The following is a 57671-nucleotide window of genomic DNA, read 5'->3' as shown; positions in this document are numbered from 1 at the left end:
TCCGGTCACGATCGCCCGCCGCGGGCGGAAGTCGAAGGTCTCCATGCGTCCGACGGTACGGGGCCGCCTGTCCGCCGGCACGGGGGTTGCGCGCGCGGATCCGCGCGGCTATCCGGCGGCGGGCGCAGAGCGACGGAGCCTCCCCGGTCGGTCCGACCGAGGAGGCTCCGTCATGGGCGGTGCGCCCATCGCGCCCGCGTCAGAGGCGCGGGTCCTCCTGAACCCTCAGCGCGTTGAGGATCGGGTCGCGCTCGCCGGTCTCGCCGGTGAACTGGATCGTCAGGTCCCCGCCGGCGTGCTCGACGGTGACCTCTTGGACATCCGCCGTCAGCGCGCCCACCGTTGCCTGCACGTCGTGGTCGTGGAGCACGGGCTTGCCGTCCACCAGGACGTCGAACGCACGCATCCCCGGCTTGACCTTGTCGAGCTCGGCGAAGTCGAGGCCGATCCGGTACGTCCCGGCGGGGACGTCCTTGAACACGTAGCTGAACGTCTTGCCGGTCCGCTGGGTGCGGAACAGGTCGTCGTCCTCGGTGCCGGCGATCGCCGCCTTGGTGGAGCGGTCGGTGCCGTCGACGTAGCCCCACGTCTCCGAGCCCAGCGCACGGTCGGGCGACCAGACGAAGCCGTCCGCGCCGACCGACCCGGCTCCGCCGGCGTCGACGCCCTGCCAGTAGGCAGAGGTCGCCAACTGCGCCGCCAGGAACTGGGACGCGTTCTTGCCGGCGTCGGACGCGACGAGCACGTCTCCGACCAGCATGCCCGGCTCGATGCCCGCGTTGTCGACCTTCGCGGTCACCGTGGTGGACTCGCCGACCGCGAGCTCGACCGCTCCGTCCGCGGCAGCGCCCGTGAGCGTCAGCCACGGCAGGTCGGCGGCCTCGTGCCCGCCGTCAGCCGTGCGGGCCTGCTCGCTGAGCCGGAGCTCCAGCGGGGCGGAGCCCGTGTTCGTGACGGTCACGTCCCTCGTCGCCGTCTGGCCCTGACCCAGGAACCAGTCGAATCCGCCGCCGGTGATCGTGGCGACGCCGGTGGCCAGCGCGGTGTCGTACACCTCGGCCTGGTCCTTCGCCGCGATCGTCACCGTCTTGCCGGCCGTGACGTAGTTCGGCGCCGAGACCTCGACGGAGTTCTCGCCGACCAGCGCCTGCGCCTTCCACCGCCCCAGCTCGTCGGCCGTGAGCACACGGTCGCCCGCGGGCCCGTGCAGCGTGACGATCGCGCCTGCGATCGGCGTGCCGTCGTTCGCGTCCGTCGCCGTGCCCTCGATCGTGCCCGATGCCGGGAGCGTGTACTCCAGCCCGAGCCCGGACTTCAGCACCGGCTCGTCGAAGGAGTACTGGCTCTCGGGGTTGCGGGTCAGGCTCTCCACGCCCACCGTCGCCGACGACCCCTGCGTCAGGGGGTTCTCACCGCCGACGCCGTCGCCGTAGCCGATCTGGATGCGGCCGTCCGCGATCAGGGTGACCGAGAAGCTCACCCGCGCCGTCCGGTCGCTGTAGAACGTGGCGTTGCGCCACTCGATGACCTCCGCCGGCGTGCCGTCCACCTCGGTCTGACCGAAGTAGATGCCCGCCTCGTCGTCGATGATCAGGTCGTCCCACAGCGGGTAGACGGCATCGATCGGGCTCCGCGACGGCAGCGCCGTGTTGCTCCCGGCGGTGCTCGCCCGGTCGAAGACCAGCGCTCCGTTCGTCGTCACGCACACGCCGTCCCAGGCCGTGTCGTAGAACGGGAACAAGAAGCCGGAATCGAACCAGAGCGGACCGCACAGGTCGTCGCCGTGCCACTCGGAATCCGTGGTGCCCTGCCGGTAGAGACCCTCGGTGACCTTCACCGAGTACGAGCGTCCTGCCGGAGCGACGGGCACGGGACCCGGCTCCGGCTGCTCAGGCTCAGGCTCAGGCTCCACGGCGTCTCCGCGCGGGTCGAGCGTGACCCGCAGGGCCGCGACGCTCGGTGCGCGCAGACCCTTCGCGCCGCGCAGCTCGACGGTGAGCGGGCCGCCCTCGTGCGGCACGACGGCGGTGTGCCAGTCGGCCGCGTTCGGACCCACGGCCGCCGCCGCGTCGTACGCGTACTGGGTCAGCGCGCCGTCGACCATGACATCGAACACCCGCTTGCCCGAGGCCGCCTTGTCGATCTCGGCGAACCCGAGGTCGATGGCGTACGTGCCCTTCGGTGCATCGGGGAACGTGTACACGAGGTCCTTGTCGGGCGTGGTCCGCTGGGTCTGGAACAGCGCGTCGTCCTCGGTGCCCTCGATCGGAGTGCGGGTGGACGTCGCCTTGTCCTTGCCCTGGAAGCCCCATGCGCCGGCGCCGGCGGCCTGGTCGGCCGACCAGACGAAGCCGGTTGCGTCGGTGAACGAGGCTCCGCCCGCGTCGACGCCCACCTGGTACGGGCTCGTCGTGAGCGTCACGGGGACGTACGTCTTGGACTGCCGTCCCGCGTCGGTTCGCACGACGATATTGGCTCCCAGGGTGCCGGGATCGATGTCCTTCGACGAGATCGCGACCGTGACCGTCGTGGACTCGCCCGGCGCGAGCGTGCCGCCGTTCGACGAGAGCGACAGCCAGGGCAGGTCGGTGATCAGGTCGTCCTCGACGTCGACGAGCATGACGTCATCGGCGAGCTGGTCCACCGCCCACAGTGCGCCCGTCGCGTCGGTCTCCAGACCGCCGCCCGCGCCCACCTTCTGACCCGGGAACCACCACGCGTTGACGAGCGAGCAGTCCTCGGGGTCGACCTGCAGCAGCCTCGTGGGCCGGTTGGAGGTCAGGTCGGTGTACCAGATCGTGTCCGACGCCGGGTTGTATGCGAGACCCATGATCTCGGGCAGCGGCGGTGCGCAGAACGACAGCATGGCGCCGGCGTCCTCGTGGGACGTGCCTGCCACCGTGCCGATCATGCCGTTGTACCGGCCGCCGACGTAGTACACGTCCTCGGCGGGGTTGTAGGCCAGTCCGGTCAGGGGGAGCGTGGACCACTCGCCCTTGATCTGCCGCGTCTCCTCGCCGGTCTGCCGGTCGAAGCAGTGGATGTAGCTGGCGGGGCTGTCCTCCATCTGGCACATGTCGCCGGTCTCGGTGTCCAGCGCCATGTCGAACGCCCGGTACTCGGGGTTCCAGGCCGCGTCGAAGACCTTGCCCGTGGAGGCGCCCGTCACCGTGTACGCGGTATTGGTGCGCTCGACGTAGTCGTGGACCCACACGTCGCCGTCGTACCCGACACCCGACGGCTCCTTCTCAGCGGTGGTGCCGGGGATCTCGATCCGGGTGATGACGCCGCCGCCCGCCGTGGCGCCGACCTGGGCGGCGGCCGCCTCCTCGGCTGCCGCCGACACGGTCAGCTCGCCGTCGACGGTCGACGGCGTCGTGTCGCCCGTGCCGGTGTTCCAGCCGGCGAGGTCGATCGTGCTGTCGGCGCCCGTCCCGGTGCGGGTCGTCGCGCCGGCGGCGTCGAGCTCAGGATGCCGTTCGGCCTCGCCGAGCTGGTACGTGAGCGGAGCGGAGCCGGTGTTGGTCAGCGTCAGCGAGCCGACGCCGTTCTGATCCGTGCCCATCAGGGCGTCCAGGCCGTCCGCCTTCAGCTCGGCGGCGCTCGTGGCCAGGCGCGCGTCGATCGTCTTCTTCGCGTAGAGCTTGTCGAGCGTGAACTCGTACGAGCCGGTCACGTAGTTCGGGGCCTCGATGGTCATCGTGTAGTCGGCGACGGGAAGCTGACGGTGCACGATGCCCGTGCCGCCCGTCGTCACGGTCTCGACGAGGCCGTCCTCGTCGGTGAACGACACCTTGGCGCCCGACACCGGCAGCCCGTCGTTCTTGTCGACGACCGTCGCGTCGAGGTACCCCCAGTCGGGAAGGTCGTACGTGACGATCATCCCGTCGTGGAGCACCGGCGCGTTGTCCGAGAACCGGATGCCGTCTACGCCCGCCCATCCCTGGATGCCGCTGGCGGCGCGCAGTCCGCCGGTGACCGGGTTGTCGCCGCCGATGCCGTCGCCGTACCCGAGGATGACCTTGCCCGATCGGGTGAAGGCCGCAGAGAAGCTGACCTTCTCATCGGTGTACGCGGCACGGTCCGGCCACTCCCAGAGACGCACGTCGCGGTACTCGACCACGAACGCGTCCTCGCCGTCCACGGTGGTCGTGGCCGTGTAGACGCCGCCGTCGTCGATGTTCACCGGCGTCTGCATCCAGAACGGGAACACGCCCGCGCCGCCCGTGCCCGGACCGGTGGAGGTGTCGGGCGAGATCACTCCGCGAAGACCGATGCCGAGCGAGTCGTGGCTGCCGTTGTAGAGCGCGATGGGGAACGGCAGCTGCACGGTCGCCCAGATGCCGTTCGCGAACTCGAGGGGCTCGGTGCCGCGCAGGTAATCGCCTTCCGAGACCGAGCAGCTGTAGCCGCCCTCGTCGACGACGAGCCCCACCGCGACCTCGAGCGGCTTGTTCTCAGCGCCGACCTTCAGCCCGACGGACGTGGGCGAGAAGCAGGCGTTCGGCGTGACGGCGAGCGCGTACTCGCCCTCCGGCACGTCGGCGATATCGAAGGCGCCCTCGGCGTCCGTGCGGACGGCATCCAGCGGCGTGTCCTTGACCGAGACGTCGGCGTTCGCGACGGGGTCGCCGTCCTCGTCGACCACCGTGCCGCGGATGTCGTGGCGTTCGGCGGCCGTCAGCGACAGGTCGACGGCGGACTCCGCGCCGAGGGTGATCGTGACGTCGGCCGCCGCGGTCATATATCCGAACACCTTGGTGCTGAGCCGGTAGTCGCCGACAGGCAGGTTCGCCGAGAACCGGCCGTCCGAGCCCGTGCCGACGGAGCGGCTGAACGGTCCGGTGATCGTGACGTCGGCTCCGGCGACGGGCGCCCCGTCCGCGGTGACGACGCCGGTCAGCGTGCCGCCCTGGCGGGGGGCGAGCTCCAGCAGGCGGGGGAGGTCCAGCCGGCCCTCGCCGTACATGTTGTTGAAGTCAGCGGTGCCGCCGCACGACGTGTCGTCGACGTCGACGGCCGCCTCGCCGAGCAGGCGGCGGGTCTCTTCGACCTGACCGATGAGCGTCGGGTCGTAGCTCCACAGGTCCGCGACGGCGCCGGCGACGTGCGGTGCCGCCATCGACGTGCCCGACATCTCGACGTACTGGTTGCCGGGATAGGACGAGCGGACGGCCACTCCGGGCGCCGAGATCTCGGGTTTGATCTGCCCGTTCTCGCCCTCGCCCTTGCGCGAGAAGGACGCGAGGTCGCCGTTCACGTCATAGGCGCCGACGGAGTACGCGCTCGAGGCCGAGCCCGGGGTCGAGACGGTGTCGCAGGCCGCACCGGGCGAGGTGTTGCCCGACGACCAGACGCTGAAGATGCCGGCAGCAGTCCAGGCCTCGTCGACCGCGCGGAAGAAGTCGTCGAAGTTGTGCTCGGTGTCCTGGCCCCACGAGTTGTTGATGACGTGCGGGCGCTTCGAGGGGTCGGGGTTCTTCCCGTGCAGGTCGGTCGGCGCCAGCAGCCACCAGCCGGACTCGAGCAGCGATTCGACGCCGGAGCTGTCGCAGCAGCCGTTGGTCGCGATCCATTTCGCGCCCGGGGCGACGCCGACGTGGTTGGTGCCGTCGTCGCCGACCATCGTGCCCATGGTGTGGGTGCCGTGGCCGTTGTCGTCGCACGGCGCGTCCGCGCAGGTGCCTCGAGAGGGCATCCAGTTGTAGTCGTGGTCGAACGTGCCGTCCGGCTGGGTGCCGCGGTACTGCGATACGAGCGCCGGGTGGTCGAACTGTACGCCCGAGTCGAGGTTCGCCACCGTGATGCCGGCGCCGTTGGCGCCCACAGCCCAGGCTTCGGGAGCGCGGATGGCGTCCACGCCCCAGGAATCCACGCCCGCGTCGGCAGCGGCAGCGGCGGCGGTGTCCGGGCGGACGCCCTCGTCGGTCGGCGTCGTCTCTTCGACGGGTTCGACGAGCGCGACCTGGGGCGACGCCTGGATCTCGGCGACCTGTCCGACCGAGGCGAGGTCGAGCGCGAGGTCCTGCGTGCCGCCCTTGACGAGCACGGCGTTGACGAGCGGGTACGACGTGTACTTCACGCCGGCCGCGTCGAGCTCGGCGGCGATGGCCGCTTCGGACGCCTTCGCCGACTTCTTGAGCGCGTCGTAGACGAACTGGCCGCGCTCGGCCCAGTCCGTGATGTCCTTCGCAGGCGCCAGGTCGGCGTCGGTGTGGAACGTGATCCAGAAGTCCGTCGTCGGGTCCTCGTGGAACCGGTCCTTCAGATCGCTCGCGATCTTGGCGTCGGGCGGCCCGGCGTCCGGCTCGGCCGCCGCGGGGAGGGGGACCCCCACGCTCAAGCCGGCCGTGACGGCCAGTGTCGTGACGATGGCGGTAAGTCTCATGGGGGGAGCCCTCCGGTCTACAGGGGTTGGTAAGGGTCGTGACTCTGGCGGTGCGGGCGGTCGGCGGCGCCGTCGGGCACGACGGAGCCGTCGGGGGTGCACGGTTCACCCGATGGGGGAGTCTCGGGCTCGGTGCTCAGGTCGTCACGTGCGGCCGTCTCATGGCGCGTGCGCGACTCCGGGTCGTAGGACATGCAGCCATGCTCGGGCAGGCGGTTCGCGGTAGCTATCCGGCGAACACGTCAATCTTTGCGAGACGGTCGCGCCCGATTCATGAGACGGCCATACCGGGATCGCCGTCTTCGTCGAGCATGCCCGCCTCGGTCACCTTGACGGCGAGGGCGGTCCGGGATGACACATTCACCTTGCGCATCGCCGATCTCAGCTGCTGGTCGACGGTGGCGGGAGACTTCGCGAGGATCTGACTGATCTCGCGGTTCGTCCTGCCGGCGACCACCAACCGGACCACTTCCCGCTCGCGGGGCGAGAGCTGATCGCCGTACCCCTTACGGCCGCCCCGCCACAGCCGGGGCACCTCGCCGCCCTGCTCGCGGAGCCGCTGGGCGATCCGGTCCGCGTCGGCGCGCGCGCCGAGCCGGAAGAGCTGTTCGTACTGCGCCGACAGAAGCGCATGCCCCTCGGCGGCGCGGCCCGCGGCCAGCAGCGCCACGGCCTGCCTCTCGCGTGCGCGCAGCGCGTCGTAGGGCCGCGGCATCGCGTCCCAGGCATGCGCCGCCCGCTCGTACGCCGCGGCCGTCGCCACCGGACCGCCGCCCGCGGCGGACACGTGCGCCCGGCACAGGGCCAGCGCGGCACGGGAAGCGGGGGCCGTGTGCCCGCGCAGCCCGCGCGCGACCTCGTCGGTGAGCGCCGCGGCGGCCTCGGCCTCGCCGGCCGCGAGCAGTGCCTCGACGCGCACCGGCGCGAGGTCGGTCGCCCACAGCCAGATGCCTTTCGTCCGGACGGTGCGAAGCGGCGAGTCGGTGACGTGCAGTGCCTGCGCGATCTCGCCCTCGGCCAGCCGGAGTCGCGCGAGTTCGGCGGCGGCCTCCATCGTGTCGTCGGCGGCGCCGAGCCGCGTCGCCTCGTCGAGGACCAGCCGGAACTGGTCCTCCGCCTCGCGACGGCCCGCCGCCGCTGCCAGGCGGGCGGTGAGGCGCACGCCGGCGAGGTGGATCGCCGGCCGGTCCATGTTGGCCTCGACGAACGCGGCGCTGCGGTCGGCCAGGCCCTCCCACCGGCCCTGGAACCAGTCGAGGTTCGCCAGCTCGAGGTGCACGTTGTCGCGCAGCCTCGACGACTCCTCGGCGTCGGCGAGCCGCAGCGCGATGGCCAGGTGCCGCTCCGCGTCCGCGTACCGCCCCCACATCACCGCGCCGGTGCCGATGTTGGTGTGGATGCGGGCGATGTCCAGCCGCTCCGGCGCGCTCGTGCCGTCGGCCGGCAGCGCGGCGACGACGTCCCACGCCTCGTCGTCGCCGAGCATGAGGAATGCCGCCGCGCGGTTGCCGGCGAGGTTCAGCCGCACCGCGGGCGAGTCGATCCCTTCCGCCAGGTCGGCGGCACGGCGCAGCCACCGTCGATGCGTGGATGCGGGCCACGGCGACCCGTACGCCCACCCCAGGTAGGTCATCGCCTTGGCCGCTTCTGCAGGGTCATGGTCGAGGTCGGCGACGGCCTGCTCGAGCTCGACGCGCGCCGCAGCGGCTTCTCCGCCGGTGATGAGAAGCCGGCCGAGCGGGTTGCGGATCCCCGCCTGCTCCCGCGCCGAGAGGCCGGGGATCTCGAGCGTGGCCCGCAGGGCGCGCACCACGCGGTGGTAGATCTCGTCGACGGGCTCTCGGCGGCCGAGGGCCGCCAGCCCCGCGGTCCGGGCGATCCGGGCCAGGTCCGGGGCCGGGAGCGCCCTCTCCGGCAGCAGGTCGAGGAGGAGGACGACGGCCGCGGTGTTGTCGCCCGATGCCAGGGCCTGCGCGGCCGCCGGCTCGGCGTACCGTGCCCAGCGCTCCGTCTCACCGGCCTCGCGGAAGTGGTGGGCCAGCCGCACGACGGGCGGTGGAGCGACCTGCTCCAGCGCCTCGCCGGCCCGGCGGTGCAGAACCGCTCGATCGCCGCGGGCGATGGACTCGTACACGGCTGTGGCGACCAGGACGTGCCGGAACCGCCACCGACGGCGGTCGTCCTCGCCGAGGATCCTGGCGGAGGCGGCCTCGGCGATCCCGGTGCGGGCCTCGTCGATCGTCATGCCGGCGGTCGCGGCGATCGCCGCCTCGGACGACCACTCGGCGAGGACCGCCGCCGCGCGCAGGATCTGCTGGGCGCCCGTCGACAGGCGGTCCACGCGCTCGCGAGTGGAGTCGCGGACCGTCGGCGGCACCTGGAGCTCGTCCAGCGCCAGCCGCACCCACTGCCCGTCGCGGAAGACGATGTCCGCGCGGTCGCACATGAGCCGCACGGATTCCTCGATCGCCAGGGGGACGCCGCCCGTCCGCACGTGGAGGAAGGTGCGGAAGGCGTCCGAGATCGGCTCGCCGCCCAGCATCGACGACACGAGCGACGCCGTGTCCTCGGGTTGCACGGCAGACAGCGAGATCCGGGCGCCGGCGACGCCGACGGGCAGCCGGGAGGTCAGGCGCAGCAGGAGGGACCCGGCATCCACCTCCTCCGGCCGGTACGAGATCACGAGGCTCGGTCCGTCGGTGCGCTGCCGCGAGACGAGGAACAGGAGGAACTCCAGCGTCACGTCGTCCGCCCAGTGCGCGTCCTCCAGGACGAGGACGTCGACGCCGAGCGCTCTGAGCAGCTCGTCCAGCGCACGGAACAGCCGGTGCCGCGCCGCTTTCGCGTCGTCGACGGGTTCCAGCGCGGGCGGCAGCTGTGCCGACCATTCCGGGAACAGCGGCCTCAGCGCCCCGGCGAGCTCGGTGAGCGGCAGCCCGGCGACGAGCTGTTCGATCCCGCGGAAGGCATCGACGATGGGGCCCAGCGTCAGCGACTCCCGCAGGGGCGGGCAGACCGAGACCAGCGCCGTCAGCCCGTGCGGCTCGGCGAGCCATTCCTGGAGCAGGCGGCTCTTTCCGATCCCGGCCTCGCCCTCGATCAGGACGATCGCGGGTCGCCGGCTGACGGTCTCGCGGAGCTCGGCCAGTTCGCGTCCGCGTCCGACGAAGCCGGGCGTCGAGACGGACGGCGCCTTCGCGTCTGCGTCGTCGACCGGGCGGGCCGGGCTCATCGGATGCTCCGGCGAAGGTGCGCCTCGCGGCCGCTGTCGGGGTGTTCGCCGCACACATGACTGTCCATGACGCTCTCCTTCGCCCGCGGCGGAGGGGGCAGCCGCCGACCGGGTTGGCCATCTGTGACGCTACCCACGGTAGGACCTCGCAGCCGAACCGGCGGTCGCCGCCCCTGGCCGCGCGCAGCATTCCTGCCGCATGGACCGGATCGTCTGCCATGTTCGCAGGCGGGCGGACGCGGGTGGATGCCGCGACCCTAGGCTCGCGGCATGCCCGAGTACCGCGCCCACTTCGACTTCGACCTCCGCTTCGCGAACGGGGGTGGGCTGTCGGGCGCCGGCTTCCGGCTCGACCTCCCGTCGGCCGACATCTCCGAGGACGAGCTCGGCCGGCTGCTCATCGCGCACCTGGGTCTCGCACTCGTCGACGAGGTGGAGCTGCGCGGCGTGCGCATCGTCGAGGAGCCGCACCGGGGCTCCCGCGGCGTCGAGGTGGCGGCATCCGGATCCCAGACCCGGGTCATCGACCTCAGTCATCCGATCCGCGCGGGACTGGTGACCTACCCCGGGCTTCCCGCGCCGACCATCACGCCGCACCTCACGCGAGAGGACTCGCGCGCCCGCTATGCGCCGGGCACCGAGTTCGCGATGGACGTCATCCACATGATCGGCAACACCGGCACCTACCTGGACTCGCCGTTCCACCGCTACGAGGGCGGCACGGACCTGGCAGGGCTCGACCTCTCGACCCTCGTCGGGCTGCGCGCGGAGGTGTTCCACCTCGAGGACTCCTGGGACGCCGGGCGCCGCGGCATCCGTCCCGAGACGCTCGCCGACCGTGACGTGCGCGGCGCGGCGGTGCTGCTGCACACCGGGTGGGACCGGTGGTTCGGGGCGCCCGAATACGGTGCGGGGGCTCCTTTCCTCACCGGCGAGGCGGCGCAGTGGCTCATCGACGCGGGCGCGGTGCTCGTGGGCATCGACTCGGTGAACATCGACGACACCGAGTCGGGCGGCGAGCGCCCCGCTCACTCGCTGCTGCTGGGTGCGGGGGTGCATGTCGTGGAGCACCTCACGAATCTCGGCGCGCTGCCGCCGCGCGGTGCGCGATTCACCGCCGCGCCGCCCGCAGTCGAGGACTTCGGGACCTTCCCGGTTCGTGCCTTCGCCGAGGTGCCCGCCTGAGACCGGACGCTGTGTATCAGCTCGGGCTGAACCGGCTCTTCGGTGAGGAAGGAGGAGCCATGCACGAGCACATCGAGTCCCTGATCATCGCCGCGGGCGAGGCGCTGCGGCGCGCGGAGCGGCGGCTGAGCGAGACCGAGCCCCGTCGGCGCCGGCCGCGGACCGCGCGGACGACCTACATCCCGGTCCGTCGCGACGCCGCCACGCTGCACCTCGTGCACTGACCACCGGGCCCGCCGGGGCGGGGCGTACGCTGAGCGCATGCCCATCGCCCGGCCCGCGGCACCCCTCACTCTCGAAGGGTTCGAGCTGCGCGTGCTGCACCTGCCGCTCGTGTCGCCGTTCACCACGTCGTTCGGCACCGAGACGGTGCGCGAGGTCATCGTCGTGCGGGCGCTGACGTCCGACGGCGACGGCTGGGGCGAGATCGTGACGGGGGCCGACCCGCTGTACTCGAGCGAGTACACGCAGGGTGCGTGGGACGTCGCGCTGCGCTTCCTCGCCCCCGCGCTGCTGGACCGCCGGACGCTGGCACCCGAGGACGTCGCCGGCGTGCTCGAGCCCTTCAAGGGCCATCGCATGGCGAAGGCGGGGCTCGAGCTCGCGGTGCTGGACGCGTCCCTGCGCGCCGAGGGCCGACCGCTGGGGGAGTACCTCGGCGCCGTCCGCGACCGAGTGCCGAGCGGGGTGTCGGTCGGCATCCAGCGTGACCCAGCGACCCTCGTCGACACCGTCGCGGGGTACCTCGACGAAGGCTACGTCCGGATCAAGATCAAGATCCGGCCCGGCCGCGACGTCGGCGACACCGCCGCCGTGCGCGACGCGTTCGGCACGATCCCGCTCCAGATCGACGCGAACTCGGCATACACCCTCGCCGACGCCGACACGCTGGCCGAGCTCGATCGCTTCGACCTGCTGCTGATCGAGCAGCCGCTGCAAGAGGACGACATCGTCGACCACGCCACCCTGGCGCGGCGGCTGCGCACCCCGGTCTGCCTGGACGAGTCGATCGTGTCGGACAAGGCGGCGGCGGACGCGCTCGCGCTGGGTGCGGCATCCATCATCAACATCAAGGCCGGGCGCGTCGGCGGCTACCTGGAGGCGGTGCGCATCCACGACCGGTGCGTGGCCGCCGGGGTGCCCGTGTGGTGCGGCGGCATGCTCGAGACCGGGATCGGCCGGGCCGCCAACGCCGCGCTCGCCGCGCTGCCGGGGTTCACGCTGCCGGGCGACGTGTCGGCGTCGAGCCGGTTCTACACGCGCGACATCGTGACCGAGCCGGCGGTGCTCGAGGACGGCCACGTGCGCGTGCCCACCGGGCCCGGGCTCGGGGTGCAGATCGACCCGCTGGCGCTGGACGAGGTCACCGTCGCCCGCGAGACGCTCACGCGGTAGGCGCGGAGCCGCGGTCATGCGCCGAGTGCGCGGTATCGGGACGGTGGCCGCGATCGGGCTGCTCGCGCTCGCGGGCTGCACGGCCGCGCCGATGCCCGGACCGACACCGGGCCCGACCTCGGCGCTGCCCGACGGCGTGACCGTCGAGCTGCAGCAGCAGCGCTCGGACGTGTCGACGCGCCAGGCGCAGGTGCGTGTGCGCAACGGCTCCGACGAGGCGATCACGGTGGCCGGGGTCCGTGTCGAGGACCCCCGGTTCGAGGGCGCGGCGACCCGCGTCATCGCAGACCGGGTGACGAGCCTTCCCGCCGGCGGCAGCGTCGACGTCCGCGTGCAGCTCGCACCGGTGGACTGCGACGCCGCGGACGAGGCCGATGCCACCGTCGTGCTCGAGCTCGTCGACGGGGAGCAGGCCGCCGAGGTCGAGGTGGCAGCCCCGGACCCGCTGGGGTTCCTGACCCGGCTGCACGCCCGCGAATGCCTCGAAGAGCGGCTGACGGATGCCGCGAGCCTCGCCTTCACGGGGTTCACGCCGTCACCGCCGGGCGAGCCGGCGTCGCTCGAGCTGACGATCACACCGACGGGCGCGGGCAGTGCGACCGTCGTCGGCGTCGAGAGCACGAACCTGCTGGACTTCGCCGCATCCGGCGATGAGGAGGACCTGTACCCGATCGACATGGAGCTCGACGAGGGCGGCGACGCCGACCCGGTGGTGATCGCGCTGCCGCTCGTGCCGTTCCGCTGCGATCCGCATGCCGTGCAGGAGGACAAGCGCGGCACGGTCTTCGACGTGCACATCGAGCTCGACGGCGAGCCGGGCGAGATCGAGCTGTTCGTCGGCGAGGAGCTGCGCGGCCGCATGCTGACGTGGGTGGCGCAGTGGTGCCGGTTCGGCGGGTAGTCCCGGCATCGCGAAAGGGCAGATCTCCGGCGTGGAGACCTGCCCTTTCGCGATTTGCGGTCGCGGCTACTTCTTGACGGTGATCGTGATGGCCTTCGACGAGGTCGTTCCCGCGGCGTTGGCGAACTCGGCGACGTACGTGTACGTGCCGGGTGCGCGTCCGACGACGGCCGTCGCGGCGTGCTGCGCGTTCGGGGATGCCGCGACGAGCGCCTGCTCGTCGATCAGCGTCCCGTTCTCGTACAGCCGGTACGACGTCGCGTTGGTGCCCCACCACAGGTTGGCGGTGACGGTGTAGTTGCCGTCCTTGTCGTGGTTGTCGTGCGACAGGACCGGGACGCCGGGTGCGGCATCCTTCACCTTCACCGTGACCGAGGAGGTCGCGGTCGTGCCGGCCGCGTTGATCAGCTCACCCGTGTACACATAGGTGCCGTTGGGCTTGCCGGTCACATCGACCGTCGCCAGCTGCGCCTTCGGCGAGTTCGCGTCCAGCAGCCGGGTGGCGATGAGGGTGCCGTTCTCGTAGAGCTTGTAGACGGCGCCGTTGACCCCCGACCACAGGTTCATCGACACGGTGTACCGGCCGTCGCTCAGCCCGTTCTCCCATCCGGAATCGGAGGAGAGGATGCCGCGTCCCGGCGCCTTCGTGGCGCCCTCGTCGTCGAACACGAGCAGCTGCACCGAGGCCTGTGTCACCAGGCCGTCGTGGTTCACGGCGTTGACCGTGAGCGTGTGCACGCCGACCTTGCCGGCCAGCGCGATCGCGGCACCGGGCGCGACGGGCTCGCCGTCGAACGCGATGTCGAGGTTGCGCACCCCCGACTCCGGATCGTCCGCCGTCACGCCGACCGTGAACGTGCCGGTGCTCGGCAGCAGCGTGCCGTCGGCAGGGACGCCCGAGAGCGTCGGGGCCGAGGCATCCACCGCTCCGCCCGGGTCGCCGGTCACGGCGATCCGCGGGGCCGCCGGCTGCGTGAACCCGTCGCCGAGGAAGAAGCTCGTCTGCGGGGGCTGGTTGTAGCCGGTGTTCTGCCAGGCGACCGAGAGCCGGTAGACCGAGTCGTGCATGAGCGTGCGCAGCCGGATCGCGGTCTCGTCGGTGGTGGAGTAGATCCGCAGCTCGGTCGAGTCCGCCGACCGCCACGCGATCTCTTCGCGCCAGTCGCCGAACAGGTCCGCCTGCAGGTTGGGAGTGCCCTTGGTGCCGTTGTTCGAGCGGGCCCCGTCGGCCTTCAGGATCACATCGGTGGTCTCGGTCTCCCAGTTCCACTTGCCGACCGTCGGCACGCCCTCGGACGTGTCGGCGTTCCAGTCGTGGTCGACGATCTCGCGGAGCGGATCGCCGTCGAACCACGCCAGGAAGTTCGCCGCCGGGATCTCGGTCGAGATCAGCTCACCCGTGGACGACATCAGTTGGCCGACGGGGGAGTTCCACGCGGCGTCTCCGCCGACGGCCCATCCCTCGGCGCCTTCGTGCCGCGGGTCGATGTCACCCGACGCGGCGCGCCCGGTGTCGACCGTCGCCGGGATCGACCACAGGATCTTCCCCGTGCGGGCGTCGCGCATCGTGGCGCCGCGGTTGCCCGAGGCATGCATCTCTTCGTGCGCGGCGAAGACCTCCAGGCCGGGATTCGAGGGCACGAGGTCCGACACGTGCAGCGCGTCGCCGTGGCCGAGCCCCGTCGAGTACAGCAGCGAGCCGTCGTCGTCGACCGTGGCCGAGCCGTAGACGATCTCGTCCTTGGCGTCGCCGTCCACGTCGGCCACCGACAGGTTGTGGTTGCCCATCCCGTAGAAGCCCTCGTTGCCGTCGTCGTTCGAGTCGAGCACCCAGCGCTGGTGCAGCGCCTGACCGTCGAAGTCGTACGCGGCCATCACCGCGCGGGTGTAGTACCCGCGGCTGAAGATCGCGCTCGGGTGCTCGCCGTCGAGGTAGGCGGTGGCCGCCAGGAACCGGTCGACCCGGTTTCCGTACGTGTCGCCCCAGGCTCCGACGTCGCCGCGCGGCGGCACGTAGTCGATCGTGTCGATCGCGGCACCGGTGAGGCCGTCGAACACCGTCAGGTACTCCGGACCGCTCAGGATGTAACCCGAGCTGTTGCGGTAGTCCGCGCTCGCGTTGCCGATGGGCTGACCGACGCCGTCGATCGTGCCGTCCGCGGTCTTCATCATGACCTCGGCGCGGCCGTCGCCGTCGTAGTCGTACACCTGGAACTGCGTGTAGTGCGCGCCGGCCCGGATGTTCACGCCCAGGTCGATGCGCCACAGCCGCGTGCCGTCGAGGCGGTAGGCGTCCAGCAGCACGTTGCCGTTGTATCCGGCCTGGGAGTTGTCGTGCGAGCGGGCGTCCCACTTCACGATCAGCTCGTACTGCCCGTCGCCGTCCACGTCGCCGACGCTCGTGTCGTTGGCCGAGTACGTGTACGGCTGGCCGTCCTTCGTGTACCCGTCGGCCGGCTTGTCGAGCGGCACCGACAGGTAGTCGCCGTCCTGCACGCCGAACGCGTCGGTCTCCGTCGTCTCGACGCCGTCCAGCACCTTGGTCATGAAGTAGGTCGAGTCGGCCGTGCCGGTCTCGTCGAGGTAGTTCGTCGAGTCCGTGATCGGCGCCGTCGTGAGGCGCGTGCCGTCGCGGTACACGTGGAACGCGACGCTGTCGGGGTCGGTGCCCAGCATCCGCCACGACACCAGCGTGCCGGCATCCGTCGACACCGCCGCCGGGGCCCGGTCGAGGTACTCGGCCTGTCGCTGCAGCACGGTCACCGCGTCGGTCTTGAGCTGCGCGGATGCCGCACCGGCGCCGCCCGCGTTGACCGCGACAACCGTGTAGAAGTACGGGATCGTCGTCAGCACCGTGGAATCGGTGTAGTGGTTCGCATCGGACAGGCCGATCAGCTCGCCGCGCTCACCCTCCACCTCCGAACGGAACACCAGGTAGTACAGCGCGTTCAGCGGCTGCGCCCACGACAGGTCGAGCGAGCGCTTGTCGATGCTGTCGACCGCGAGGCCCGTGGGAGCGGCCGGCGGAGTGACCGAGGCATCCACGAACGACACATCGACGGTCTTCGACGGCACCGACTCGAGCTTCGTCTGGTCGACGGCGGTCACGTGGTACGCGTAGTCGAGCCCGACGCGCGCCGAGGTGTCGACGAACGAGGGCTGGTCGACGGATGCCACGAGCACCGGCTTCGCGTCGAACGGCGACTGGCGGTAGACGTTCCACGTCAGGCCGCTCTCGCCGGTCCACGCCAGCGACACGCTCGGCGCTGCCGGGTCGGCGTTGACGTCGGTGACCTCCAGGCCCACCGGGCCGAGGAGGATCGGCGTGATCTCGAGGCCGTTCAGGCGGCTTCCTGCCGCGGCGCCGTACGCCTCGATGTCGAGCCGGCCGTCGGTGACCAGGAACGGGCCGCGCAGGGTCTCGTTGACCGAGCCCTTGCCGGCGTTGCCCGACCCCGCCTCTTTGCCCTCGATGCGGAACGACGTCTTGGTCGTGCCGATCCAGTCGCCCGAATAGGTCTTCACCGAATAGGTCCCGTTCGGCACGTCCAGTGCGAACGTCGAGCTGTCGCCCGGGAGCACGAAGTCGCGGACCAGGTCGTTCGAGCCGTCGGCGACGCCGCGGTCGCGCCCGGCGTTCGCGGCGAGGGTGTTGGTGAACCCGTAACCGCGCTCGTCGGTGTACGCCAGGTCGGGAGTGACCTCGGTGTAGCCGGCCATCAGCGGATTGCCCGCCAGCTGGAAGTCGTACTTGTACAGCGCCTGCTTGGTCGTGAACGTGACGACCGCGCTCGGGGCGGACTCGCCGCGGCCGTTGACCGCGACCACCCGGTACCGGTACCCGGTGCCTTCGGCCAGCCCCTGCACGATCGAGCTCGTCTGGGTGACCATGCCGACGAGGGCCCACGTGGGCTCGGGGTCGGCGACGGCCTGACGGTAGATCTTGTAGATGTCGGCCGTGGGCGAGGCGTCCCACTGCAGCGTCGCCCCGCCGTTGCTGATGGCACCGGCGACCACGTTCTGCGGGGCGACGGGCACGTCCGCGGGCGGCTCGACATCGGTCACCTTCGCGGCGATCGGGTCGTCGAGCGCTGCGACGTCCTGAGCGACGAGCCGTGCCATCTGGATGGCGCCGTACTCCTGGAAGTGCGTGTCGTCGGCGATGCCCGCGGGCCGCTGCGGGAAGACGCCCGGGTCGGCGTAGAGGAACACGGCCTTCGCCGCCTCGGGGCCGATCTGGTCGAGGTACGCCCGGCTGGATGCCGACAGGTCGACGAGCAGCACGCCCTCTTCGGCCGCGAGCTCCTTCATCTTGTCGACGTACTCGGGGAAGCTCACGTTGAACAGCCCGGTGTCGGCGTTGAAGCTGCGTCGTGAGACGGGGGTCACGAGGATCGGGGTCGCACCGCGCTGGCGGGCGCCCTCGACGTACACCCGCAGGTACTCCTTGTAATCGGCCGGGCTCGCGTAGCGGTCGTCCACGCCCTGCGTGGCGTCGTTGTGCCCGAACTGCACCATGAGGTAGTCGCCGGGGCGCACCGCGCGCAGGATGTCGTCCAACCGGCCTTGGCTGATGAAGTTCTTCGACGAGCGGCCGCCGATCGCCTGGTTCGAGAACGCGACGTCCGACGCGAAGAAGCGGTCGATCATCTGGCCCCAGCCCGCCTGCGGCGCGTAGGCGATCGGGTCGTAGGTCTGCACCGTCGAGTCGCCCGCGATGTACGCGGTCGGGATGGCGCCCGCGACGCGTGCAGGCAGGCGCGTGATCGTCAGCGCGTTGACCACCGGCACATCGCCGCCGAAGACCAGCGTCAGGGTGCCGTCGACGAGCGCGATCGTGAACGTCATGTCGAGGTACGAACCCGCGGCCTGCGGGTTCTCGAGCACCTTGGCGATGCTCTCGGCGGTGATCGTGGTGGTCGTCGCCGCGTCGGCGTCGCCTGACACCAGCCGCACCGAGTAGTCGCCGGCGCCGAGGTCGACCTCGAACGTCGCGCCGGCCGTCGCGACGAAATCGCTGCGCAGCGCGTCGTCGCCGGCACGGTCGACGTCAGGCGTCGGCGAGACGGGCGCCGTCGAGAAGCCGTAGCCCCACTCCGGGCTGTACGCGGTCGTGCTGGTGACCGAGAGCGCGCCGTCGGCGACCTGGCCGGGGCCGAAGTCGAAGGTGACGACGTCGCCCGCGGGCAGTGGCGCGGGAGCGGTGTAGACGTCCGACGTGGCCGCGGCCGACGCGGGCGACGAGCCCGCCTGGTTGCGCGCTGTCACGCGGTAGGTCCACTGCTGCGCCGTGTCGACGGCATCCGTGTAGCCGGGGGTCGCGACGGCAGCGATCTGGGTGAACGTGCCGTCGGCGCCCGCGCGCTCGACGACGTACTCGTCGCCGTTCGCGACGGCGGACCACGACAGCACCACGGCGTCCTTCGTCACCTGTGCGACGGTGAGGTCGGCCGGCGCGACGGGAGCGACGAGGGCGGGGATCGTGCCCGAGCGCACGTCGGCGGACTGCGGCGAGACACGGTCGTACGCATCGACGGACGCGACGGCGTAGGCGTACGAGGCGCCCTCGGCCACCGAGGAATCGGTGTAGGCGGCACCCGTCACGTCGGCGAGGGGGGCGAACGCGCCGGTCGTGCCGTCGCTGACGTCGGCGCGCAGCACGCGGTACGTCGCTGCGCCGTCGACCGCCGACCAGGCGAGGTCGACGCCGTTCCAGGCGACGCGAGTCGCAGCGAGGCCGCTGGGCGTCGCGGGCAGCGCGGGCGCGATGACCAGGCCGTTGACGTAGGCGCCGAGACCCGAGCCCGCGAAGCCGATCGTGAGCTGGCCGTCCGTCACCACGGCGGTGTACGTCGCGGTCGCGTTGACGCCCTTGCCCGAGGTGAGCCGGGTCTGCGCGACGCCTTCTAGGGTCACGGTGGCGTTGGTTCCGGATGCCGAGCTCAGCCCGTCACCGATGGTCACGGTGACCGCGTAGGAGCCCTCGGGCACGCCGTCGAGCTGGAAGCCCCAGTTCGTGCCGGCGACGAAGTCGTCCTCCATGGCGCCGGCGGGGGAGCCGTCGGTGCTGCGGTCGCGGTCGAAGAGGGTCGCGCCGTCGGGCAGGGTGATGCCCCAGCCCGTCTCTGGCGTGTAGCGGCTGCTCGTGAGCACCTGCTGGTGCCCCTCGGCGACGGCGCTCGTCGCGGTGCCGAAGTCGAAGCGCCAGGCTCCGTCGTCGGCGGGCGCGAGCAGCGCCGCGGCGGGGGTCGCGGTGATGAGCGCGGCGACGACGGCGGTGGCGCCGGCGATCGCGGTGAGTCGCAGTCCGCGCGCGGCGCGGGGTGCGGGGACGTGTGGTGCGGGTCGCGGCGCCCTGTCGGCGCGTGCAGACACGTGGGGCACGGTTCCTCCTGTTGTCAGCATCGGCAAAGGATGACGGCATCCCCCAGCGGCATCGCGGCGGAACATCGTCGTGAACCGGGCACGTACGGACTCGGGCCCTGTCCGGTCTTGCAGGATTTGTTGCGGACGCAGCGGAAAGCGTATTCCGACCACGTTCGTCGGCAGTCTGGCACGGGGGTGCGCCGCGGGGCAAGCGATTCGTGAAACGTTTTTGCGATTGCGACCCGACAACTTGTGCGCGGTCGGCATCGTGCCCTATGGTCCTCGGCGAACGCTTTCCCAATCTCCCGTCGCCGGTGCGCATACGGACCGCGCCGGCGACGGGTTCCACGCGCCCGCGCCCCGCACGCCGGTCCGTGCGCCCGGATCACGAAGGGCCACGATTCCGCGGCGGGACCGTGTCCTTTCGCGGATCCTCTTTAGGCTGGGCGCCATGGCCCAGAGCATCGACGCTCCCGACGACCCCGCCGCAGCCTCGCGCGGCATCTCGCGGCGGACCCAGTCCGACATCTACCGCGCCGGCATCAGCGGGACCCGGCCGCGCGTGCCCGTCGACGCCGATGCGCTCGAAGCGGCTGCGCGCAAGGCGCTGAGCGCCGAGGCCTTCGCGTACATCGCCGGGGGAGCGGGCGCCGAGCGCACGGTCGCCGCCAACCGCGCCGCATTCGCCCGGTGGCAGGTCTGGCCGCGGCCGCTGCGGGACGTGTCGAGCCGCGACCTGTCCATCGACTTCCTCGGTGTGCGGCGTCCGACGCCGCTGGTGCTCGCTCCCCTCGGCGTCATAGAGATGGCGCACGCCGACGCCGACCTCGCGGTGGCGCGGGCGGCGGCATCCCTCGGGGTCCCGTACACGCTCTCGAACCAGGCCTCCGTCCCCATGGAGGAGGTGAGGGATGCCGCGCCCGCCGGCTCCCGGATGTTCCAGCTCTACTGGTCGTCGTCGGACGAGCTCAACGCGTCGCTGCTGCGCAGGGCCGAAGCATCCGGATGCGAAGCCGTCGTCGTGACCCTCGACACGCACCTGCTGGGCTGGCGCACGCGAGACCTCGACCTCGCCTACCTGCCGTTCACCCGCGCGATGGGCATCGCACAGTACTCGAGCGACCCCGTCTTCCAGCAGCTCGTGCGCGAGCGGGTGCGCGCATCGGCGGCGTCGGCGGCCGAAGCCGTCGACGCCGCGCCTCCGGTCAGGCTCACGCCGAAGGCCGTGGCCGCAGGCGTCCGCATCGCCCGCAAGGGCGCCGCGCTGACCGGGTCGCCGAGCGTGCGTGAGAACCTGCGCTCGCCGCTGCCGCGGGCGGCCGTCGAGACGTTCCTCGACGTGTTCTCGACACCCGCGCTGACCTGGGACGACCTCGCCAAGGCGCGGCAGTGGACGTCGCTGCCCCTCATCCTGAAGGGCATCGTGCACCCGGACGACGCCATCCGCGCGCTGGATGCCGGCGCCGACGGCATCTGGATCTCGAACCACGGCGGGCGGCAGATCGACCAGTCCGTGCCGACCCTGGACGTGCTGCCCACCATCGCCGAACGGATCGCCGGCCGCGTCCCGATCGTCTTCGACTCCGGCGTCCGCCAAGGCTCCGATGCGGTCATCGCGCTGGCGCTCGGCGCGACCGCCGTGGCGCTCGGCCGGCCGTACGCGTACGGTCTCGGCGTCGCCGGCGAGGCCGGGGTGGCGGAGGTGGTGCGCAACGTGCTGGCCGAGCTCGACATCACGCTCGGGCTCGCGGGCCTCACCTCGATCGCCGAGCTCGACCGTCACGCACTGCGGGAGGCGTGAGGTCCGTCGTTCCCCCTAGTCTGGGGCGGTGACCACTCCTCCTCCCCAGCAGCCGTATGCCGCGCCGCAGCCGCAGCCGATGAGTCCCGCCGACGAGAAGCTGTGGGCGACGCTCGTCCACGTCGGCGGCATCTTCTTCGGGCCGCTCCCCGCGCTGATCGGCTACCTCGTCCTCAAGGACCGCGGGCCCTTCGTGCGGGCCCACACCGCCACGGCGCTGAACTTCCAGCTGACGCTGCTCATCGCCTACATCGTCGGCAGCATCCTCAGCATCGTCGTGATCGGCATCCTGGTGCTGATCGCTGCGTACGTGCTCAACATCGTGTTCAGCATCATCGCCGCCGTGAAGGCCAACCGCGGCGAGTGGTACAAGTACCCGCTGACGATCCCGTTCCTCAGCTGACGCACCTCATCGGGGGTGCCCGTCCTCGGTGAACCCGAAGACGGGCACCGCACCCGGCGGCTCCGACGCGGGCAGCGGCTCGTGCGCGACCGGGTCATCGGGCCAGCCCGGGATCAGGATGGCTGTCAGCTCGTCGGGGTCGCCGTCGTAGCAGTCCGTCGCGGCGTACACCGCGACCGAATCGGCGGATGCCGCGCCGTCGCGGATCTCGATCGTCAGGCTGCCGATGTGTAGAGCGTCGTTGCGCGCCTGCACCCGGGTCGTGCCGTCGTCCGAGGTGGCGACCGGCTGCGTCGTCCAGCCGCGGTCGGCGAGCCACCGGACCGCGTGCGCGCCGAACGTGGGCCCGTCCGCGTGGGCGTCGCCGTCGAGGGTCCAGCCCTCCGGCGTCGTGCGGCTCAGCGAGAACCCATAGCCCGCACCGCAGTCGACGGGCAGGTCGCCGTATTCCTGCACCTGCCAGTCGCCGTCGTACAGATGCACCTGCACGCCTGCGAGCGTCTGTTTGAACAGCAGATTCTGGCCGCGGGCCTCGGCATAGAGCTGTTCGGCGTCCGCCTGCGTGCCCGCGCACCCCGCGACAGCGGCGACCGCGGCGAGCGCCGCGGCCGCGATGACCCCGGTGCCGGAGTGCCCGGCGCCGCCCGCGGCGGTGGTCATCGGCTCCTCCGATCGACCGATTCAGAGTATGCCGCGCCGTGCTCCAGCTGAAGGGGGCCGCGCAAGACGGCACGGCGGGTGCGCCCTGAGAGGGAAATGCCCGGGTGCCGGCGGTGAACCGTCGTCTGTGCGGGCGGCGACCGGACCCTTAGGCTTCTGCCATGCCCGCACGAGCTCGGCGTTCGTCCGCCGACAGCCCCCTCGCCCGGATCCGACTGCGCACGCTCACCGGTGCGGCGATCCTGATCGCGCCCGTCATCGCGCTCACCGGATGCTTCGCACCGACTCCTGACGACGGCGACTTCGGTGACGGGGACTTCGCCGACGACGGCTGCACGAGCGTCGTCGTGGCGACCTCGTCCGAGAAGGTCAACATGCTCGACGCGCTGGCCGACGCCTTCAAGGAGTCGCCGCAGCATGAGCAGCTCGACGAATGCGCGACCGTCCGACCCGTCAACGTCTCCTCGGGCGATGCCACGCGGTTCCTCACCGCGGGCGGCGACTGGCCCGACGACGACACTCGCCGCTGGCCGACCATGTGGTCGCCCGCGTCGACGGTGTGGACGGATCGGGTCGCGGCCGCGGCATCCTCCTCCCTCGTCGGCGAGCCGGAGTCGTTCACGCACACCCCCGTCGTGTTCGGGGTGCCCGAGACGATGGCCAAGGCGCTGGGGTACCCGGGAACGGCGATCGGGATCGGCGACTTCGAGCGGCTGTGCCAGGACCCGCACGGCTGGGCGAGCGTCGGCAAGCCGCTGTGGGGCTCGTTCAAGATCTCGAAGACGAACCCCAACACGTCGACGACGGGCCTCTCGGCGATCCTCATGCAGTCGTACGAGGCGTCGGGCAAGGCCGCCGACCTGAGCGCCGCCGACGTCGCGGCGGCCGCCGAGTTCTCGCGCGTGTTCGAGGAGTGCGTGATCCACTACGGCGACACCACGGGCAAGGTGCTGGCACGTCTGTACGACGAGACGCAGAACGGCGCCGGCGGCTCGGGCTATGTCTCGGCGGTCGCTCTGGAAGAGACGTCTCTGCTCAACTACAACCAGGGCAACCCGGACTCGCACACGGTGCAGCCGGGCGAGACGCTCACCCCGCCGAAAGAGAAGCTCGTCGCCGTGTATCCGTCGGGCGGGTCGATGTGGTCCGACAACCCGATCACGGTGCTCGGCGCCGACTGGGTGACGCCGGCGCAGGCCGAGGCGGGTGCGGCGTTCGCCGCCTTCCTGCTGACGGACGCCGCGCAGCGGATCCTGCCCGAGTACGGGTTCCGGCCGCTGGACGCCTCGGTGCCGCTCGGCGATCTGTTCACGGCGGAGTACGGCGTCGACCCGGCGGGACCGGCCGTCACGCTGCCGAAGCCCGCTGTCGACGTGGTCTCGGCGGCGATCGACCAGTGGACGCAGATCCGCAAGCCGTCGTCGGTGCTCGAAGTGATCGACATCTCCGGCTCCATGGACGATCCGATCGGCGACGGCCGTTCCAAGCTCGACGGGGCGATCGCGGGCGCGCAGGCGACCCTGGGCCACTTCCGCTCCACCGACGAGGTCGGGGTGTGGGCCTTCACGACCGGGGTCGAGTCGGCTGCGGGCGAGAACCTCGTGGTGCTCCGCGACGTCGAACCGCTCGCCTCGGACCGCGAGTCCGTCGAGTCGTCCCTCGACGACCTCAAGTTCGCGACCCGCGAGGGCACCCCGCTCTACGACGCGGTCGCCGCGGCGTACGACGAGATGCTCGCGCGGGCCGAGCCCGGCCGCATCAACGCCATCGTCGTCCTGTCGGACGGTCAGGACACCGACTCCTCGATCTCGCTGGACTCGCTGATCGCCAAGATCGGCAAGTCCGCGCGCGAGGGCGGCGACGACGCCCCGGTGCGCATCTTCCCGATCGCGTACGGCGAGGGTGCTGACACCGGCGCGCTGCAGCGCATCGCCGAGGCCACCGGCGGTCAGTGGTTCGACGCGTCGGATGCGGCGAAGATCGACCTCGTGTTCGCGTCCGTCATCAACAACTTCTAGGGCATCGCATGATCATCGCGACGGAGGCGCAGGGCTACGTGGACGATGCCGTCGACGGCATCGCCGAGGACGGCGTGTACGTGTCGTCCGAGGTGCCCGGTGCCGCCGGACTGCACGACCAGCTCGTCGCGCAGATCGGCGACGAGTCGATCGGCGTCGCGGTGTTCTCGGACAACGCCGCGTTCGAGGCATCCGGTCCCGACATCGTCTCGCAGCTCGCCGCGGCGCACCCCGACTGCCAGACGATCATCGTGGCCGTCGGCGACGACCTTTCGGCCGGCTCCCGCGTGCTCGACCAGGGTGAGGCGATGCGCATCGCGAACCAGGCCGAGACGGCGGCCGGTGACGTCGACGCCGCGCTGACCGAGACGATCCAGGGTGTCATCGCCGCGTCGCCCGCGCCGTCCGCGGAGGCGTCGGACGCCGGGCCCTTCATCGGGATCGCGCTCGGCGTCGTCGCGCTCGTGGCCGCCGGCGGCGTGGTCTTCGGCATCGCGCGGGCACGCCGACGACGGGGGCGGGCCGCCCCGGGCAAGCATCCGCTGCCCGAGCCCGTGCGCACGCACGTCCACACCCTGCAGGGCTTGACCGCGGACTACGCGCGGGCGGGCGCCGCCGGGGTCCCCCAGGCCGCGGGCGTCGCCGAGCAGATCGACGTCATCGCGCGGAACACCGCCGAGCTGTTCGAGCGCCTGGACCGCAAGGGCGAAGAGGGCCAGCGCGCGACAGCCGCCGTCGAGTACGGCGAGACCCTGCGCAAACTGACGGGGGCGCTCGACCGCGACTACCTGCTCGACATCCTGACGCACCCCGACCTGTGGGACGATCCCGCCGATCGGGTGCAGGAGGTGCGCGCCGCCGTCTCGTCGTTCTCGACCGAGCTCGTCGAGAACATCAAGCAGGTCAACGCGCGGCGTGGACTGCACTTCCAGGTGTCGCTGGACGGTCTGATGGGCAGGCGCAAAGAGCTGCAGGAGTGGGACCGCGCGTTCGAGCGGGCCGACGGCGACGCGGGCCCCGCGCCGCTCGGCGACTAGAATCGACGGATGCCGGAATCCCCGGCGTCCGCACGCTCGTGAATCCCCCTCCCGACCATTGGAGCCACCGTGGCCGAGCAGTCTCGCCTCGACAAAGTCATCGCCCTCGCCCGTCACCGCGGGTTCGTGTTCCAAGCGGGTGAGATCTACGGCGGATCCCGGTCGGCATGGGACTACGGCCCCCTCGGCACCGAGCTCAAAGAGAACATCCGCCGCCAGTGGTGGCAGACGTTCGTGCGCGGTCGCGGTGACATGGTCGGCCTCGACTCGTCCATCATCCTGCCCAAGCGGGTGTGGGAGGCCTCCGGCCACGTCGCGACGTTCACCGACCCGCTGGTCGAGTGCCTGCACTGCCACAAGCGCTTCCGCGCCGACAACCTCATCGAGGACTTCGAGGCGCGCAAGGGCCGCAAGGCCGAGAACGGCCTGGCCGACGTGCCGTGCCCGAACTGCGGCACCAAGGGCCAGTACACCGAGCCCAAGGCGTTCTCGGGCCTCGTGAAGACCTACCTCGGCGTCGTCGACGACGAGAGCGGCCTGTACTTCCTGCGCCCCGAGACCGCGCAGGGCATCTTCGTGAACTTCTCGAACGTCCTCACCGCGAGCCGCAAGAAGCCGCCGTTCGGCATCGGCCAGGTCGGCAAGGCGTTCCGCAACGAGATCACGCCCGGCAACTTCATCTTCCGCACGCGCGAGTTCGAGCAGATGGAGATCGAGTACTTCGTGCCTCCGGCCGAGGCGCAGGAATGGTTCGACCACTGGGTCGAGGAGTGCTGGAACTGGTTCGTCGACCTCGGCATCGACCCCGACAACATGCGCCGCTTCGACGTGCCCGAGGACGACCGCGCGCACTACTCGGACGGCACGATCGACGTCGAGTACCGCTTCGGGTTCCCGGGCAAGGAGTGGGGCGAGCTCATGGGCGTCGCCAACCGCACCGACTACGACCTCAGCAGCCACACCGAGGCCTCGGGTGCGAAGCTGCAGTACTTCGACCAGGCGTCGGGCTCGACCTACACGCCGTACGTCATCGAGCCGTCGTTCGGCCTCACCCGCAGCATGATGGCGTTCCTCGTCGACGCGTACCACGAGGAGGAGGCGCCGAACGCGAAGGGCGGCACCGACACCCGCACGGTGCTGAAGCTGGACCCGCGCCTCGCGCCGGTCAAGGCCGCCGTGCTGCCCCTGAGCCGCAACGAGCAGCTGTCACCCATCGCCCGCGAAGTGGCCGAGAGCCTCCGCGGCGACTGGAACATCGACTTCGACGACGCCGGTGCGATCGGCCGCCGCTACCGCCGTCAGGACGAGATCGGCACCCCGTTCTGCATCACGGTGGACTTCGATTCGCTGGACGACCGCGCCGTCACCGTCCGCGACCGCGACACGATGGGCCAGGAGCGCGTGCCGCTCGAGGGCCTGCACGCCTACCTCTCGGAGCGCCTGCGCGGCGCCTGACGCCTGAGACGATGGATGCCGCCACCCGGCCGGGTGGCGGCATCCGTCGTCTCTGGGCATGGAAGCGGCCGGCCCGGGCCGCCGAGATCAGGAGATCTGGCGAGCACAGGACGTTTCGGCTCAGATCATCCTGTCCCCGCCAGATCTCCTGATCTCGCGGGCGGGAGGGGGGATGCCGGCGGCGCGGCGATCCCGCGCCAGACCGACGCGACCGTGACGGCGGATGCCTGCTGCCAGGGCACGTCGTCCAGCAGGTCGTCCGTCGCGAGCGTCGCGACGCCGTGCACGGCGGCGAAGGCGACGAGCGCCAGTTCGTCCGAGGGCCCTTCACGCAGCTCGCCGGCCTGCTGCGCGGCCGAGACGAAGTCGACGAGCGCCGTGAGCGCGACGTGGCTGACCTCCCCGAGCTCGGGAGAGGCGGCGTCGTGGTGTTTGACGCTGTACATCGTGCGGAGGATCGCGGGATGCTGCACGGCGAAGCCGACGTAGGCGTCGCCCGCGGCGCGGAACCTGTCGCCGAACGAGCCGGGCGCGGCGACGGCGTCCAGCAGCGCGCCGTTCAGGCGTGAGAAGCCCTCGACGGCGAGGGCGTCGAGCAGCGCCTGCTTGTCGCGGAAGTGCCGGGCGGACGCGCCGTGGCTGACGCCGACGTCACGTGCCAGCTGCCGGAGCGACAGCGCGTCGGCGCCGTCGGCGTCGACCACCTCCCAGGCGCGCTCGAGCAGCGCGGCGCGCAGGTTGCCGTGGTGATAGGTCCGCTCCGTCACGGCATCAGCCTAGCGCGATGTAGGCATTGACAACAATGCTGTCACTGTCTACATTTGTCGGCATGACGATGACCTACCGCGGCACCACCGCCCTCATCACCGGAGCCAGTGCCGGTCTCGGCGTCGAATTCGCCGAGCAGTTCGCCGCACGGGGTGCAGACCTCGTGCTCGTCGCGCGCCGCGAGGATCGCCTGCGCGAGCTGGCGGAGCGGCTCGAGCGACGGCACGGCATCACCGCCACGGTCATCGCGCTCGATCTGGCCCGCCCCGACGCCGCGGCCGAGCTGCGGCGCGCGGTCGACGAACGCGGTCTCTCGGTGCAGAGCCTCGTCAACAACGCCGGCTTCGGCATGAAGGGCGCCTTCGCCGAAGCCGATCCTGACCGCACCGCCCAGATGGTGCAGCTGAACGTCGCCGCACTCGTGGCGATCACGCGTGAGTTCGTGCCCGACCTCGCCGCGGACGGCCGCGGGGCCATCGTCAACATCGCGAGCGCGGCGGCATACCAGCCCTGCCCGAGCATGGCCGTCTACGGCGCGAGCAAGGCGTTCGTGCTCAGCTTCACCGAGGCACTCGCGTACGAGACGCGCGGCAGCGGGCTGCGCGTGCTCGCCGTCAGCCCCGGCCCGACGCGCACCGAGTTCTTCGAGGTGGTCGGCACCGAAGACGCCGCGGTCGGCCGATTCCAGACCCCCGAGCAGGTCGTGTCGCTCGCGGTGCGCGAACTCGACAGGCGCCGGACGCGGCCGAGCGTCGTGTCCGGTCGCGGCAACGCCGTCGGCGCCCGGCTCGCGACGCTCATGCCCCGGCGGCTGACGCTCGCCGTGAGCGGACGCGTGCTCGGGCGCTGAGCCCGCTGACCGCAGAGAAGAGAGGATGCCGCACCCGGCCGAGTGCGGCATCCACTCTTCTGCGGTCGCGGGATCAGCGCACGGCGTCGGCCACCGAGGCCGCGGCCTTCGCGCCGGTGCCGGCGGCGGTGTTCAGCGCTGCGGCGGCGTCCGTGCCGGCGGTCTTGATGGCGTAGGCCTTCAGGATCGTGTTGAGGTCGAGGCCGGTGAGTCCCTTCACGACCTCGGTGCCCTCGCTCAGCACCTTGCCGACGGTCTTGGTGACCTCGGAGGCGCCGTCGGTCGAGACGACCGTGAGCTTGTCGATCGACGCGATCGGCTCGGCGGCGGCGCGCACGATGTCGGGCAGGCGCGAGATGATCTCCTGCGCCAGCGCGGCCTCGCCGTACTTCTGCAGTGCGAGGGCCTTGGCGTCGGTCGCGGCGGCCTCGGCGAGACCCTCGGCCTGGATCGCGGATGCCCGCGCCTCACCCTCGGCCTTGACACCGGCGGCGAGAGCGACCTGCTTGTCGCGCTCGGCCTCACCGGCGAAGCGCACCGCCGTGGCCGAAGCCTCGGCGTCCTGCACGGCGGCGACCTTGTTGGCCTCGGCGATCTTCGTGCGCTTGTACGCATCAGCTTCGGTGGCCGCGTTCGCCGCATCGCGCAGCGCGGTCGCGCGCTGCACCTCGGCGTACGCCTGCGCCTCGGCCGGCTTGCGGATCTCGATGTCGAGGCGCTCCTGCGTCACGAGGGCCTGCTCGGTGAGGGCCTCGCGCTCCTGCACGGCGACCAGCTTGTCCTGCTCGGCGGTGGCGAGCTGGCCGGCGGCCTGCGCCTCGGCGTTGGCGCGGTCGGTCTCGGCCTTGATGCCGGCCTGCTTGAGGGCGAGGGCCTTCTGGCGCTCGGCGATCTGCTCCGCCGCGTCGATGCGGGCGAACTCGCTGGCGCGGGATGCCTCGGCCTCGCTGATCTCGGCGACCTGGCGTGCGCGCGCCGCCTCGGCACGGCCGAGGTTGGCGAGGTAGTCGCTGCCCGGCGTCGAGATGTCGCTGATGTTGAGCAGGTCGACCTGCAGACCCTGCTCGACGAGGTCCGTCTTGGTCTCGGCGACGACGCGGTCGGACAGGCTCTTGCGGTCGGAGATGATCTGCTCGATCGTCATGTCGCCGACGATGGAGCGGAGGGACCCTTCGAGCGACTCCTTGATGATGTCGGTCAGGGCGCCCTGCTGCGAGAGGAAGCGCTGCGCGGCGCGGCGGACGCCGTCCTCGGTGCCCGACACCTTGAAGTTGATCGACGCCTTGATGGCGATCTTGATGCGGTTCTTGTCGACGCCCTCGACGGTGATGCCGATCTGGCGCTGCTCGAGCGAGATCGCGAAGCCCTGCTGCAGGATCGGCCACACGAACGTGCGACCGCCGATGACGACGCGCTGACCGGTGCCGCTCTCGCCGGGGGCGGGCTTGCCGGCGCCGCGGCCGACGATGACGAGCGCCTCGTTCGGGGGCACGCGGCGGATGCGGCGCGCGATGAAGGTGATGAGGCCGAGCACCGCGACGATCAGGGCGACGATGGCGATGACCTGGATGAGGGTCGAGTCGAGCATGGGTTCCTTCGATGCGGGGGAGGGTGGACGAACGGATGCCGCCTACTCGGCGACGACCTTGACGCGGGTGCCGGAGTGCTCGATCACGCGGATGCGCACGCCCTCGGCGATGGGGTGGTCCGAGTACGCGAGGCGGCGCTCCACCTCGCCGGGACCGTCGAGGCTCACCTCGCCGCCTGCCGGCGTGATGTCGGAGCGCGACACCCCCGACAGTCCCAGTGCCGAGGCCGGCACGCCGTCCGAGCTCTTGGTGAGGCGCTTCACGAACAGCACGGCGATGAGGTACGCGACGACCGCGAGGACGGCGGCGAGCACGTAGGCCCACACGGTGTCGAGGCCGGAGGTGTAGGTGATGACACCCGATGCGCCGAAGACCACCGCGGCGATCCCGAGCGCAGTGCCCGAGATCGCACCGTCGCCGATGTCGAAGTGGTCGAAGATGTCGCCGATCAGCAGCGAGATCAGCAGGACGGCGAGGCCGACGCCTCCGACGATGAGGAAGGGCAGCATAGGTCTCCGTGTCGGGGGACGGGGGGCGGGTCCCCCCACCCTAGTGGGGCGGCGCGTCCGGCGGCGAGGACCTGTGGACAACGCTGCCCGGGACGAGCGAGCGGATGCCGCGACGTGCCTGTCGCGGCATCCGCTCCGCCGGAGCCGACGGTTCCGGCGGACGGGCGCGGCCGGCTGGAACTGGGGAATGACCCCCGGCCGCGCCCGTGGTCTCAGCCCTGCGCCCTGCGCCGGCGCAGCAGGAGCGCCACGAGCGCGCCGGCCGCCACCAGGCCCGCGCCGGTGAGCGCGAACGGCAGCACCGGGCCGGCGCCGGTCAGCGCGAGGCCGCCGGTCGATCCGCCCGCCGCCGGCGGTGCGACCGGCGGGGCTATCTCGGTCGGCGCCGGCGTCGGGTCGACAGGCGTCGGCGTGGGGGTCGGCGCAGGCTCTTCGCGCACGAAGCGGTTGTCGACCGTCAGCGTCGCGGCGGCATCGGCCGTCACCTCGGCTGAGGCGGCCGACACGGTGTAGCCGTCCCACGCATAGGTGTCGTCGGCGAAGTCGCCGTCAGCGGCCGAGACCGTCTCCCCCGTCACCGCGCAATCGGCCCCGGCAGGCAGACCGGTCACGATGGCAGCGGCGTCGATCGACGCCGAGGCGCTGCCCTCGGCGACGGTCTCGCCGTCGAACGTGCAGGCATAGGCGATGTCGAACACGCGGTCGCCGCCGCCGGTGTAGCCCTCGGCGGGTGTGCCGTCGCGCGGCGTCACGGTCTTCGCGATCACCAGCTCGCCGCGCGGGTCGTACGTGTTCGTGTAGGTGCACGTGATGGGTGCGGCTGCGGCATCCGTCGCCGACAGGTCGCCCGCGATCTCGATGCGCTCGCCGGACGTGATCGGCATCGTCGCACCCGTGCCGTCGACGCAGACGAGGCTGGTGAAGCCCCACGCGCCGTCCGTCGCGTCCTCGGTGATCGTCAGGGTCTCGCCCACGACGATGTCGCGCGTGACGGACGCCGCGCCCGCGGCGCCGAGACCCGTGGGCGCGAGCGCGAAGCCGTCGGTCCACGCGGAGCCGGGCGTGGCGGCGTCCGTCGTGAAGCCGAACGACGGGACCACGGCCGGCGCCGAATGCGCGGCGGTCGCGGCCTTGACCACGGTGAGGCTGCGGACCTGCTGGATCTCGCCGTAGAGGCATCCGTAGGTCGACGTCCGCTCGACGGTCTCGAAGCGGTTGATCGCCTGGCCCGGGTCGGTCAGCGTGGGCGCGCACGTGCCGTCGCCCCGCGGCGCGGCGAAGCCGCTCACCACGAGCGTGTAGCGGTTGCCGTCGGGACCCTCGAACGAGTGCTCGCTGACGGTGTTCACGAACTGGAGCACGTCGTTGTTCGCGGGGTTCTCGGGCGGATTCGCCTGGTTGGGCGTCTCATGCAGCTGCCACGCGTACGTCAGGTCGAGGCCGAGGAGCTTCACGTCCATCTCGCCGCGGAACCACTGGTTCGTCGTGTAGACGGGGTTGTTGCGGTGCACCATGCGACCGAGGTTGAAGGCGACCCCGGTCTCGACCGACGAGATCGACGCCGGTGAGAAGCCCACCGCGCTCTGCGACGACAGATCGAGCCGGTTGCTGCAGTCCGATCCGCCGCGACCGTGCGCCGAGTAGGCCGTCGTGCCCGAGGCGACCCACGCCGCGGCACCGTCGGACCACGCCGTCGCCTGCGTGCCCGCCGAGCCGCCGGCGTTGTCGATCGACCCCGACGTGACGGCGTCGGCCGCCCAGCCGTAGCGGACGCAGTCGCCGGTGCTGGGGCTGGCCGCGGTCTGGCCGCTCCATCCCGTGTGCGAGGTCATCCGCGTCTGCACCCCGTCGATGACGGGGATCGACAGCTCCGCCGCGGCGGCGGGTGCGGCATCCATCGCGACCCCCGCGACGACGGATGCCGGGGCCGCCAGCAGCACGGCGGCCAGTGCCGCCGTCAGCAGACGTCGGCCGCGTCCGGCGCCGGCCGGCGGAGTATGGGTGAAGGCGCGCGGGCGCGCGAAAGCATCGTGCATGGAACTGCCCCCAAGCGGCGCCCTCGGGTAGGGCGCCCTCGAATCGGTGCACGTCGTGGGTTTCGGGTCCGCCGACATGCGCTTGCACCGTGCAGGACGCGGGCTGTCCGGTTTCATGACGCGGCCGACGGAAACTCTCGCGACAGCGGGCGCCGGTCGTGACAGGGCCGTGACAGCGTGCCGACAGTGCGGGGGATGCCGTGACACCGGCGTGACAGCATCCGGCGCGCACTGTGGATGACATGACCAACATCAGTTCCGCATCCCGCACCCCCGCGGTCCGCGCCGAGGGCCTCGTCAAGGCCTTCGGCAGCAATCGCGCGGTCGACGGCGTCGATCTGACCGTCGAGGCAGGCACCGTCTACGGCGTGCTCGGGCCCAACGGCGCGGGCAAGACCACCACCATCAGCATGCTGTCGACGCTCCTGCGGCCCGACGCCGGGCGGGCCGAGATCTTCGGCTACGACGTCGTCCGCGACGCGCAGATCGTGCGCCAGCTGATCGGCCTCACCGGGCAGTTCGCGTCGGTCGACGAGACGCTGTCCGCTACCGAGAACCTCGTCATCTTCGCCCGCCTGCTGGGCCTCTCGCGCATCGACGCGAAGCGCAAGGCCGCCGAGCTGCTCGAGGAGTTCTCGCTCACCGAGGCCGCGACACGGCCGCTCGCGAAGTTCTCGGGCGGCATGCGCCGCCGCCTCGACCTCGCGGCATCCCTCATCGCCCAGCCGCCGCTCATCTTCCTCGACGAGCCGACCACGGGTCTCGACCCGCGCACGCGCGGGCAGATGTGGGACACCATCCGCCGGCTCGTCGCGACCGGGTCGACGGTGGTGCTGACGACGCAGTACCTCGACGAGGCCGACCAGCTCGCCGACCGCATCGCCGTCATCGACCGCGGCACCGTGGTCGCCGAGGGCACCGCGCTCGAGCTCAAGGCCTCGGTCGGCCAGGCATCGCTGCTGCTGCGGCTGCGCGCCGGGTCCGACATCGCCGAGGCGCAGCGCGAGATCGCCCGGGTCCTGGGTGTCACGGCGATCGTCTCGCCCGAGGCGGCCCGCCTCACCGTGCCGATGAGCGACCCCGACCGCGTCGCCGACCTGCTCGTCGCGTTCCGCGCGGCGGACCTGCACCTCGAAGAGCTGAGCGTCCAGCAGCCGACGCTCGACGAGGTGTTCCTCACCCTGACCGGCAAGGGCGTGCCGGAAGACGACGAGGCCGCCCACGCGACGGCCGACCAGCTCGAAGGAGTCCGCGCATGACCGCCGTGGCCACCCCCATCGTCCCGGTCGCGGAACGCGACCTGTCCAACCGCTCGAGCCTGTCGCTCACGGTGCGCAACACGTTCACCATGGCGTGGCGCGGCATCCTCAAGATCCGCCGCACCCCCGAGCAGCTCGTCGACGTGACGGTGCAGCCCATCATCTTCACGCTGATGTTCACGTACATCTTCGGCGGCGCGATCGCCGGTGACGTCGCGAACTACCTGCCGATCATCATCCCGGGGATCCTCGTGCAGACGGTCATCACGACGTCCGTCGTGACCGGCACGCAGCTGCGCGAAGACATGGACAAGGGCGTGTTCGACCGGTTCCGCTCGCTGCCGATCGCGCGCATCGCGCCGCTGTCGGGCGCCCTGCTGGCCGACACGATCCGCTACGCGATCGCGACGACCCTCACCTTCACCATGGGGTTCATCATGGGCTACCGTCCGGGCGGCGGCATGGGCGGCGTGCTGGCCGCGGGGCTCCTCGTGATCGCCTGCTCGTGGGCGATGAGCTGGATCTTCGCGTTCTTCGGCGTCATCGCGCGCACGGCGTCGAGCGTGCAGGGCATCTCGATGCTCATCCTGTTCCCGCTGACGTTCCTGTCCAATGCCTTCGTGCCGGCCGACACGATGCCCGACTGGCTGCAGTGGTTCGTCAACATGAACCCGGTGTCGCACCTCGTGACGGCCGTCCGCTCTCTCGTGAACGATGGCGTGGTGACCGGCGACGTGTTCACCGCGCTGCTCGGGGCGGCGGTCATCGTGGCGGTGTTCGCGCCGCTCACGGTGCGCGCCTACATGCGCAAGGCGTGAGCGGATGCCGCCACCCGGCGTGTGCGGGGTGGCGGCGCCGTGGGGCCGGGGCGGGTCATCCGCTCCGGCCTTTCGGCGTGCCGGGCGTCAGCCGGTGGAGGTGGCGCCGCGCGTGGCGAGGGCGACGCGGAGGTACGGCAGGTGGTCGCGCGCGACGACGACGGTCGCGACACGATCGGGGGCGAGGCGGACCCCGATCCCGTAGACGAAGGGGTCGGTGTCGATCTCGGACGCCTCCCGCTCGGTGCCGTCGACCTCGAGCGTCGCGCGCGGGTTCACGGCGGATGCGGTGACGCGCCAGTCGCCGGCGAACGGGTCGTAGCCCGGAGGGGGCGGGCCGACCGGCAGGCCGAGCTCCTCGCGGAAGCCGTTCATCAGGACGTGGTTGACGTGATCGACGAGGTGGCGGGCCGGCGTCGTCTGCTCGGACGGGTCGCGGTCCCACGTCGTCCACACCGCCTCCGACAGCTGCGGATGGTGCAGGCGCTCGACGTAGTCGAGCAGCCAGGTCGGTCTCGGCCACGGGGGATCGACGTCGAGTCCCGCGCGCGCCTCGTCGTCGAGGTCGGCGAGGTTGACCGGATCGTCGCGGTCGTCGGGGTTGCGCCACAGCGTGTAGTTGAGGCCGACGGTGATGCTCGAGGCTCCATCGGCGCCGCTCGTCTCGGCCAGGCTGAAGGCGTCGAAGTCCTCGATCGAGGGCTGCGGGGCGAGTCCCATCACCGGGAACGGCAGGGCGCGCACGCGGTCGCGCAGCCCGTCCATCGGGTCGGGCGCATCAGGCGGCAGCACTCCGGCGAACCTCATGTGCCGAGCCTGGCCGCGGTGGCGCCGACGCCGCAAGAGTCACTTCGAGACCTCTTGCGAGTGTCGTAGATATGTTCTATTCTGGTGTCAGATCGAACTCGTGCCCACGTTTCGTTTGATCCTCGTCGCGCTGACGCGCGTTTCTGGAGGAGGCATCGTGGGCAACCAGCTCGGCACCGGCGACGCGATCCGGGCTGCGCTCGAACGTGTGGTCTCCGACGTTCAGGCGACCCGTGTCGAGATCGCCCGTCTGCAGGCCGAAGAGGCGCGCCTTCTCACGGATGCCGCAGGGATCGTGAGCGCTCGCGAAGACGAACGGCGCGCGGCAGGGCGCAGCGCGGTGCACGATCTCGCGCTTCGCGAGGTGTCCAGCGAGCTGGGCGCGGCCATGCGCTTGAGCGACCGCACGGTGCAGGCGCGGATGTCGGCGGCGAGCACCCTGGTCGACGGGTTCGCCGCGACGCACCGTGCGCTCGCCGACGGTCGCATCGATCATGCGCACGCGGGTGCGATCGTCGACTGCGGCGCGGGACTTCTCGACGAGGCGGTCCGTGCGGAGTACGAGCGGATCCTCCTAGAGGCGGCCGAATTCGAGACGCCGCCGCGGCTGCGGACGATCGCCCGTGTCGTCGCGGCGCGCATCGACCCTGAGCTGGCGGCGGAACTGCAACGGCGCGCCCATGGTGCTCGTCGCGTGCGGGTGATCGACCTGGACGACGGCATGGCGCGGCTGATCGCCGATCTGCCGGCGGTGCTCGCCTACGCGATCTTCGATCGGCTCACGCAGATGGCAGCGGCGCAGGACGAGACGGATCGCGCGGTCGCGGAGTCCGTCGGCGACGCGATGGACGCGGATGCCGCACGGGCCGCGTCCGATGGCTCCACAACTGAAAGCCCCGAGGTGCCCGGGCCCTTGGCGCCCGCGGCTGGCGAGCGTGCTCCCGCGGAATCGGCTGACCCGGACGGCGGCGGCAGGGCCGAGGTGTACACGACTCCGAGTGCCGAGCAGCGATCGCGTGATGAACTCCGTTCCGACATCCTCGTGGACCTGCTGCTGACCGGAGCGCCGACCGCACATGGTGCCGGTGGCGCTCTGGCGTCGATCCGAGCCGAGGTGCAGATCACGATCCCCGTCCTGACGGCTGCGGGCACCGGCGACGAGCCGGCGCTGCTGACGGGCTACGGCCCCATCGATCGCGAGACGGCGTGCGCGCTCGCTGCGGCGGCCCCCGGCTGGGACCGCGTGATGTATCACCCGCACACCGGGCTGCCGCTGTCGGTCGACCGGTACCGGCCGAGCGCCGAGCTTCGCAGGTTCCTCCGCGCCCGGGACGAACGATGTCGCTTCCCCGGCTGCGTGCGCAAGCCGACGCGATGCGACGTGGATCACACCGTCGACCATGCGCGGGGCGGGCGGACGGCTGCCGACAACCTCGCGCATTTCTGCCCGCGCCACCATACGGTCAAGCACGCCACAGCGTGGCACGTGCGACAGGTCGGCCGGGGAGTTCTCGAATGGACGAGCCTCACCGGACGCCGCTACCTCGATCGACCGCCCTCGGTGGTGCAGTTCGTCCCGTCCGGCAGGTGGGCGAAGTTCGCATCGACGCCCTACCGGGGCGACGCGCCGTTCTGACCCCGGCATGGCAGGGTGTGGGCATGGCCGACGATGTGGTGCCGCGTATTCCGTTCCGTCCTGTTCCGCGCGACTTCGAGGGCTTTGTGATGCCTCCGACCGTTCCGCCCGGGCTGCGGCTCGAACTCAGCCGCGCCCGCATCCTCGAGGGCCGGGAGGAAGAGGTCGCCGAGTGGATGGCGATGCTCACCGAGCGATACGACGAATGCCTGGCGACGCTCCCCGCGGAACGGGCGGTGTTCGAGGCCACGTTCCGGCATCGCGAGGCCGACGGATCTCTGTGGATCTACCACTTCGCATTGATGGGGGAGAGCGGCGGGGGACTCGACGAGTCGAACCCGGTGGATGCCGCCCATGCGGCGTACAGCAGACGTGTGAAGGAGCCGGGGTGGGAAGAACTGGAGCCGATGTTCATGCTCACGCCGGCGCACCTGCGCGCGGCCATGGAGCAGTGGGGCTCCTCAGGCGTCGCCGGGTGAGCCGAGGAGTGCGCTGAGCACGGCGACCTCGTGTTCGGCGTCGATGACGGTGACCTCCTCGGTGGCGGTGCGGTCGGCTTCCGAGTCGGGCGGGACCGGATCGAGCGCGTGGGTGCCGAGCCGCGTGCGCAGCGCGCGGAGGAACGGCTCCTCGGCGTCGACCCCACCGCGGATGCGCGCGGCCGCGGTCAGGGCGCGGCGCGCGTCGGCGTCGCGCCCTTCGGCGGCCAGCCAGCCGGCGATCGAGACCGTCACATCCGACACGATCGGGTGGTCCCCGCTGCTGACCGCGGCCGGCAGGGCCGAGCGCAGCGCGGTCGCGGCCTCGTCGTCGCGGCCCAGCAGCACGAGCGCCTGCGCGCGTTTGGACAGCGCCCACGCGACGAGCTGATCGGGGAAGGAGGGCATCGCATCGGAGTCCACCTCGTCCAGGTGCTGCAGCGCGGTGGCGCCGTCCCCGACGGCGATCTCGATCGTGGCGGCGCTCATGTGGGCCTGCGCGATGCCCTGCGGCGACTCGTGGTCGCGCGCGAGCTGAGCGATCGTCGCCAGGCGGTCCCGCGCCTCGTCGATGCGCCCGAGTCGCAGCAGCAGCCCGATGCTCTGCGCCCGCTGCTGCACGAGATCGGCGGTGGAGGTGAGACCCGCGAGCGCGGCGCTGGAGGTGTCAGCGACCTCGAGCGCCTCTTCGAGCCGGCCGGCCAGCTGCAGCCACTCCGAGCGCATCTGGCTCGCGAACGCCGTCCCCCACACGTCGCCGAGCCGAAGGAACGTCGCCAGCGACCGCTCGCTCTCGACCCCGAGCGTCGCCGTGTCTCCGCTGTTCTGCGCGATCGCCGAGCGCATCATGCCGACGAAGGCCTGCGACCACTCCGGGGCGTCGTCGAGCCCCGTGTCGTCGATGATGGTGGTGCGCGGCCACGGCCGGCCGGGCGGGGTGTCCCGTGCGGTCGCGGCGACCCCGCGCAGCAGCGGACCGATCACGGCCGACAGCTCGCTGCGGTGCACCGCAGCGGCCGCGATCACCGCGGGCGACTCGCGCTCGAGCAGATCCAGTGCCTCGTTCGCCGAGGGGGTGTCCGCGACCAGGTCGCTGTGCCGCGACGTGCCCTGATCGCGGTCGCGGCGGTCCGTCTCGCGGCGGCTGATGTCGAATGCCCGCGCCAGCAGTCCGACACCGCGCACGACGACCGCCGGCTCCGAGTCGAGCGCGCCCGTCGCCCCGAAGAACGTCGTGATGCCGGCCGCGAGCTCCTCGAACCGCTCGCGCATGAGCCATGTCCACAGGCTCGCCCGCACGAGGCGCACGCCCACGTCGGCAAGGCCCGGCTGGTCGGCGCACGCGCGCAGCGCGGCACTGAGGTTCTCGTCGTCGGCGTCGAACCACGCGAGTCCCTCGCGCACGGCGGGGCCGCGCAGCCGCGCGTCCTCACGGGCGGCGAGCTCCGCCATGGCGCGGGCCTGCACGCCGCGGAACTGCGCCTCGCGTCCGTCGCCGCGCAGCCGATCGATCCCGTACTCGCGCACCGTCTCGAGCATCCGCAGGCGCCGCTCGGAACGGTGCAGCAGCGACTTGTCGACGAGCGTGTCGAAGGACCCGGGATCCACCTCGAAAGCGCGGGCGACGACCGCGATGTCGCCCGCACCGATGCCGTCCGGAAACACGGCGGTCGCGAGAAGGGCGGTGCGCTCGGATGCGGTCAGCGTCTCCCAGCTCCAGTCGATGAGCGCGCGGAGGGTCTGATGCCGGGCCTCGATCGCGCGCGGGCCGGTCGCCAGCAGCGCGAAGCGATCGTCCAGGCCCGAGTCGATCTCGGCGATCGTGAGCGTGCGGGCCTTCGCGGCGGCGAGTTCGAGGGCGAGGGGCAGTCCGTCCAGGCGCGTCACGATGCGCTCCACAGCCTCGGCATCCTCCGCCGCGGGCGGTGCGCCCCGCGCGGCGCGCACCCGGCGGGTGAACAGCTCGCGCGCATCGCCCTGGGGGAGCGGACCGAGATCGACGAAGGCCTCGCCGGCGAGCCCGAGCGGTTCCCGACTGGTCGCGAGGATGCGGGCCCCGGGCACCCCCCGCAGCAGCTCCAGGGCGACCGAGGCGGCCTCGGCCGAGACGTGCTCGCAGTTGTCGAGCACGATGAGCGCGGTGCGGCCGGTGAGCGCCTCGAGCACGCGCTCGCGGGCGCTGGACGACACCAGTTCGCGGACGCGGATGCTGCGGCCCACCGCGCCGGCGACAGCCGCCCACACCTCGCCCGGCGCGGCCGGTGCGAGTTCGACGACGACCGCTCCCGGGCGGCGACGCGCGGTCTCGAACGCGAGGGTCGTCTTGCCGGCGCCGCCCGGGCCGATGAGGGTCACGAGGCGTTCGGCCGCGAGCTGGGCATCGATCAGCGCGAGCTCGTGCCGGCGTCCGATGAGCGGTGTGAGCGCGGCGGGGATCGGGGCGGCGTCGGCCGTATCGACGGCAGTGGCGTCGGCCGCACCGGAGTGCGCGGGCGAGGTGCCGTCCGGGTGCGGGGGAGCCAGGGATGCCAGCCGCTCGGCGTGCGCGCGGTCCTCCAGCAGATCGCGCACGACCCAGTCGAAGCCCTCACCGGGCGTCCACGGGTCGCCCTTCCACAGATCGAGGGCGGTGCGGGCGTCGGCGGCTGCCGCAGACGGGTCGTCGGCGCGGCGGGCGCGTTCGACGAGGTCGGCGAACCGGGCGAGGTCGACGTCGTCGCGGTCGATCGCGAGGCGGTAACCGCCGGGCGCCGCCTCGAGCGTGCCGGACGGCAGCACGCGGCGCAGCCGCGACGCGAGCGACTGCAGCGACGCGCGCGTATCCTCGGGCGGATCATCGGGCCAGACGTCCTCGGCCAGCGCGCGGTAGGCGACGGTGGTGCCGGCGTCGAGCGCGAGCCGGAACAGCAGCGCCTCCTGCCCGCGGCCGCGGACGTCGACGGGCGCTCCGTCCGCCTCCGCGTCGAAACCCCCGAAGAACCTCAGCCGCACGTGCTCCACCTTAGGGCGCGGCCCCGTCACGGCAGGGTGGCGAGCCGCGCTCGGAACGAGCGGGACGACGCGGACCTGCGGTCCGAGCGGGCCGAGCGGTCGTCAGCCCTCGGATCCCTCGCGGGCGCGCCGGCCGAAGGTGCCGCTCGTGAGCGTCGCGTACGAGCGGCGCACCACGTCCTCGAGCACGGCGAGGTCGATGTCGTCGAGGTTCTTGAGGTAGAGGCATCCCACCCCCGTCGTGTGCGGGCCGAGACGCGACAGCGCGTCGGCGTGCGCGTCGGTGCCGTCGGACAGATAGACGACGCTCGCCGTCCTGCGGGGTGCGAAGCCGGCCGCTGCCGCGTCACCCGATCTGCCGGACGCGTACTCGTAGTGGTACTGCCCGAACGCGACGATCCCGGGATGCTGCAGCGCCGGCTCCTCGCCGGTCGCACGGCGCATCAGGTCGAGGAGGGTCTGGGCGTCGCGACGCCGCACCTCGGGCGTCACGCCCGCGAGGAACTCCTCGACCTCTGTGGCAGACACGGGTCAGCCCTTCGCCGCGGCCTTCATCGCGCGCTTGTGCTCTCGCACCTTCGTCAGCGACTCGGGCGAGACGATGTCGGCGACGCTGCGGAACGATCCGTCCTCGCCGTAGGGGGCGGATGCCTCCCGCCAGCCGTCGCCCGTGTACCCATACTGCTTGCCGAGCAGCGCGAGGAAGATCTTCGCCTTCTGCTCGCCGAAGCCCGGCAGTCCCTTCAGCCTCTTGAGCACGGTCGCACCGTCGGGTGCTCCGGTGGACTCGCCGACCGGGGTGGTCCAGATCGCGGCGGCGTCGTCGGCCCAGTCGTCCTGGATGGCGGCGCACAGCGCCTGCACGCGGGCCGCCATCGATCCCGGGAACCGGTGCACGGCCGGTGTCGCCTTGAAGAGCTCGGCGAAGGCGTCCGGGTCGAAGCTCGCGATGGCCGCGGCGTCCAACGTCCCTGCGCGCTCGGCGATCTTGAGCGGACCGGCGAACGCCGTCTCCATGGCGACCTGCTGGTCCAGCAGCATGCCGATGAGCAGCGCCAGCGGGTCTTCGGTGAGCAGGGTGTCGGCGGCGGTGTCTCCGGTGATGTGAAGGGCCATGGCCCCAGTCTCCCACCGCGAGCGGCCCGCCGCCCGGCGGCGGAACGGGCCGCGTATGCGGGAACCGACCGGTCAGGTTAGGTTGGCAGGACGTGCGCCCGCATCGCGGGCGCGCGACACCAGTAACGACGACGTCGCGCACGTCGCACCCGACCCGCGGAGGACCGAGCCTGATGCCCGATCGTCGCGCGCCGGGACCGCCGCCCGCGGCATCGATCGCCCGGCTGCTGATGCGCCGGTCGTCGGCGCGTGCGGGGCTGCTCGCGAGTGCGGCCGCCACGGTCGCCGTCGCGGTCGCCACCGTGTGTCTCGTGCTGGCGTGGCTGGGCCGGGCCGTCGCGGTCGCGGGCGACCCGCCGCCGCCCGGCGTCGACGCCGCCGACGTCGCCGATCAGGTCGCCGCCGGTGCGGCCGCCCTCGCCTCGGCGGCTCCGGCACTCGTCGTGCTCGTCGCGCTGCTGGCGGGCACGGCCGTCGCCCAGCTCGCCCGGCTGATCGCCGCCGCACGAGAGCACGAGACGGCCACCGTCCGCGCGCGCGGATTCTCTCGCACGCAGGCCTGGACGACGGATGCCGCCGAAGGCGCCGCGGTCGCGCTCACGGGATCGGCGGCCGGCCTCGTCGTCGCGGCCGCGGCGACTGCTCTCGCCGGTGTCGGACCGCTCGCGGGCCTCGGCGCGTGGCCGTGGGCGCTCGCGCTCGCGGTGCTGCTCACGGCCGTGTTCGCGGTCGCGCTGCGTCGCGGCGAGGGCCGCCGCACCTCGGCTCGGGCGCCGCGCGCCACCACCGCCGCGGTCGTGGTCGTGCTCCTGCTGGCGACCGGCCTCGTCGTGTGGCAGCTGCCGCTGGCCCGCGGCACCGGGTTCGACCCGATCGTCGCGGTCGCTCCGGCGGTCGTGCTGTCGGCCGGCGCCGTCGTCGCCCTCGCCGTGTTCGGCGCCCTGGCCGTCGCATGGGCGCGGCCGGCGGCATCCGCTCCGGGACTGGAGCCCGGCTACCCGGCCCGTCAGGTCGCGCGCCGCATCCCGATCTTCGCGGTCGCCGTGCTGCTCGTGGCGCTGACCGTCGCGCAGGCGGTGTTCACCGCCGCGTACGGCGCGACCTGGACGGCCATGACCTCGGACTCCGCCGCGGTGCGCGCAGGCGCCGACCTGCGCGTCGACACGACGCCGCGGGCCGCCACGCCGGCCGACGTCGCCGACGCGGCCGCCGTGCGCGGCGTCGACGCTGCCGCCGGCGCCCTCACCGCCGACGTGGAGGTCGGCGAGCTCGAGGCGCAGCTCGTCGCGGTGCCCGCCGCATCCCTCGACACGGTCGTGACCACCGCCGGCGGCCTCATCGACCTCGACGCGCTCGACGCGCTCGACGCGACCGCCGACGGCGCCGTCGCCGCCGCGCCGGTGGACCTGGGGGATGCCGCCACCGCCCTCCGCGTGACGGTCGACGTCGCGGGCATCGACGGGGCGTACGCGGTGCCGGTGCTGCTGTCGGCGGTCGTGCTCGACGCGACCGGAACACCCGCCGTCGTCGGTCTGGCGGGGGACCCCGCGCCCGAGGGGCAGGGCCGCGTCTCGTACACCGCGCAGGGCGACCTTCCGGCCGGTACCGCGCCGTGGCGCGTTCTCGCCGTGCTGCTCGGCACGCCGCCGAGCCCGGCACCGCCGCAGGTGTCGGTGGCGCTCACCGCCGCGGAGGCGGTGGGCGGCGCCGACCTCGATCTCGAGGGCAGCGCGTCGCTCACGAACGGCACACGTGAGGCGGTGCTGTGGCTCGCCGACGGCGGGAGCGGCGCCGACGACGGGAGCGGCGCCGACGGTGAGGAGCTGCCGGTGGCCGCCGCCGTCACCCCCGCCCTCGCCGACAGCCTCGGCATCGGAGTGGGCGACGAGCTGGAGTTCCGCTATTCCGGCGTGGGCCGTCGCGGCGTCGCCGTCGTCGCGTCGCTCGTCGACGCGGTGCCGGGAACCTCGTCCGCCTTCGCGCTCTTCGCGCCCATGGAGACCCTCCTCGTCTCGCAGCTGCAGCGCGGCACCTCCATCGTGCCGCCCGACGCCGTGTGGGCCGCCGGCGACACCGACGCCGAAGACGCGTTCAGCGCCGCCCTCGGCGACCGGCCCGTCGCCACCTCGGCCCCCGGCGTCGCGGCGGACGTCGTCGGCGCCCTCGTGCCCGGCTGGTGGATCGCGACCATCGGCTCGTCCGTCCTCTCGCTGGTCGCGGCGCTCGCCATCGTGCAGACCCTGGCCATCGCCCGGCGCCGGGAGCTCGGCGTGCTGCGCGCCGCCGGTGTCACCGCCCGACGTCAGGCGCGCATGCGCGCGGCCGAACTCGGCGGCGTGTTCGGCGCGGCGGTCGTGCTCGGCGCCGCGGCCGGCGTGCTCGTCTCGGTGCTGATCGTTCCGTCGCTCGTGCGGGCCGTGACCCCCGGCATCCTGTCGATCGCCGGCGGCGTCGAGATCTCGTGGATGCCGCTGGGCATCGCCGTGGCCGGCCTCGTCATCGGACTCGCCGCGATCGTCGCCGCGGCGGCCGCCGCGGTGCGCCGGGCCGCGCGCACCGCGACCGTGGGGGAGGACGCCCGATGACCCGCCGCGTCACGACCCGCGCCCTCGTCGCCCACCACCTGCGCTCGCGCGCGGGCGGTTCGGGCATCGTCGCCGCGCTCGTGCTGGTGCTGTCGCTGCTCGCGACGGCTGCGCCGATCGCTCTCGGGATCGTGGGGGACGCCGCGTTGCGCGACCGTCTCGACGGCCTGCCGCCGACCGCCCGTGACGTCGTGTCCGAGAACGCCGGATTCCCGCAGCTGCCGCCGGGCGCCGAGACGCCGCTGGCGGAGCGGCCGTACACGACCGAGGAGGTGTGGGGTCCGTTCCAGGACGCCGTCGAGTCCATCCGCGCAGGGGCGGACGCACCGCTGCCCGGGATCCTCGGTCCGGCGCGCACCGTCACGACCAACAGCGACAACCAGGTGCGCGAGGCGCCGCGCACCGAGGCGATCACCCTCGCCTTCGACCCCGACTACGAGGACGAGATCCGCATCGTCGACGGACGGCTGCCCGAGGCCGCGGCATCCCGGATCCCCCGCGTCGAGCCGGAGCCCGGCGAGGACCCCGGGCCGGTGCAGCTGTACAACCGGATCGAAGTCGTGCTCTCGACCGACACGGCCGCCGACCTGGGTTGGTCGCTGGGGGACGTCCGCACCATCAGCCTGCCGATCACGCCCATCGAGGTCGTGCTGGTGGGGCTGTTCGAGCCCGTCGACCCCGATGCCGACTACTGGCAGCACGTTCCGTCCGTGCTCACCCCGAAGGTGTTCGACGACGGCAACGGTCCGCGCAAGCTGACCGCCACGGTCTACGCGCACCCCGCCTCGCTCGTGGCCTCGAACCTGAACAACCTGTACTCGACGCTCGTCTGGTACCCGACCGACGCCGATGCGATCAGCCGCGACGACGCCGAGCAGACCGTCGCCGCGCTCAACCGCCTCACCGCGGTGTCGCACACCATCGCGACCTCCGCCGGCGGACCCGGCCTGCTGAGCCTGCGGTTCGACGCCGACATCACCGGCGAGATCGAGCTGGCCCTCGCACAGGAGGCGTCCACCGCCGCGGTCATCGCCATGCTGGTGGCCGGCCCCGTCGGCGTGGCGGCAGCGGTGCTCGTGCTCGGCTGCCGGCTCATCCTCGAAGGGCGCCGGCCGAGTCTGCGACTGCTGTCGGCCCGCGGCGCCTCCGCGGGCCAGCTGCGCGGGCTGCTCGCCGTCGAGGGTGCGATCGCGGGCGCCGTGCCCGCGGTGCTGGGTGCGGTGATCGCCGCCCTGGTGGGCGCGCTCGTCTTCGGCGCCTCGCTGACGGCGGCGGGGTTCGTGCCGGCGCTGCTGCTCGCCCTCGCCCCGATCGTGATCCTGGTCGTCCTCGCACCCTCGGCCGCCGAGCGCCAGACCCGCGCCGACCTCGGCACCCGCGGATCGCGCCTGCGGCTCATCGTCGAGGGAGTGATCGCCGGGCTCGCCGTCGTCGCCCTCGTGCTGCTGTTCATCCGCGGGTACAGCGACGGCGTCGACCTGCTGATCGCGGCGACGCCGCTGCTGCTCGCGCTGGTGGCATGCCTCCTGACGCTGCGGATCTACCCGCTGCCGCTGCGCGTGCTGCTCGGGCGGGCGCGGGCCTCCGCCGGCGCCGACGCCTTCCTGGGCGCGGCGCGTGCGCTGCGCGAGCCGTCCATCGGCCTCACGCCGGTGCTCGCGCTCGTCGTCGGCGTCTCGGTGGCGGTGTCGTCGGGAATCCTCCTCTCGGCACTGCAGAGCGGCATCACCGACGCCGCGCGGGCCCAGGTGGGCGCCGACGTGCGCATCACGGGCGGCACGTTCACGCACGAGCAGCTCGACCGCGTCGCTGAGGTCGACGGCGTCGCCGCCGCGACCGGCATCTCGGGCGCCGATCCGGCCACGATCGACATCGACGGCGTCAAGCGCTCGACGTCGGTGTTCGTCGTCGACGCCGCCGACCTGCGCGACGTGCAGGGCGACGCACCCGGGATGCTGCCCGCCGGGGTGTCACTGGAACCGTCCGGCGGAAAGATGCCCATCCTCGTAGCCGGCGCCACCGCCGACCAGATCGGCGACACCGAGCAGATCGACCTGGGCGGTGTGGACGCCGAGGTCGTGGGTGTCAGTCGCGGACCCGTCCCGATCGGCGTCCGCGAGAACTGGGCGGCCATCGACTCGTCCTATGCGCAGGACGTGCTCGGGCGCGACCCCAGCGACCGCACCGTGCTGGTCCGCCTGGACGTGGGCGTGAGCCCGGGCGCCGTCGAGGACGAGCTCCGCGGGATCCTCGGGCAGAGCGTGCGTCTGGCGACGGCGGACGAGATCGCCGCGGGCATCGAGTCCGGCCCCGCCGTCCAGGGTGTGCGCTGGGCACTGCTGGCCGCGACGGCCATCGCGGCGCTGCTGAGCGCCCTCGCGATCGTCATGACGCTGGCGCTGGCCGCGGGTCCGCGTGCCCGCGTCCTCGCACTGCTGCGCACCCTGGGCGCCCCGCGCCGCGCGGCGACGTCGCTGGCGCTGTGGGAGGTCGGCCCGCCCGCGATCGCCGCCGTCGTCGCCGGCACGCTCTTCGGCCTGCTCGTGCCGCTCGTGGTGCTCGCCGCGGTCGACCTGCGCCCGTTCACCGGGTCGTCGGTCGCACCCGCGTACCAGGTCGATCCCGGCATCCTGCTCATCACCCTCGGCGGGTTCCTCGCCCTCGCCGTGCTGCTCACCGCGGTCGCCCTGTTCGTGTCGCGGCGGATCCGCGCCGCGGGCGCGCTGCGCACCGTGGAGGAAGGATAGGACCATGGCGGTTCGACAGGCCCGACAGGCTCCCACAGCGGCCCCGCCGCGGGTGGGGGCTCCCGACGCCGACATCCTGTGCGTCGACCTCGTGCGCATCTTCAAGGTCGCCTCGGGCAGCGGCCCGGGCGTCGAGGTGCAGGCGCTCCAGGGCCTCAACCTCCGCGTCGACCCCGGCGAGCTCGTCGCGGTGGTCGGCGCCTCGGGGTCTGGCAAGTCCACGCTGCTGTCGATCCTGTCGAGCCTCGATCAGCCGACGGCGGGCGTCGCGTGGGTCGCGGGGCACGACCTGCTCACGATGACCGAGAAGGAGCGCGTCGTCTTCCGCCGCCACAGCGTCGGCTTCGTGTGGCAGCAGACCTCGCGCAACCTCCTGCCCTACCTGTCAGCGAGCGAGAACGTCGCCGCCGCCCTCGCGATCCCCGGCCGGGTGCGGGGTGCCGCCGCACGCCAGGCGCGCGTCGCGGAGCTGCTCGACCTGCTCGAGGTGTCGCACTGCGCCGAACGCCGCCCGGGCGAGATGTCGGGCGGAGAGCAGCAGCGGGTCGCGATCGCCGTCGGCATCGCCAACGAGCCGCGCGTGCTGCTGGCCGACGAGCCCACCGGCGAGCTCGACGACACCGCGAGTGTCCACGTGCTCGAGGCGATGCGATCGGTCAACCGCGAGCTCGGCGTCACGACGCTCATCGTGACGCACGATCCCGCGGTGTCGGAGCACGTCGCGCGCACCGTGCAGATCCGCGACGGCCGCACCTCGACCGAGGTGCTGCGCTCGACGCGCGTGGACGAGCACGGCGCCGAGCAGCACGTCGCCGAGGAGTACGCCGTGCTCGACCGCGTCGGCCGGCTACAGCTGCCCGACGAATTCGTCACCGCCCTCGACCTGCGCGAACGCGTGCGGCTGGCACTGGAGCCCGACCACGTCGGCGTGTGGCCGGGGCAGCAGACGCCGGCCGATCATCCGGTCGGCGAGCGGGGGAGCGCAGCGACCGACTCGGACCGCGGAGACGGAACGCCTCTGCCCGACGGCCGGGCCGGGGCCGCGGCATCCACTCCCGAATCCGACCCGGAGGACCCGTCATGACCCTCGCGCTGCGCGGCGAGAAGCTCAGCCGCACGTTCTCGTCGGCCGCGGGCGACGTCCACGCGTGCGTCGACATCGACATCGAGGTCGCCGCCGGCGAGCTCGTCGTGGTGCGCGGCGCGTCGGGGGCCGGCAAGACGACGCTGCTGAACCTGCTGGGCGGCCTCGACGCCCCGACCTCCGGCACCGTGTGGATCGGTGACGTCGAGGCCACCGCGCTCGATGAGGACGCCCTCGCGGCGCTTCGCCGCGAGCGGCTGGGGTTCGTGTTCCAGTCCTTCGGCCTCATCCCGATCCTGTCGGCGGCCGAGAACGTCGAGCTGCCGCTGCGCATCGCCAAGACCCCGCCCGCCGAGCGCGATGCCCGGGTGGCCGAGGCGCTCAAGCTCGTCGGCCTCGCCGACCACGCGGCGCAGCGCCCGACCGAGCTGTCGGGCGGCCAGCAGCAGCGCGTCGGCATCGCCCGGGCGATCGCGGTGCGCCCGCACGTGCTGATCGCCGACGAGCCGACGGGCCAGCTCGACTCGCGCACCGCCGCGACGGTCATGGACCTCATCGGCGACCTCGTCCACTCCCAGGGCCTCGCCGCGATCGTCTCGACCCACGACCCGCTTCTCGTGCAGCGCGCCGACCGCGTCATCGAGCTGCACGACGGCCGGGTCACCTCGGTGACCTCGGTCACCGGGAGGGATGCCGCCGGCCCGGCTGCCGCCACGACCGACGCTCCGGCGCCGGACGCCGAGGAGCACGACGAGTCGCACACGCCGCGCACGCGCGCCGAGGCCCGCGAACAGCGCCGCACCGACCACTGACGCCCGCCGCTCGGCATCGGTCGGTAGGCGTCCCTCGCCCGGTTCTGGCGAGTCGCCACGGACGGCGACCTGCGCGCCGTGTATCTGGCGCGCCCGCCACGGACGAGCGGGCCCGCCGATTCTCGCGGGTCGCCAGGAACGGCGGCCTGCGCGCCGCGCATCTGGCGAGTCGCCACGGACGGCGGCCTGCGCGCCGCGCATCTGGCGAGTCGCCAAGAACGGCGGCCTGCGCGCCGTGATTCTGGCGAGTCGCCAAGAACGGCGGCCTGCGCGCGCCGTGATTCTGGCGAGTCGCCATAACGGCGGCCTGTGCGCCGCATCTGGCGAGTCGCCATAACGGCGGCCTGTGCGCCGCATCTGGCGAGTCGCCAAGAACGGCGGCCTGTGCGCCGCATCTGGCGAGTCGCCATGACGGCGGCCTGCGCGCCGTGATTCTGGCGAGTCGCCACGGACGGCAACCTGAGCGTCGGAACTCCGGCGACTCGCCAAGAACGGGCGAGCGGTCCCTCACCAGCCGAGGGAGCGCTCAGCACCGCGGTGCGAGGATGGTGGTCGTGACCGACCCCGCCGCCGAACCGCTCCAGGAACTCGTCGCCCATGCCCGTGACACCCGTGTGGTCGTCGTCGGCGGGGGCATCGCCGGGCTGGTGGCGGCCTGGGAGTGCGCCAAGGTCGGCATGGCGGTGACGGTGGTGGAGGCATCCTCCCGCCTCGGCGGCGTGATCGGGACGGCCGAGGCGTCGGGACTCCGTCTGGACGTGGGGGCGACGTGCTGGTCGACGCGCGGCGGAGCCGTGCGGCGCCTCGTCGACGACGTGCTGCCGGATGCCGTCGTCGTGCGTCCGCGCGACGACACCGCCTGGATCGCGGGACTGCCCAAGGGCGCCGCGGCGCCGCTGCCGCCTGAGACGCTGCTGGGGATCCCTGCGAACCCGTGGGACGAGCACGTCCGCCGCATCATCGGCTGGGGCGGGACCTGGCGCGCCTACCTCGACCGCCTGCGCCCGCCGCTCACGATCGGCTCCGAGCACAGCCTGGGCCGCCTCGTGACGAGCCGCATGGGGGAGAAGGTGCGCGACCGCCTCGTCGCGCCGCTCAGCATCGACCGGTTCGGCCTCGATCCCGACGACGTCGACGTCGAGGTCGCCGCCCCCGGCCTCAACCCCGCCCTCACGCGCACGGGCTCCCTCGGCGGCGCGGTCGCCGACCTGCTCGCCGACGCTCCCGGCTCGTCGATCGAGGGTCTGGACGGAGGGATGCCGCAGCTCGTCGCCGCGCTGCACGCCCGTCTCGCCGACCGTGGGGCGGTCGTTCGCACGGGCACGACGGCGACGGGGCTCGTCCGTGACGGGGAGCGGTGGACCGTGGTCCTCACCGGTGTCGCGCAGGACCGGAGCGCCGAGGACTCCGGCCCGGTCGCCGCAGAGCTCACCGCCGATGCGGTGATCGTGGCGACCGACGAGGCCGGCGCGCGCACCCTCCTCGGCCCGGCCATCCACGACGAGGCGTTCGCCGCCGTCCCTCCGGCAGGGATCGCCCGCGAGGTCGTCACACTCGTCGTCGACGCCCCGGCGCTCGATGCGGCTCCGCGCGGGGCGCACGTCCACGCCGTGCCCGGGTCGGGAGCGGCCACGGGCCTCGTGCACGAGACGGCCCGGTGGGAGTGGCTCGCCCGCGACGCCGGACCCGGCCGCCACGTGCTGCGCGTCGCGTTCGGAGGACCCTCCGGTGCGCCCGCCACTGCGGGGCTGCCCGACACGGAGGCCTACGTGCTGGCTGCGCGGGAGGCATCCACTCTTCTCGGGGTTCCCGTCGAGCGCATCGTGGCGGCACACCGCGACCGCTTCACGCTGGTTCCGCCGACCTCGGCGCGCGGTCAGCAGGAGCGCGCCGCCGCTGCGCGGTCGGCCGTCGCCAGGACGCGGGGCCTTGCCGTCGTCGGCGCATGGGTGGCCGGAAGCGGGCTCGCACAGGTCGTCGCCGACGCGCACGCCGAAGCGGACCGCCTGCGCCGAGGCGCGCTGTGGGGCGACGGATCCCACGCCTGACGCCCGATGTCAAGTGGATGCCGGAATCGGCATACGGGGCTACTCTGGGGATGGTCGTCAGGTGCACACCGAGTGTGAGGAGACCCCATGAGGGGCAAGGCTGGACTCGTCATCGGACTCGCCGTGGGGTATGTCCTCGGCACCCGCGCAGGTCGCGAGCGCTACGAGCAGATCAAGGCGCAGTGGCTGAAGGTGTGGAACCTCGATCCCGTGCAGGAACAGGTCGGCAAGGTCAAGGACTTCGCGAAGAGCCAGGCGATGGCTCTGCCGTCGACGCTGTGGGAAGCGGGCGTCAAGGTCGTGCAGGCGGCCGGTTCCAAGGGCACTCCCGGGCAGAAGCTCGACGCCGCCATCAAGGTGGGCAAGGACTCGCAGGAAGATGTGGGCAGGGCCGCGCAGACGTCGGCGCAGGCCGTGAAGGATGCCGTCGACGACGCAGTCGAAGACGCCACCGGCCAGGGCGGAGCCTGACGTGGAGACGCGCAGACGCGGATTCCGCGACCGCGCGGACGACAGCCTGCTCACGCTCCTCGGCGAGGTCCCGGAGCTCATCCGCAACCTCGTCATCGCCGAGGTCGAGGCCGCCAAGAAGTGGCTGGCACGCACTGCGAAGGACGGAGGCTGGGGCGCCCTGTGGGTGTTCGCGGCGCTGTTCGTGCTGTTCTGGTCGGTGCCGGTGCTCGGCACGTTCGTGATCGCCGGGCTCTCGTCCTGGTGGCCGGTGTGGCTGTCGGCTCTCGTCGTGTTCTTCGCGATGCTGATCGTGACCGCCGTGCTGGCATGGCTCGGCGTCCTGCGATTCCGCAAGATCGGCGAACGGCAGAATCCGGTCCAATCGATCGCCCAGGACGTGAAGGAGGTGCGCGATGAGCTCTGAGGCTCCCGTGCCCGTTCCCCGCACCGCCGTGCCGCTCGGCATCGCCGACCCCGTCGAGCAGGCGCGCGCCGAGCTCAAGGCCGCCCTCGCCGCGATCGAAGAGAAGGCGAATGTTCCTCGCCGCGTGAGCCGTGCCGTCGACGAGCGCGTCACCCAGGCGCGCGCGTTCCAGCGCCGCAACCCGACACTGGCCGCCGTCGCGGTCGTCGCGGGGGCGCTGGCGATCGGCGCAGCCGTGTGGGGAGCGGTCCGTCTCTACACCCGGTGACCGCTCCGGGCACCCTCGCCGAGGACGCAGTCCGTCCGTTCAGGAACGAGGGGTATGCTCGGAGGTCGAGGCAGTGCAATGGTGCGTATGCTGCCGTTCGCGCGAACCCGATTCGAATCGCGCGTCGGCTGCTCGAACGTCATGGGCGGCCGACTGAGCACCAGCGAGAGTCGACCCCCCTCTTATGAACACAGCCGCAGCATCGCACCAGCCCGTCAAGCCTCTGACCGGTTGGCGCGTCCTCGTGCCCCGCGGGGGCCCCTGGGGCGACGGCGTGGCGGCGAGTCTGCGACGACAGGGCGCGACGCCGGTCATCGCCCCGCTCATCAACTTCGCGCCGACGAACGATCAGGCGACGCTCGAACAGTCGCTCGCCGACCTCGCGGCCGGCGCCTTCGACTGGCTCACGGTGACCAGCGCGACGACGGTCGATGTGCTGTACGCGTACCGGGCGGTCGTGCCGGCCACCACGAAGGTCGCCGCCGTCGGTGAGACGACCGCCGCTGCGCTCCTGGCGGTGGGCTACCGGGTCGACCTCGTCCCCGAGCGCGACAACTCCGCCGCCGGCATGGCCGAGCAGCTCATCGCGCTCGAGCCCGAGGCCCGCGACATCCTCACCCTCCGCAGCGAGATCGCCAAGCCCGTCCTGACGCGCCGGCTCACCGAGGCGGGCCACCGCGTCCGCAGCGTCGTCGCGTACCGCACGGTCGGCGTCCCGGTGACCGATCGCATCGCCGAAGATGTGCACTCCGGCCGCATCAACGCCATCCTCGTCACGAGCGGCTCGGTCGCGCAGCAGGTGCACGAGCAGTTCCCCGAGCTCCCCGAGACGACCCTCGTCGCCGCGATCGGCCCTCGCACTGCGAAGGACGCCCGCCGGGCGGGCCTCGACGTCGACGTCATCGCCGAGGCGCAGACGGTCGACGCGCTCATCGACGCCGTCGCCAAGTTCTCGCTGCCGCACGCCGCCGACGAGTTCGCCCCGAAGACCGGCGTCCTGCCGCAGCTGCACGCGAAGCACCAGGGCTGATCCGCGTGACGCGCGCGCCCCGCATCGTCGTGCTCGCAGGCGGCGTGGGCGGCTCGCGCTTCGTGCTCGGTGTGCGCGCCGCGCTGCGCGCCCGGGGCGTCGACGACACCGCGTCCGCCCTCACCGTCGTGGTCAACACCGGTGACGACCTGTGGCTGTCGGGCGTCCGCCTGCAGCCCGACGTCGACTCGATCACGTACGCGCTCGCCGGCGTCAACGACACCGAGCGCGGCTGGGGCCGGCAGGGCGATACCGAACGCGTCAACCACGAGCTGCAGGAGTGGGGTGCCGGCTGGCCGTGGTTCACCCTCGGCGACCTCGACCTCGGCACGCACCTCGCACGCACCGGCTGGCTGCGCGAGGGGCTCACGCCGACGCAGGTGCTCGAGCGCATGTCGCATCGCTGGCCGCTGGGCGCCCGCCTGCTGCCCATGACCGACAGCGAGGTCGACACCGTCGTCGTCCTCGACGACGGCACGCGCCTGCACTTCCAGGAGTGGTGGACGCGGCACCGCGCGACCCTCGCTCCGGCGGCCTTCGAGAACCCCGGGATCGCGGCATCCACTCCCGCCCCCGGCGTCGTCGAGGCCATCGCGGACGCGGACGCGGTGCTGCTCGCGCCGTCGAACCCCGTCGTCTCGATCGGGCCGATCCTCGCGGTGCCGGGAGTGCGTGACGCGCTGCGCGCGACGAGCGCGCGGGTGGTGGGGGTCTCGCCCATCATCGGCGGCAAGGTCGTGCGCGGCATGGCCGACGTGTGCCTCGCCGCGATCGGCGTCGAGACGTCGGCCGCGGCCGTCGCCGCGCTGTACGGCTCCCGCCCGGACGGCGGCCTGCTCGACACGTGGCTGCTCGCCGAGGAGGACGACCACCTCGCCGCGCAGGTCTCGGACCGCGGCATCGGCTCGCTCGTCCGTCCGCTGTGGATGACGGATGCCGACCGCTCGGCCGCTCTCGGCGAAGCCGCGCTCGCGGCGGCCGGCGTCTGATGCTGCCCGACCTCGCGTGGTGGGCGTGGGTCCTGCTCGGCGTCGCGGCCCTCGTCGTCGGCCTGTCCAAGACGGCCGTCCCCGGCGCGGGCACGATCGCGGTCGCGATCTTCGCCGCCGTGCTGCCCGCGAAGCAGTCGACGGGCGTCCTGCTGCTGCTGCTCATCGTCGCCGACATCTTCGCCGTCACGATGTACCGGCGCCACGCGGACTGGAAGACGCTGCTGCGCCTCGCTCCCGCCGTCGTGGTCGGCGTGCTGCTGGGCGTGGTGTTCCTGTGGTTCGCCGACGACCTGTGGGTCAAGCGCACGATCGGCGTGATCCTGCTGCTCGTGATCGCGATCACGCTGCTGCGGCGCCGGTTCGTCTCGCGCGTCGCGGCAGAGGGCGGATCGCACCGGGTCGCCGCGGCGACGTATGGCACGCTCGGCGGCTTCACCACCATGGTCGCCAATGCCGCCGGCCCGGTGATGTCGATGTACTTCCTCGCCGCGCGGTTCGAGGTGAAGGCCTTCCTCGGCACGGCGGCGTGGTTCTTCGCGATCGTCAACCTGTTCAAGGTGCCGTTCTCGATCGGCATCGGGATCATCACCGTGCCCGGCCTGCTCATCGACCTCGTGCTCGTGCCGCTGGTCGTCGTCGCGGCCTTCGCCGGCCGTTGGCTGGCCGACCGCATGCCGCAGTCGGTGTTCGAGAAGCTCGTCATCGCGTTCACGGTCGTGGGGGCCGTGTACCTGCTGGTGGCCTGAGCCGGGGTTGCCGGTCCGTCGCGGCCGCGGCATCCTCTCTCGCTCGGATCAGGAGATCTGGCGAACGCAGGACGTTGTGGGCGATTTCGTCCTGCCTCCGCGAGATCTCCTGATCCTGATGCGGGCCAGCCGCGGAGTGGATGCCGCCTGCATCGGAGCCTCGCCGGCGCCGCCTAGTCACGACACCGCTGCCGTCCGGGCAGCCACCACGCGAGCCCGCCGAGCACGGCGCTGGCCGCGAGCCAGAGCCACAGGCTCGTCTCGACGCCGACCAGCGAGCGGGCGGTCGTGACGCAATGGGACCGGCCCGACGCGAGGCTGTCCGCGCAGAAGCCACCGAACGTCACCGGCGCGAAGACCGCCGCCGCAACGACAAGCGCGCCCGCAAGCCAGGCCGCCCGGCGCAGCCAGGGCCTCAGTCGGGTGCTGCGCGACATTCTCACGCCTCCAGATCAGGAGATCCGGCGAACGCAGGACGATCGGCGCCGTTTCGTCCTGTCTCCGCGAGATCTCCTGATCTCGGCGGAGCGGCGCCGGTCGGGAGAGTGGATGCTTCGTTCCGGGCGATCACCGTGATCCACCGCTCGACCGCCCCCGGCAGCGTCGACTCGGTCACCTGCTCAGGCGTCCAGCCGGCCGCGCGGAGGGCGGAGGTGAGGCCGGTCTCGTCCCAGTAGGTGAAGTGCCGGGGGTCGTCGAGCTTGGCACGCGTCCATGCCTCTCCCTCGCCCTTCTTGACGCTCGCGACGAGGACCCCTCCGGGCCGGCACGCGCGACGCGCCGTCGCGAGCACGGCGGCGAGGTCCTCTCGCGGCACGTGCAGCAGCACGGCGTTCGCGAAGACCGCGTCGTAGGGGCCGCCGAAGTCCTCGGCGCGCACGTCGAGCACGCGAGCCTGGTGACCGGCGGCGCGGAGGGCGTCGACGAACGCCGCGGCTCCGTCGGTGCGGTCGACCGTGAGGCCGGCGGCTTCGAGGGCTGCGGCATCCCTTCCCGGTCCGCTGCCCAGCTCGAGCACCCGCGCTCCGCGCGCGACCCGGGCGAGCAGGGTGTCGACCTCAGGAGCGGGAGCCGTCGAGGTGCGCGCGGCGTACTGCAGGGCGCCGCGCTCGTAGGCGGCGAGGGTGGCGTCCTGCGGGCTCTGCTCCACGGTGGCGGCGGCGGTTCAGCCCCACGGCGACGGGCGCTCGGGGGCGCGCCGGCTGTCGTCGGGGAACTCGGGAAGCTCGGTGCCGCCGGCGCGCAGGCACAGCCAGCGCAGCTGCTCGGGACTGTCGGGCAGCGCACGCCAGGTGCGGAAGACGCCCTGGCCGACCCGCACGACGGTGCCGGGTCCGACGTCGACCACGTCGTCGTCGAGCGCCATCTGGCCGCGCCCTGCGAGGAACACGTAAACCTCTTCGATGCGCTCGTGCACGTGCCAGTAGCCCGCCTCCTCACCCGGCTCGAAGGCGTTCGCGCTCATGCCGATGTACTGCATCGTCAGCTCGTGGTCGACGATGCGCCGGCCGTCGCGCGACTTCTCGGGGGTGAAGCCGCCGTAGTGCCCCCGCCACTCGTCGAGTCCGCCCATCTCCAGCACCTGGTAGTCGCTCATCCCGCCAGGCTATCGACGCGGCGGAAGGCGCCTGTCTGTAGAGCATCGACAAAGATCTCCGGGACCCCGATGCGGTCACCGCTAGTCTCGCGGCATGACGACCGCACCGCCCACCGGCACGATCGCCGCAACTCAGCCAGGTTGGCGCTTCTGGGTGGCGCTCGGTGCCTGGACCGCCGTGGTCGCCGGCTTCGTCCTCGGCCTCATGACCTTCTGGCGGCTGCTCGCCCTGGCGCTGGGCAACGCGCTGGGCGCCGAGCCCCTCATCGGGGAACAGGTCGCGGTGTGGTGGACGTTCGTCGGCATCGCGATCGGTCTCGTGCTCGCGGCTGTCGCGGCAGCGGTCGCCCAGCGCTGGGTCGCGTTCGTGCTCGCGCTGGTCATCGCAGCGGCATGCGGCTTCTTCGCCGTCGGGCTGTTCACCAACGTGCGTTCTGCCGTGGCTCCCCCCACGCCGATCGAGCACGTCGAACCCGGTCCGCCGCCGTGCGCGTGCTACAGCGGCGGCTTCTGCGACTGCCCCGGCGGCTGACCCGCCTGATTCCGCCCGGCCGGCGGACTCAGGCCGCGGCGGATGCCAGCAGCGCGGCCGTGCGCGGGCCGAGACCCAGGCCACGAGCGGCGTCGAGCTGCGCGGCGGTGTCGACGTCGCGGCGCAGGGTCGAGGCATCCGGGATCGGCAGCGGCGCGCACCCGAGCGCGACGTGGCGTCCGAACGAGCCGTCGCCGAACGACGACGCCCAGCCGACCCCGACGCCGGCGGTGACGAGCGTCGAGCCGGTGCCCTCGGCGTCGGCCACGACGGCGCGGGGGAGGGATGCCGCAGCCCGCAGCGCCTCGCCCAGATCGTCGGGACGCAGCGCGGGCAGGTCGCCGAGGAGCGCCGCGCGCGGCATCCGTCCGCCGGGATCGATCGCCGACACGCCGGCGGCCACGGCTGCGTCGAGCCCGGCGGCGTCCCCCTCGGGGACGAACCGCAACCCCGGGATCATGGCCGACTCGCGGGCGAGCGCGGCGTCGTCGGTCACCACGACGACCTGTGCGACGAGGTCGCACGCGGTGGCGGCCTCGAGGGTGTCCAGGGCGATCGCCCGCGCGAGGTCCTTGCGGGCGACCCCCGGCACGTCGAGCCGCGACTTGGCGCGCGCCGAGGGCTTGACGGGCACCACGACGACCCACCGGGCGA

At 72.4% G+C, this 57671-nt stretch carries 44 protein-coding genes (2 of these 44 running past the window's edge); 26 read left to right on the top strand and 18 right to left on the bottom strand.

Going from position 1 to position 57671, the window contains the following annotated elements; all coding sequences use genetic code 11:
• From FB391_RS15865 to FB391_RS15855, 4 genes are all read right to left on the bottom strand, one after another.
• Nucleotides 1–45: the start of an SDR family oxidoreductase gene (locus tag FB391_RS15865; RefSeq protein WP_141895978.1), read on the bottom strand. The gene continues 762 nt to the left of window position 1, outside the view; only the first 45 of its 807 coding nucleotides appear in the window; the start codon lies at nucleotides 43–45; the stop codon falls past the left edge of the window.
• Between the two features lie 154 nt (nucleotides 46–199).
• Entirely contained in the window at nucleotides 200–6388 is a 6189-nt protein-coding gene (locus FB391_RS15860) for a S8 family serine peptidase (protein ID WP_141895976.1), read from the bottom strand.
• Nucleotides 6389–6405: 17 nt separating this feature from the next.
• On the bottom strand, nucleotides 6406–6582 hold the full coding sequence (locus tag FB391_RS19765; protein ID WP_185843132.1) for a hypothetical protein: 177 nt from the start codon (nucleotides 6580–6582) through the stop codon (nucleotides 6406–6408).
• Nucleotides 6583–6659: 77 nt separating this feature from the next.
• Nucleotides 6660–9620, bottom strand: coding sequence for a helix-turn-helix transcriptional regulator (locus FB391_RS15855; protein ID WP_141895974.1), 2961 nt, complete (start codon nucleotides 9618–9620; stop codon nucleotides 6660–6662).
• 270 nt (nucleotides 9621–9890) lie between these two features.
• On the opposite strand from FB391_RS15855, the gene FB391_RS15850 reads away from it, so the two are divergent.
• Genes FB391_RS15850 through FB391_RS15840 form a run of 4 tightly spaced genes read left to right on the top strand, consistent with a single transcriptional unit; the run spans nucleotide 9891 to nucleotide 13101 of the window.
• Entirely contained in the window at nucleotides 9891–10805 is a 915-nt protein-coding gene (locus FB391_RS15850) for a cyclase family protein (RefSeq protein WP_141895972.1), read from the top strand.
• Nucleotides 10806–10864: 59 nt separating this feature from the next.
• Nucleotides 10865–11029 carry a hypothetical protein gene (locus FB391_RS19760; protein ID WP_185843131.1) on the top strand — a complete coding sequence of 55 codons (165 nt, stop codon included), beginning with the start codon at nucleotides 10865–10867 and terminating at the stop codon, nucleotides 11027–11029.
• A gap of 37 nt (nucleotides 11030–11066) precedes the next feature.
• Nucleotides 11067–12200, top strand: coding sequence for an o-succinylbenzoate synthase (menC, locus tag FB391_RS15845; protein WP_141895970.1), 1134 nt, complete (start codon nucleotides 11067–11069; stop codon nucleotides 12198–12200).
• 16 nt (nucleotides 12201–12216) lie between these two features.
• Entirely contained in the window at nucleotides 12217–13101 is an 885-nt protein-coding gene (locus tag FB391_RS15840) for a hypothetical protein (RefSeq protein ID WP_141895968.1), read from the top strand.
• Between the two features lie 66 nt (nucleotides 13102–13167).
• Here the strand turns inward: FB391_RS15840 and FB391_RS20120 are convergent, their stop codons facing one another.
• Nucleotides 13168–19476: a rhamnogalacturonan lyase family protein gene (locus FB391_RS20120; protein WP_141895966.1), complete on the bottom strand. Its 6309-nt coding sequence runs from the start codon at nucleotides 19474–19476 to the stop codon at nucleotides 13168–13170.
• Nucleotides 19477–19918: 442 nt separating this feature from the next.
• Between FB391_RS20120 and FB391_RS15830 the strand changes: the two genes are divergently transcribed.
• Together FB391_RS15830 and FB391_RS15825 are read left to right on the top strand one after the other, a co-directional pair.
• A complete protein-coding gene (locus FB391_RS15830) occupies nucleotides 19919–21268 on the top strand; it encodes an alpha-hydroxy-acid oxidizing protein (RefSeq protein ID WP_141895964.1) in 1350 nt (449 codons plus the stop codon).
• 79 nt (nucleotides 21269–21347) lie between these two features.
• Nucleotides 21348–21671, top strand: a complete 324-nt coding sequence (locus tag FB391_RS15825) for a DUF4870 domain-containing protein (RefSeq protein WP_185843136.1) — start codon at nucleotides 21348–21350, stop codon at nucleotides 21669–21671.
• A gap of 6 nt (nucleotides 21672–21677) precedes the next feature.
• Here the strand turns inward: FB391_RS15825 and FB391_RS15820 are convergent, their stop codons facing one another.
• A complete protein-coding gene (locus FB391_RS15820) occupies nucleotides 21678–22331 on the bottom strand; it encodes a hypothetical protein (RefSeq protein ID WP_141895961.1) in 654 nt (217 codons plus the stop codon).
• Nucleotides 22332–22492: 161 nt separating this feature from the next.
• Here FB391_RS15820 and FB391_RS15815 point away from each other — a divergent pair, with 161 nt between their 5' ends.
• From FB391_RS15815 to FB391_RS15805, 3 genes are all read left to right on the top strand, one after another.
• A complete protein-coding gene (locus FB391_RS15815) occupies nucleotides 22493–24349 on the top strand; it encodes a vWA domain-containing protein (RefSeq protein ID WP_246093564.1) in 1857 nt (618 codons plus the stop codon).
• An 8-nt stretch (nucleotides 24350–24357) separates the two neighbouring features.
• Nucleotides 24358–25386 carry a hypothetical protein gene (locus tag FB391_RS15810; RefSeq protein WP_141895959.1) on the top strand — a complete coding sequence of 343 codons (1029 nt, stop codon included), beginning with the start codon at nucleotides 24358–24360 and terminating at the stop codon, nucleotides 25384–25386.
• Between the two features lie 69 nt (nucleotides 25387–25455).
• The gene (locus FB391_RS15805) at nucleotides 25456–26841 is read left to right on the top strand and encodes a glycine--tRNA ligase (RefSeq protein ID WP_141895957.1); all 1386 of its coding nucleotides are present in this window, start codon (nucleotides 25456–25458) and stop codon (nucleotides 26839–26841) included.
• A gap of 125 nt (nucleotides 26842–26966) precedes the next feature.
• Here the strand turns inward: FB391_RS15805 and FB391_RS15800 are convergent, their stop codons facing one another.
• Nucleotides 26967–27608, bottom strand: coding sequence for a TetR/AcrR family transcriptional regulator (locus tag FB391_RS15800; protein ID WP_141895956.1), 642 nt, complete (start codon nucleotides 27606–27608; stop codon nucleotides 26967–26969).
• Between the two features lie 62 nt (nucleotides 27609–27670).
• Between FB391_RS15800 and FB391_RS15795 the strand changes: the two genes are divergently transcribed.
• The gene (locus FB391_RS15795) at nucleotides 27671–28459 is read left to right on the top strand and encodes an SDR family NAD(P)-dependent oxidoreductase (protein WP_141895954.1); all 789 of its coding nucleotides are present in this window, start codon (nucleotides 27671–27673) and stop codon (nucleotides 28457–28459) included.
• Between the two features lie 73 nt (nucleotides 28460–28532).
• Here the strand turns inward: FB391_RS15795 and FB391_RS15790 are convergent, their stop codons facing one another.
• From FB391_RS15790 to FB391_RS15780, 3 genes are all read right to left on the bottom strand, one after another.
• Nucleotides 28533–30047, bottom strand: coding sequence for a flotillin family protein (locus FB391_RS15790; protein ID WP_141895953.1), 1515 nt, complete (start codon nucleotides 30045–30047; stop codon nucleotides 28533–28535).
• Nucleotides 30048–30089: 42 nt separating this feature from the next.
• Nucleotides 30090–30557: an NfeD family protein gene (locus FB391_RS15785; protein WP_141895951.1), complete on the bottom strand. Its 468-nt coding sequence runs from the start codon at nucleotides 30555–30557 to the stop codon at nucleotides 30090–30092.
• Nucleotides 30558–30769: 212 nt separating this feature from the next.
• A complete protein-coding gene (locus tag FB391_RS15780) occupies nucleotides 30770–32593 on the bottom strand; it encodes a choice-of-anchor K domain-containing protein (protein ID WP_141895949.1) in 1824 nt (607 codons plus the stop codon).
• A 242-nt stretch (nucleotides 32594–32835) separates the two neighbouring features.
• Here FB391_RS15780 and FB391_RS15775 point away from each other — a divergent pair, with 242 nt between their 5' ends.
• Together FB391_RS15775 and FB391_RS15770 are read left to right on the top strand one after the other, a co-directional pair.
• Nucleotides 32836–33852 carry an ATP-binding cassette domain-containing protein gene (locus FB391_RS15775; protein ID WP_141895947.1) on the top strand — a complete coding sequence of 339 codons (1017 nt, stop codon included), beginning with the start codon at nucleotides 32836–32838 and terminating at the stop codon, nucleotides 33850–33852.
• Nucleotides 33849–34670 (top strand): ABC transporter permease, encoded by an 822-nt coding sequence (locus FB391_RS15770; RefSeq protein ID WP_141895945.1) that lies wholly within the window; start codon nucleotides 33849–33851, stop codon nucleotides 34668–34670. Before FB391_RS15775 ends, FB391_RS15770 begins: the two co-directional genes overlap by 4 nt.
• An 87-nt stretch (nucleotides 34671–34757) precedes the next feature.
• Here FB391_RS15770 and FB391_RS15765 read toward each other — a convergent pair whose 3' ends face one another.
• A complete protein-coding gene (locus FB391_RS15765) occupies nucleotides 34758–35477 on the bottom strand; it encodes a hypothetical protein (RefSeq protein ID WP_141895944.1) in 720 nt (239 codons plus the stop codon).
• A 157-nt stretch (nucleotides 35478–35634) separates the two neighbouring features.
• Between FB391_RS15765 and FB391_RS15760 the strand changes: the two genes are divergently transcribed.
• Both FB391_RS15760 and FB391_RS15755 read left to right on the top strand, forming a co-directional pair.
• Nucleotides 35635–37113, top strand: coding sequence for an HNH endonuclease signature motif containing protein (locus FB391_RS15760; RefSeq protein ID WP_185843130.1), 1479 nt, complete (start codon nucleotides 35635–35637; stop codon nucleotides 37111–37113).
• A 23-nt stretch (nucleotides 37114–37136) separates the two neighbouring features.
• Nucleotides 37137–37592 carry a DUF6176 family protein gene (locus FB391_RS15755; protein ID WP_141895940.1) on the top strand — a complete coding sequence of 152 codons (456 nt, stop codon included), beginning with the start codon at nucleotides 37137–37139 and terminating at the stop codon, nucleotides 37590–37592.
• On the opposite strand, the gene FB391_RS15750 is transcribed toward FB391_RS15755, so the two are convergent.
• The 3 genes from FB391_RS15750 to FB391_RS15740 form a co-directional block, all read right to left on the bottom strand.
• Nucleotides 37575–40583: an ATP-binding protein gene (locus FB391_RS15750; RefSeq protein WP_246093563.1), complete on the bottom strand. Its 3009-nt coding sequence runs from the start codon at nucleotides 40581–40583 to the stop codon at nucleotides 37575–37577. The two genes, FB391_RS15755 and FB391_RS15750, sit on opposite strands and share 18 nt — an antisense overlap.
• A gap of 102 nt (nucleotides 40584–40685) precedes the next feature.
• Nucleotides 40686–41111, bottom strand: a complete 426-nt coding sequence (locus FB391_RS15745) for a DUF1801 domain-containing protein (RefSeq protein WP_141895938.1) — start codon at nucleotides 41109–41111, stop codon at nucleotides 40686–40688.
• A gap of 3 nt (nucleotides 41112–41114) precedes the next feature.
• Nucleotides 41115–41699: an HhH-GPD-type base excision DNA repair protein gene (locus FB391_RS15740; RefSeq protein WP_141895936.1), complete on the bottom strand. Its 585-nt coding sequence runs from the start codon at nucleotides 41697–41699 to the stop codon at nucleotides 41115–41117.
• Between the two features lie 173 nt (nucleotides 41700–41872).
• Between FB391_RS15740 and FB391_RS15735 the strand changes: the two genes are divergently transcribed.
• From FB391_RS15735 to FB391_RS15685, 11 genes are all read left to right on the top strand, one after another.
• A complete protein-coding gene (locus tag FB391_RS15735) occupies nucleotides 41873–44284 on the top strand; it encodes an ABC transporter permease family protein (protein WP_141895935.1) in 2412 nt (803 codons plus the stop codon).
• Nucleotides 44281–47031, top strand: coding sequence for an ABC transporter permease (locus tag FB391_RS15730; protein ID WP_141895933.1), 2751 nt, complete (start codon nucleotides 44281–44283; stop codon nucleotides 47029–47031). The genes FB391_RS15735 and FB391_RS15730 overlap by 4 nt, the downstream gene beginning before the upstream one ends.
• Before the next feature lie 4 nt (nucleotides 47032–47035).
• On the top strand, nucleotides 47036–48115 hold the full coding sequence (locus tag FB391_RS15725; RefSeq protein WP_141895931.1) for an ABC transporter ATP-binding protein: 1080 nt from the start codon (nucleotides 47036–47038) through the stop codon (nucleotides 48113–48115).
• Nucleotides 48112–48927: an ABC transporter ATP-binding protein gene (locus FB391_RS15720; protein ID WP_141895929.1), complete on the top strand. Its 816-nt coding sequence runs from the start codon at nucleotides 48112–48114 to the stop codon at nucleotides 48925–48927. Before FB391_RS15725 ends, FB391_RS15720 begins: the two co-directional genes overlap by 4 nt.
• 554 nt (nucleotides 48928–49481) lie before the next feature.
• A complete protein-coding gene (locus tag FB391_RS15715) occupies nucleotides 49482–50975 on the top strand; it encodes a protoporphyrinogen/coproporphyrinogen oxidase (RefSeq protein WP_141895928.1) in 1494 nt (497 codons plus the stop codon).
• Between the two features lie 87 nt (nucleotides 50976–51062).
• Nucleotides 51063–51446, top strand: coding sequence for a hypothetical protein (locus FB391_RS15710; protein WP_141895926.1), 384 nt, complete (start codon nucleotides 51063–51065; stop codon nucleotides 51444–51446).
• A 1-nt stretch (nucleotide 51447) separates the two neighbouring features.
• Entirely contained in the window at nucleotides 51448–51852 is a 405-nt protein-coding gene (locus tag FB391_RS15705; RefSeq protein ID WP_141895925.1) for a phage holin family protein, read from the top strand.
• On the top strand, nucleotides 51842–52120 hold the full coding sequence (locus FB391_RS15700; RefSeq protein ID WP_141895922.1) for a hypothetical protein: 279 nt from the start codon (nucleotides 51842–51844) through the stop codon (nucleotides 52118–52120). The genes FB391_RS15705 and FB391_RS15700 overlap by 11 nt, the downstream gene beginning before the upstream one ends.
• A 184-nt stretch (nucleotides 52121–52304) precedes the next feature.
• Complete coding sequence (locus tag FB391_RS15695) at nucleotides 52305–53150, top strand: uroporphyrinogen-III synthase (protein ID WP_141895920.1); 846 nt, start codon at nucleotides 52305–52307, stop codon at nucleotides 53148–53150.
• 5 nt (nucleotides 53151–53155) lie between these two features.
• Complete coding sequence (cofD, locus tag FB391_RS15690; protein ID WP_141895918.1) at nucleotides 53156–54139, top strand: 2-phospho-L-lactate transferase; 984 nt, start codon at nucleotides 53156–53158, stop codon at nucleotides 54137–54139.
• A complete protein-coding gene (locus FB391_RS15685; RefSeq protein WP_141895917.1) occupies nucleotides 54139–54888 on the top strand; it encodes a sulfite exporter TauE/SafE family protein in 750 nt (249 codons plus the stop codon). Before cofD ends, FB391_RS15685 begins: the two co-directional genes overlap by 1 nt.
• Nucleotides 54889–55061: 173 nt before the next feature.
• On the opposite strand, the gene FB391_RS15680 is transcribed toward FB391_RS15685, so the two are convergent.
• The 3 genes from FB391_RS15680 to FB391_RS15670 are packed head-to-tail and all read right to left on the bottom strand — an operon-like array spanning nucleotide 55062 to nucleotide 56485.
• Entirely contained in the window at nucleotides 55062–55325 is a 264-nt protein-coding gene (locus tag FB391_RS15680; RefSeq protein ID WP_141895915.1) for a hypothetical protein, read from the bottom strand.
• A 2-nt stretch (nucleotides 55326–55327) separates the two neighbouring features.
• Nucleotides 55328–56038: a class I SAM-dependent methyltransferase gene (locus tag FB391_RS15675; protein WP_141895914.1), complete on the bottom strand. Its 711-nt coding sequence runs from the start codon at nucleotides 56036–56038 to the stop codon at nucleotides 55328–55330.
• Nucleotides 56039–56053: 15 nt separating this feature from the next.
• Entirely contained in the window at nucleotides 56054–56485 is a 432-nt protein-coding gene (locus FB391_RS15670; RefSeq protein ID WP_141895912.1) for a cupin domain-containing protein, read from the bottom strand.
• A 94-nt stretch (nucleotides 56486–56579) separates the two neighbouring features.
• On the opposite strand from FB391_RS15670, the gene FB391_RS15665 reads away from it, so the two are divergent.
• Nucleotides 56580–57017 carry a hypothetical protein gene (locus tag FB391_RS15665; RefSeq protein WP_141895911.1) on the top strand — a complete coding sequence of 146 codons (438 nt, stop codon included), beginning with the start codon at nucleotides 56580–56582 and terminating at the stop codon, nucleotides 57015–57017.
• Between the two features lie 28 nt (nucleotides 57018–57045).
• Here FB391_RS15665 and cofC read toward each other — a convergent pair whose 3' ends face one another.
• Nucleotides 57046–57671, bottom strand: the 3' portion of a protein-coding gene (gene cofC / locus FB391_RS15660) for a 2-phospho-L-lactate guanylyltransferase (RefSeq protein WP_246093561.1). Its footprint extends 49 nt past the window's final position; the window shows 626 of its 675 coding nt (coding positions 50–675); its start codon lies off the right edge, out of view; it ends in the stop codon at nucleotides 57046–57048.

It is taken from the genome of Microbacterium kyungheense (assembly GCF_006783905.1).
Classification (GTDB): Bacteria; Actinomycetota; Actinomycetes; order Actinomycetales; family Microbacteriaceae; genus Microbacterium; species Microbacterium kyungheense.
Note: the sequence above shows the minus strand (reverse complement) of the source record. Positions and strands in the feature narration are given on the sequence as shown.

What these genes read in the sequence shown, in the direction of transcription:
- FB391_RS15860 (WP_141895976.1), bottom strand. Translation starts at nt 6,388, where the DNA reads ATGAGACTTACCGCCATCGTCACGACACTGGCCGTCACGGCCGGCTTG.
- FB391_RS19765 (WP_185843132.1), bottom strand. Translation starts at nt 6,582, where the DNA reads ATGTCCTACGACCCGGAGTCGCGCACGCGCCATGAGACGGCCGCACGT.
- FB391_RS15855 (WP_141895974.1), bottom strand. Translation starts at nt 9,620, where the DNA reads ATGAGCCCGGCCCGCCCGGTCGACGACGCAGACGCGAAGGCGCCGTCC.
- FB391_RS15850 (WP_141895972.1), top strand. Translation starts at nt 9,891, where the DNA reads ATGCCCGAGTACCGCGCCCACTTCGACTTCGACCTCCGCTTCGCGAAC.
- FB391_RS19760 (WP_185843131.1), top strand. Translation starts at nt 10,865, where the DNA reads ATGCACGAGCACATCGAGTCCCTGATCATCGCCGCGGGCGAGGCGCTG.
- menC (WP_141895970.1), top strand. Translation starts at nt 11,067, where the DNA reads ATGCCCATCGCCCGGCCCGCGGCACCCCTCACTCTCGAAGGGTTCGAG.
- FB391_RS15840 (WP_141895968.1), top strand. Translation starts at nt 12,217, where the DNA reads ATGCGCCGAGTGCGCGGTATCGGGACGGTGGCCGCGATCGGGCTGCTC.
- FB391_RS15830 (WP_141895964.1), top strand. Translation starts at nt 19,919, where the DNA reads ATGGCCCAGAGCATCGACGCTCCCGACGACCCCGCCGCAGCCTCGCGC.
- FB391_RS15825 (WP_185843136.1), top strand. Translation starts at nt 21,348, where the DNA reads ATGAGTCCCGCCGACGAGAAGCTGTGGGCGACGCTCGTCCACGTCGGC.
- FB391_RS15820 (WP_141895961.1), bottom strand. Translation starts at nt 22,331, where the DNA reads ATGACCACCGCCGCGGGCGGCGCCGGGCACTCCGGCACCGGGGTCATC.
- FB391_RS15815 (WP_246093564.1), top strand. Translation starts at nt 22,493, where the DNA reads ATGCCCGCACGAGCTCGGCGTTCGTCCGCCGACAGCCCCCTCGCCCGG.
- FB391_RS15810 (WP_141895959.1), top strand. Translation starts at nt 24,358, where the DNA reads ATGATCATCGCGACGGAGGCGCAGGGCTACGTGGACGATGCCGTCGAC.
- FB391_RS15795 (WP_141895954.1), top strand. Translation starts at nt 27,671, where the DNA reads ATGACGATGACCTACCGCGGCACCACCGCCCTCATCACCGGAGCCAGT.
- FB391_RS15790 (WP_141895953.1), bottom strand. Translation starts at nt 30,047, where the DNA reads ATGCTCGACTCGACCCTCATCCAGGTCATCGCCATCGTCGCCCTGATC.
- FB391_RS15785 (WP_141895951.1), bottom strand. Translation starts at nt 30,557, where the DNA reads ATGCTGCCCTTCCTCATCGTCGGAGGCGTCGGCCTCGCCGTCCTGCTG.
- FB391_RS15780 (WP_141895949.1), bottom strand. Translation starts at nt 32,593, where the DNA reads ATGCACGATGCTTTCGCGCGCCCGCGCGCCTTCACCCATACTCCGCCG.
- FB391_RS15775 (WP_141895947.1), top strand. Translation starts at nt 32,836, where the DNA reads ATGACCAACATCAGTTCCGCATCCCGCACCCCCGCGGTCCGCGCCGAG.
- FB391_RS15770 (WP_141895945.1), top strand. Translation starts at nt 33,849, where the DNA reads ATGACCGCCGTGGCCACCCCCATCGTCCCGGTCGCGGAACGCGACCTG.
- FB391_RS15765 (WP_141895944.1), bottom strand. Translation starts at nt 35,477, where the DNA reads ATGAGGTTCGCCGGAGTGCTGCCGCCTGATGCGCCCGACCCGATGGAC.
- FB391_RS15755 (WP_141895940.1), top strand. Translation starts at nt 37,137, where the DNA reads ATGGCCGACGATGTGGTGCCGCGTATTCCGTTCCGTCCTGTTCCGCGC.
- FB391_RS15740 (WP_141895936.1), bottom strand. Translation starts at nt 41,699, where the DNA reads ATGGCCCTTCACATCACCGGAGACACCGCCGCCGACACCCTGCTCACC.
- FB391_RS15735 (WP_141895935.1), top strand. Translation starts at nt 41,873, where the DNA reads ATGCCCGATCGTCGCGCGCCGGGACCGCCGCCCGCGGCATCGATCGCC.
- FB391_RS15730 (WP_141895933.1), top strand. Translation starts at nt 44,281, where the DNA reads ATGACCCGCCGCGTCACGACCCGCGCCCTCGTCGCCCACCACCTGCGC.
- FB391_RS15725 (WP_141895931.1), top strand. Translation starts at nt 47,036, where the DNA reads ATGGCGGTTCGACAGGCCCGACAGGCTCCCACAGCGGCCCCGCCGCGG.
- FB391_RS15720 (WP_141895929.1), top strand. Translation starts at nt 48,112, where the DNA reads ATGACCCTCGCGCTGCGCGGCGAGAAGCTCAGCCGCACGTTCTCGTCG.
- FB391_RS15710 (WP_141895926.1), top strand. Translation starts at nt 51,063, where the DNA reads ATGAGGGGCAAGGCTGGACTCGTCATCGGACTCGCCGTGGGGTATGTC.
- FB391_RS15700 (WP_141895922.1), top strand. Translation starts at nt 51,842, where the DNA reads ATGAGCTCTGAGGCTCCCGTGCCCGTTCCCCGCACCGCCGTGCCGCTC.
- FB391_RS15695 (WP_141895920.1), top strand. Translation starts at nt 52,305, where the DNA reads ATGAACACAGCCGCAGCATCGCACCAGCCCGTCAAGCCTCTGACCGGT.
- FB391_RS15685 (WP_141895917.1), top strand. Translation starts at nt 54,139, where the DNA reads ATGCTGCCCGACCTCGCGTGGTGGGCGTGGGTCCTGCTCGGCGTCGCG.
- FB391_RS15680 (WP_141895915.1), bottom strand. Translation starts at nt 55,325, where the DNA reads ATGTCGCGCAGCACCCGACTGAGGCCCTGGCTGCGCCGGGCGGCCTGG.
- FB391_RS15670 (WP_141895912.1), bottom strand. Translation starts at nt 56,485, where the DNA reads ATGAGCGACTACCAGGTGCTGGAGATGGGCGGACTCGACGAGTGGCGG.
- FB391_RS15665 (WP_141895911.1), top strand. Translation starts at nt 56,580, where the DNA reads ATGACGACCGCACCGCCCACCGGCACGATCGCCGCAACTCAGCCAGGT.